This window comes from Neobacillus sp. MER 74 (assembly GCF_023714155.1).
Map to the genome: position 1 here is coordinate 57,672 of NZ_JAMAUV010000001.1, position 57,671 is coordinate 115,342.

The 57,671-nt window shown below is 38.5% G+C and carries 53 protein-coding genes and 2 pseudogenes (2 of these 55 cut by a window edge); 6 read left to right on the forward strand and 49 right to left on the reverse strand.

Translation table 11 applies throughout. From position 1 onward, the window contains the following. The 4 genes from M3610_RS00285 to M3610_RS00300 all read right to left on the reverse strand — a co-directional run. Positions 1-449, reverse strand: partial view of a hypothetical protein gene (locus M3610_RS00285; RefSeq protein ID WP_251455919.1) — the 5' portion only. The gene continues 145 nt to the left of window position 1, outside the view; only the first 449 of its 594 coding nucleotides appear in the window; the start codon lies at positions 447-449; its stop codon lies off the left edge, out of view. A 47-nt stretch (positions 450-496) separates the two neighbouring features. Further along, positions 497-1,267 (reverse strand): glucose 1-dehydrogenase, encoded by a 771-nt coding sequence (locus tag M3610_RS00290; RefSeq protein ID WP_251455920.1) that lies wholly within the window; start codon positions 1,265-1,267, stop codon positions 497-499. Positions 1,268-1,313: 46 nt separating this feature from the next. Next, on the reverse strand, positions 1,314-2,879 hold the full coding sequence (locus M3610_RS00295; protein WP_251455921.1) for a long-chain-fatty-acid--CoA ligase: 1,566 nt from the start codon (positions 2,877-2,879) through the stop codon (positions 1,314-1,316). Between the two features lie 174 nt (positions 2,880-3,053). Then, positions 3,054-4,040: a zinc-binding dehydrogenase gene (locus M3610_RS00300; RefSeq protein WP_251455923.1), complete on the reverse strand. Its 987-nt coding sequence runs from the start codon at positions 4,038-4,040 to the stop codon at positions 3,054-3,056. A 381-nt stretch (positions 4,041-4,421) separates the two neighbouring features. Here M3610_RS00300 and M3610_RS00305 point away from each other — a divergent pair, with 381 nt between their 5' ends. Continuing rightward, complete coding sequence (locus M3610_RS00305; RefSeq protein ID WP_251455925.1) at positions 4,422-5,324, forward strand: LysR family transcriptional regulator; 903 nt, start codon at positions 4,422-4,424, stop codon at positions 5,322-5,324. Between the two features lie 120 nt (positions 5,325-5,444). Here M3610_RS00305 and M3610_RS00310 read toward each other — a convergent pair whose 3' ends face one another. From M3610_RS00310 to M3610_RS28290, 9 genes are all read right to left on the reverse strand, one after another. Further along, complete coding sequence (locus M3610_RS00310) at positions 5,445-6,524, reverse strand: alpha/beta fold hydrolase (RefSeq protein ID WP_251455927.1); 1,080 nt, start codon at positions 6,522-6,524, stop codon at positions 5,445-5,447. Between the two features lie 20 nt (positions 6,525-6,544). Beyond that, positions 6,545-7,123 carry a polyhydroxyalkanoate biosynthesis repressor PhaR gene (locus M3610_RS00315; RefSeq protein ID WP_251455929.1) on the reverse strand — a complete coding sequence of 193 codons (579 nt, stop codon included), beginning with the start codon at positions 7,121-7,123 and terminating at the stop codon, positions 6,545-6,547. A 47-nt stretch (positions 7,124-7,170) separates the two neighbouring features. Continuing rightward, positions 7,171-7,758, reverse strand: coding sequence for a hypothetical protein (locus M3610_RS00320; RefSeq protein WP_251455931.1), 588 nt, complete (start codon positions 7,756-7,758; stop codon positions 7,171-7,173). A gap of 84 nt (positions 7,759-7,842) precedes the next feature. Beyond that, positions 7,843-8,610, reverse strand: a complete 768-nt coding sequence (locus M3610_RS00325) for a glucose 1-dehydrogenase (RefSeq protein ID WP_251455934.1) — start codon at positions 8,608-8,610, stop codon at positions 7,843-7,845. An 80-nt stretch (positions 8,611-8,690) separates the two neighbouring features. After that, complete coding sequence (locus M3610_RS00330; RefSeq protein WP_251455936.1) at positions 8,691-10,217, reverse strand: class I adenylate-forming enzyme family protein; 1,527 nt, start codon at positions 10,215-10,217, stop codon at positions 8,691-8,693. A 228-nt stretch (positions 10,218-10,445) separates the two neighbouring features. Next, positions 10,446-10,682: an SDR family oxidoreductase gene (locus M3610_RS28275; RefSeq protein WP_311315782.1), complete on the reverse strand. Its 237-nt coding sequence runs from the start codon at positions 10,680-10,682 to the stop codon at positions 10,446-10,448. Next, positions 10,642-10,773: a hypothetical protein gene (locus M3610_RS28280; RefSeq protein WP_311315783.1), complete on the reverse strand. Its 132-nt coding sequence runs from the start codon at positions 10,771-10,773 to the stop codon at positions 10,642-10,644. The genes M3610_RS28275 and M3610_RS28280 overlap by 41 nt, the downstream gene beginning before the upstream one ends. 2 nt (positions 10,774-10,775) lie before the next feature. Beyond that, a complete protein-coding gene (locus M3610_RS28285; protein WP_311315784.1) occupies positions 10,776-11,060 on the reverse strand; it encodes an SDR family NAD(P)-dependent oxidoreductase in 285 nt (94 codons plus the stop codon). After that, positions 11,024-11,215: an SDR family NAD(P)-dependent oxidoreductase gene (locus tag M3610_RS28290; RefSeq protein WP_311315785.1), complete on the reverse strand. Its 192-nt coding sequence runs from the start codon at positions 11,213-11,215 to the stop codon at positions 11,024-11,026. The genes M3610_RS28285 and M3610_RS28290 overlap by 37 nt, the downstream gene beginning before the upstream one ends. 232 nt (positions 11,216-11,447) lie before the next feature. Between M3610_RS28290 and M3610_RS00340 the strand changes: the two genes are divergently transcribed. Then, on the forward strand, positions 11,448-12,347 hold the full coding sequence (locus M3610_RS00340; RefSeq protein WP_251455938.1) for a LysR family transcriptional regulator: 900 nt from the start codon (positions 11,448-11,450) through the stop codon (positions 12,345-12,347). 181 nt (positions 12,348-12,528) lie between these two features. Here the strand turns inward: M3610_RS00340 and M3610_RS00345 are convergent, their stop codons facing one another. From M3610_RS00345 to M3610_RS00395, 11 genes are all read right to left on the reverse strand, one after another. Further along, the gene (locus tag M3610_RS00345; protein ID WP_251455940.1) at positions 12,529-13,296 is read right to left on the reverse strand and encodes an alpha/beta fold hydrolase; all 768 of its coding nucleotides are present in this window, start codon (positions 13,294-13,296) and stop codon (positions 12,529-12,531) included. A gap of 70 nt (positions 13,297-13,366) precedes the next feature. Continuing rightward, positions 13,367-14,893, reverse strand: a complete 1,527-nt coding sequence (locus M3610_RS00350; protein ID WP_251455942.1) for a class I adenylate-forming enzyme family protein — start codon at positions 14,891-14,893, stop codon at positions 13,367-13,369. A 115-nt stretch (positions 14,894-15,008) separates the two neighbouring features. Continuing rightward, positions 15,009-16,088 (reverse strand): phosphotransferase family protein, encoded by a 1,080-nt coding sequence (locus M3610_RS00355; protein WP_251455944.1) that lies wholly within the window; start codon positions 16,086-16,088, stop codon positions 15,009-15,011. 38 nt (positions 16,089-16,126) lie between these two features. Then, a complete protein-coding gene (locus M3610_RS00360; protein ID WP_251455946.1) occupies positions 16,127-17,326 on the reverse strand; it encodes an acyl-CoA dehydrogenase family protein in 1,200 nt (399 codons plus the stop codon). A gap of 44 nt (positions 17,327-17,370) precedes the next feature. Beyond that, a complete protein-coding gene (locus tag M3610_RS00365) occupies positions 17,371-18,132 on the reverse strand; it encodes an SDR family NAD(P)-dependent oxidoreductase (protein WP_251455948.1) in 762 nt (253 codons plus the stop codon). 17 nt (positions 18,133-18,149) lie between these two features. Next, on the reverse strand, positions 18,150-19,292 hold the full coding sequence (locus M3610_RS00370) for a CaiB/BaiF CoA transferase family protein (RefSeq protein ID WP_251455949.1): 1,143 nt from the start codon (positions 19,290-19,292) through the stop codon (positions 18,150-18,152). Between the two features lie 112 nt (positions 19,293-19,404). Continuing rightward, positions 19,405-20,586, reverse strand: a complete 1,182-nt coding sequence (locus tag M3610_RS00375) for an acyl-CoA dehydrogenase family protein (protein ID WP_251455950.1) — start codon at positions 20,584-20,586, stop codon at positions 19,405-19,407. 447 nt (positions 20,587-21,033) lie between these two features. Beyond that, a complete protein-coding gene (locus M3610_RS00380; RefSeq protein ID WP_251455951.1) occupies positions 21,034-21,438 on the reverse strand; it encodes a PaaI family thioesterase in 405 nt (134 codons plus the stop codon). A gap of 253 nt (positions 21,439-21,691) precedes the next feature. After that, the gene (locus M3610_RS00385) at positions 21,692-22,468 is read right to left on the reverse strand and encodes an enoyl-CoA hydratase/isomerase family protein (protein WP_251455952.1); all 777 of its coding nucleotides are present in this window, start codon (positions 22,466-22,468) and stop codon (positions 21,692-21,694) included. A 58-nt stretch (positions 22,469-22,526) separates the two neighbouring features. Further along, on the reverse strand, positions 22,527-23,297 hold the full coding sequence (locus tag M3610_RS00390; RefSeq protein ID WP_251455953.1) for a 3-hydroxyacyl-CoA dehydrogenase: 771 nt from the start codon (positions 23,295-23,297) through the stop codon (positions 22,527-22,529). Positions 23,298-23,335: 38 nt separating this feature from the next. Then, positions 23,336-24,475, reverse strand: a complete 1,140-nt coding sequence (locus M3610_RS00395; RefSeq protein WP_251456713.1) for a thiolase family protein — start codon at positions 24,473-24,475, stop codon at positions 23,336-23,338. A 384-nt stretch (positions 24,476-24,859) separates the two neighbouring features. Here M3610_RS00395 and M3610_RS00400 point away from each other — a divergent pair, with 384 nt between their 5' ends. Beyond that, on the forward strand, positions 24,860-25,429 hold the full coding sequence (locus M3610_RS00400; protein ID WP_251456715.1) for a biotin transporter BioY: 570 nt from the start codon (positions 24,860-24,862) through the stop codon (positions 25,427-25,429). Between the two features lie 225 nt (positions 25,430-25,654). Here the strand turns inward: M3610_RS00400 and M3610_RS00405 are convergent, their stop codons facing one another. Further along, positions 25,655-26,620 carry a zinc-binding dehydrogenase gene (locus M3610_RS00405; protein ID WP_251455954.1) on the reverse strand — a complete coding sequence of 322 codons (966 nt, stop codon included), beginning with the start codon at positions 26,618-26,620 and terminating at the stop codon, positions 25,655-25,657. 1,052 nt (positions 26,621-27,672) lie between these two features. Beyond that, positions 27,673-29,076 (reverse strand): threonine synthase, encoded by a 1,404-nt coding sequence (gene thrC / locus M3610_RS00410; RefSeq protein ID WP_251455955.1) that lies wholly within the window; start codon positions 29,074-29,076, stop codon positions 27,673-27,675. A 331-nt stretch (positions 29,077-29,407) separates the two neighbouring features. Here thrC and M3610_RS00415 point away from each other — a divergent pair, with 331 nt between their 5' ends. Then, the gene (locus M3610_RS00415; RefSeq protein WP_251455957.1) at positions 29,408-30,109 is read left to right on the forward strand and encodes a hypothetical protein; all 702 of its coding nucleotides are present in this window, start codon (positions 29,408-29,410) and stop codon (positions 30,107-30,109) included. Positions 30,110-30,299: 190 nt separating this feature from the next. On the opposite strand, the gene M3610_RS00420 is transcribed toward M3610_RS00415, so the two are convergent. The 19 genes and pseudogenes from M3610_RS00420 to M3610_RS28475 form a co-directional block, all read right to left on the reverse strand. Then, positions 30,300-30,926: a DNA-3-methyladenine glycosylase gene (locus M3610_RS00420; protein WP_251455959.1), complete on the reverse strand. Its 627-nt coding sequence runs from the start codon at positions 30,924-30,926 to the stop codon at positions 30,300-30,302. 202 nt (positions 30,927-31,128) lie between these two features. Further along, positions 31,129-32,262, reverse strand: coding sequence for a glycerate kinase (locus M3610_RS00425; protein WP_251455961.1), 1,134 nt, complete (start codon positions 32,260-32,262; stop codon positions 31,129-31,131). Positions 32,263-32,500: 238 nt separating this feature from the next. Continuing rightward, the gene (gene lhgO / locus M3610_RS00430) at positions 32,501-33,712 is read right to left on the reverse strand and encodes an L-2-hydroxyglutarate oxidase (RefSeq protein WP_251455963.1); all 1,212 of its coding nucleotides are present in this window, start codon (positions 33,710-33,712) and stop codon (positions 32,501-32,503) included. An 83-nt stretch (positions 33,713-33,795) separates the two neighbouring features. Beyond that, on the reverse strand, positions 33,796-35,214 hold the full coding sequence (locus tag M3610_RS00435; protein WP_285850919.1) for an NAD-dependent succinate-semialdehyde dehydrogenase: 1,419 nt from the start codon (positions 35,212-35,214) through the stop codon (positions 33,796-33,798). Positions 35,215-35,284: 70 nt separating this feature from the next. Continuing rightward, positions 35,285-36,862 carry an acyl CoA:acetate/3-ketoacid CoA transferase gene (locus M3610_RS00440; protein WP_251455968.1) on the reverse strand — a complete coding sequence of 526 codons (1,578 nt, stop codon included), beginning with the start codon at positions 36,860-36,862 and terminating at the stop codon, positions 35,285-35,287. A gap of 54 nt (positions 36,863-36,916) precedes the next feature. Next, on the reverse strand, positions 36,917-38,080 hold the full coding sequence (locus M3610_RS00445; RefSeq protein WP_251455970.1) for an iron-containing alcohol dehydrogenase: 1,164 nt from the start codon (positions 38,078-38,080) through the stop codon (positions 36,917-36,919). Next, positions 38,073-39,704: an acyl CoA:acetate/3-ketoacid CoA transferase gene (locus M3610_RS00450; RefSeq protein WP_251455972.1), complete on the reverse strand. Its 1,632-nt coding sequence runs from the start codon at positions 39,702-39,704 to the stop codon at positions 38,073-38,075. Before M3610_RS00450 ends, M3610_RS00445 begins: the two co-directional genes overlap by 8 nt. 19 nt (positions 39,705-39,723) lie before the next feature. Beyond that, entirely contained in the window at positions 39,724-40,170 is a 447-nt protein-coding gene (locus M3610_RS00455; RefSeq protein ID WP_251455974.1) for a MaoC/PaaZ C-terminal domain-containing protein, read from the reverse strand. A gap of 23 nt (positions 40,171-40,193) precedes the next feature. Continuing rightward, the gene (locus M3610_RS00460; RefSeq protein WP_251455976.1) at positions 40,194-40,904 is read right to left on the reverse strand and encodes an ABC transporter ATP-binding protein; all 711 of its coding nucleotides are present in this window, start codon (positions 40,902-40,904) and stop codon (positions 40,194-40,196) included. Then, positions 40,897-41,631 (reverse strand): ABC transporter ATP-binding protein, encoded by a 735-nt coding sequence (locus M3610_RS00465; RefSeq protein WP_251455977.1) that lies wholly within the window; start codon positions 41,629-41,631, stop codon positions 40,897-40,899. The genes M3610_RS00460 and M3610_RS00465 overlap by 8 nt, the downstream gene beginning before the upstream one ends. Then, positions 41,628-42,746, reverse strand: a complete 1,119-nt coding sequence (locus tag M3610_RS00470) for a branched-chain amino acid ABC transporter permease (protein ID WP_251455978.1) — start codon at positions 42,744-42,746, stop codon at positions 41,628-41,630. Before M3610_RS00470 ends, M3610_RS00465 begins: the two co-directional genes overlap by 4 nt. Positions 42,747-42,748: 2 nt before the next feature. Then, positions 42,749-43,621 (reverse strand): branched-chain amino acid ABC transporter permease, encoded by an 873-nt coding sequence (locus M3610_RS00475; RefSeq protein ID WP_251455979.1) that lies wholly within the window; start codon positions 43,619-43,621, stop codon positions 42,749-42,751. Between the two features lie 86 nt (positions 43,622-43,707). Continuing rightward, a complete protein-coding gene (locus tag M3610_RS00480; protein ID WP_251455980.1) occupies positions 43,708-44,946 on the reverse strand; it encodes an ABC transporter substrate-binding protein in 1,239 nt (412 codons plus the stop codon). A 15-nt stretch (positions 44,947-44,961) separates the two neighbouring features. Then, positions 44,962-46,584, reverse strand: a complete 1,623-nt coding sequence (locus M3610_RS00485; RefSeq protein ID WP_251455981.1) for an acyl CoA:acetate/3-ketoacid CoA transferase — start codon at positions 46,582-46,584, stop codon at positions 44,962-44,964. Next, a complete protein-coding gene (gene fabG, locus M3610_RS00490; RefSeq protein ID WP_251455982.1) occupies positions 46,581-47,321 on the reverse strand; it encodes a 3-oxoacyl-ACP reductase FabG in 741 nt (246 codons plus the stop codon). The genes M3610_RS00485 and fabG overlap by 4 nt, the downstream gene beginning before the upstream one ends. A gap of 148 nt (positions 47,322-47,469) precedes the next feature. Further along, the gene (locus tag M3610_RS00495) at positions 47,470-48,651 is read right to left on the reverse strand and encodes a thiolase family protein (protein WP_251455984.1); all 1,182 of its coding nucleotides are present in this window, start codon (positions 48,649-48,651) and stop codon (positions 47,470-47,472) included. A 49-nt stretch (positions 48,652-48,700) separates the two neighbouring features. Next, on the reverse strand, positions 48,701-49,729 hold the full coding sequence (locus tag M3610_RS00500) for a LacI family DNA-binding transcriptional regulator (RefSeq protein WP_251455986.1): 1,029 nt from the start codon (positions 49,727-49,729) through the stop codon (positions 48,701-48,703). Positions 49,730-49,788: 59 nt separating this feature from the next. Continuing rightward, entirely contained in the window at positions 49,789-50,637 is an 849-nt protein-coding gene (locus M3610_RS00505; protein ID WP_251455988.1) for a 3-hydroxyacyl-CoA dehydrogenase family protein, read from the reverse strand. Between the two features lie 450 nt (positions 50,638-51,087). Next, positions 51,088-51,383: pseudogene (locus M3610_RS28475) on the reverse strand (cyclase family protein). A gap of 271 nt (positions 51,384-51,654) precedes the next feature. On the opposite strand from M3610_RS28475, the pseudogene M3610_RS00515 reads away from it, so the two are divergent. Beyond that, positions 51,655-52,571: pseudogene (locus M3610_RS00515) on the forward strand (IS3 family transposase). A 163-nt stretch (positions 52,572-52,734) separates the two neighbouring features. Here M3610_RS00515 and M3610_RS00520 read toward each other — a convergent pair. From M3610_RS00520 to gdhA, 3 genes are all read right to left on the reverse strand, one after another. After that, the gene (locus tag M3610_RS00520; protein ID WP_251455992.1) at positions 52,735-53,376 is read right to left on the reverse strand and encodes a hypothetical protein; all 642 of its coding nucleotides are present in this window, start codon (positions 53,374-53,376) and stop codon (positions 52,735-52,737) included. Positions 53,377-53,396: 20 nt separating this feature from the next. Further along, positions 53,397-53,804 carry a hypothetical protein gene (locus tag M3610_RS00525; protein WP_251455995.1) on the reverse strand — a complete coding sequence of 136 codons (408 nt, stop codon included), beginning with the start codon at positions 53,802-53,804 and terminating at the stop codon, positions 53,397-53,399. A 195-nt stretch (positions 53,805-53,999) separates the two neighbouring features. Further along, complete coding sequence (gene gdhA / locus M3610_RS00530; protein ID WP_251455997.1) at positions 54,000-55,382, reverse strand: NADP-specific glutamate dehydrogenase; 1,383 nt, start codon at positions 55,380-55,382, stop codon at positions 54,000-54,002. A 146-nt stretch (positions 55,383-55,528) separates the two neighbouring features. On the opposite strand from gdhA, the gene gltC reads away from it, so the two are divergent. After that, positions 55,529-56,440 (forward strand): glutamate biosynthesis transcriptional regulator GltC, encoded by a 912-nt coding sequence (gene gltC / locus M3610_RS00535; RefSeq protein ID WP_098575164.1) that lies wholly within the window; start codon positions 55,529-55,531, stop codon positions 56,438-56,440. A 73-nt stretch (positions 56,441-56,513) separates the two neighbouring features. Here the strand turns inward: gltC and M3610_RS00540 are convergent, their stop codons facing one another. Continuing rightward, positions 56,514-57,671 carry the 3' end of a YhgE/Pip domain-containing protein gene (locus tag M3610_RS00540; protein WP_251455999.1) on the reverse strand. It continues 1,179 nt past the right edge of the window, so 1,158 of the gene's 2,337 nt are visible here — the last part of the coding sequence; its start codon lies off the right edge, out of view — the gene reads right to left on this strand; its stop codon occupies positions 56,514-56,516.

The following is a 57,671-nucleotide window of genomic DNA, read 5'->3' on the forward strand; positions in this document are numbered from 1 at the left end:
CTTTCCACTAACTTTTCACGACGGTTATGCCTACATTCAACATATTTCTCTGTTGTTTGAATTAAGTTTTCAAGAAATTCAGGTCTGGAAAGATTTTCAACCGGCTGCTCAGATAGCTCCATTACTTTATTATGGAATTGCTCAAAGTTTTGATTAATATCAACATATGAGATTTTTGGTATGAGCACTGACAGGACAGTTGTGTATGAAAATAACTGGTTTCGAGCGTTTTTTTCCCACTCCAATTGTTCTTTTGTAAACTGTTGAATGAGTTCTTTTGCATTTTGTTGATTGCGTTTTACATTCTCTACTAAATTTGTTACTGAGTTTACAAGGTTTTCTTCTATTTGACTCGCTCGTTCGCTCCATACATCCAGTTGTTGATATACTTGATTCCATAAAAGATCTAAACTCTTTAATTCTTCAACCATGCTATTCTCTTTATTCATTATTCTTCACCTTTCCTATTCTTCTAAGATTAAAATCAAAATTTTTTCTAATAAACGATGGCTGCTTGTATTCCGCCATCTACTCCTAATACTTGTCCGGTTACGAAATCTGATGCGTTGGATGCTAAGAATAAAGCTGCACCCTTCATGTCATAGTTTGAGCCGGAGCGTCCCATCGGTGTAAATCTTTTTGCTTGTTCAATAATAGGATCAGCCATCTTAGTATGGAAGAATCCTGGTGTAATGCAATTGACATGGACATTTTTAGGTGCAAGTTTTACAGCAAAATCTTTAGTGAAATTGATGACTGCGCCTTTACTTGCAGAATAGCCAATGGCATCACCTATTTCTGGCGTTTGTCCACCTAATCCGCAAATGGAAGCAATATTTATGATTTTACCTGCTCCTTGTTCGACCATTAATTTGGCGACTGCTTGTGAAAAGAGGAATACCCCTTTTGCATTTACGTTCATAACTTTGTCCCATTTGTCAGCAGGCATTTCTAGCACAGGTGCTGCCCAAGTCGTCGCACCATTATTGACTAAAATATCAATCTTTCCGAATTTCTTTACTGTCTCCGAAATGACATTATCGATATCATCTGGATTTGAAACATCGCATTTTAATGCAAGTGCGTCAACACCCATTTCTTTTAGTTGATTACTAACTTCTTGGCAGACTTCAACTTTACGGGAACATAAAACAACATTTGCTCCTGCTTCTGCAAATGCAAAAGCAATTTGTTTTCCAATCCCCGTTCCGCCTCCAGTTACGATCGCGGTTTTATTAGTTAAATCAAATAATTGCTTAATGTTCATTTCAATTTCCTCCAGTTGTATTTTTAATATTCCAATAATTATAAACTTAGTTAATTACTCTTGATTGTCCATTCCAGTATTGCATGCGTAAGTCACGTTTTAATATTTTTCCTGTACCGTTTTTCGGCAGCTCAGTCATAAAATCAACCGATTTTGGAACTTTATAGTTGGCAAGATGTTGGCGAACATATAATATAAGTTCTTCCTCGGTCACACTATTTGCTGTTTTCAGAACTACTACTGCTTTCACCGCTTCTCCCCATTTTGCGTCCGGTACTCCAATAACCGCACATTCCAACACATGGGAATGCTTGTACAATACACTTTCAACTTCAGCAGAGTATACATTTTCACCGCCGGAAATAATCATGTCCTTGGCACGATCCACAATGTAGAAGAATTCGTCTTCATCTTTGTAACCCATATCTCCTGTATAATACCAGCCATCCCGAATCGCTTTTGCAGTTTCTTCTGGTAGATTCCAGTATCCCTTCATAACATTGGGGCCTTTAGCGATAAACTCTCCAATTTCCCCTACAGGCACTTCTCTTCCTTCTTGGTCAACAACCTTCATTTCCACTCCCTGAACTGTCTGTCCACATGAAACTAAACGCTTCCCTACATGATCTTTCGATTTGAGCAGGGATAAAATTGGAGCGGTTTCTGTCATTCCATACCCTTGGTAAAACTCAACCTGGGGCATTAACCCGGCACATTTTTTTAATAATTCAGGTGCCATTGGAGAACCACCATAAAGAAGTTTCTTCAATGCACTTGCATCATATTGATGAAAATCAGGTGAGTTAATCAGCATATTAATCATGGTCGGTACCAGCAGCATGCACGTTGGTTTAATTTTGTTGATGGATTCAAGGACATCGCCAGGTGTAAATGAGCGGACAAAGGCATGTGTTCCACCCACCATGGTCAGTCCAAAAATCCCGCCAGCTTCGGCCAAGTGAAACATTGGTGCAGCGTGTAGATAGGTATCCTTTTCTGTGTATGGTAAACTTACAACTGCATGAAATGCATTAGTTAATATGTTTTTATGCGTAAGCATTACACCTTTGGAGCGTCCAGTAGTCCCTCCTGTATAAAAAATACCTGCTACATCGTCTTCATGGATGTCTTCTACAGTAAAAGTTTCTTCCTTCTGCTCTCTCAGGAGTCGTTCATAGGGGTGAACTCCTTCTATACCATCAAACCCTTCGGCAATATCCTCATCCTCAGCCAAAACAATATGTCTTAACTTTTTAACGTGAGTTTTAAGTTCAGGAATGATCGATAAAAATTCCTTATGTAAATACAGTACTTCTGCTCCAGAATCATTTAAAATATCTACTATTTCTACAAGATTAAGTCTCGTATTCAGCGGAACTATGACTGCTCCCGCTGCCATTACGCCATAGGTAATTTCTATATATCGAAATTCATTTAACATTAACTGCGCAACCCGATCTCCTTTTTTTACTTGAAGCTGATTCAAGGACTGTTTTACTTTTGCAGTCCGAGATGCAAATTCTTTATAGGAAAATTGGTGATTCCCATCGATAATCGCTGTTTTCTCCGGGAAATTACGTGATGCATGACTTAATCCTTTTGTTGCTAACATTAATCTTACCCCTCCGATTAACTAGTGATTTTTTTGCATAAATCGAGTTTCGCATCTGCCCCAAATTAGTTTATTGGGACATTTAATGCAGAATGAAATATATATTTCACCTCCCTTCATCATCTTTTCCGTTAAGGAATCGTTATCATTTTTCTCATAGTTTTAATAATAGATTTAACAATTGGGACGGGTAAAAATACGCCCCCGTGTTTTTCCTTCACGGAATTGCTCTAAATAATAGTTAAGTTCATTAAATGGGACTTCTGTTAATGTCGGGGTAATTAAACCTTTCGCAAGTAATCGATAGACCTGCCTTAAATCCTCATGAGTTCCACCCAAAGACCCTTTTAATTCGATTCGGCGTCTAATCAGTACTTGAGTGTCAATTATTGCTTCAAGCTTTCCTAGCCCTACTACAACAACACGGCCATTCACATTTACCACTTTCACGGCCTCGGAAGTTGTCGTACCCATTCCAGCAAAATCAATGATGACATTCGGCTTAACAGATCTTAACTCACTAATATCTTTAATGCATCCACTTGCTCCATTTTTCATAGCCTCTTCAAAAAGATCTTCATTAAGGTCCACTCCATAAACAGTTGCCCCAGATACTGCAGCAATACGAAGACCGTTCATTCCTAATCCGCCAAGTCCAATAATTCCTACAACATCACCCGATTTAACCTTACCGGACGACATCACAGCCTGATAAGCAGTGGTAAGGGCATCCGTCCCAACAGCAGCCTGTTCAAAGGAAACTTCATCAGGTATTGGGATAAGACGAGAAGCACGAACCATCGTTTGCTGCGCATACCCGCCATTTACATGGATACCTGGAATACTGTCGCCGAGAATGCTTCCGTTATTAACAACATTTTCATCATCCTCTGCACTCCCAGACACACCTACTCGATCACCAACTTTGAACCCATTAACGCCTTCACCAATTTCAGCAATCGTCCCGGATACTTCATGTCCTAGGACTATAGGCAAGTGGGATAACCACTTTGTTCCTGTCCCATCGGTCATCGCAATATCCGAATGACACATTCCTACCGCTTCTACATTAAGTACGACCCAACCAGGTTTCGCCTTTGGATTGGGTAAATCAACCAGCTTCATAGGTTCTCCTACTCTTTCAAATAGCCAAGCTTTCATTTTTATCCCCTTTTTTCACTTTTTGTTAATTTAGTAAAACATCGTTAGGATTGATGATTACGCTGTCAATTGTTCAACAATTCAAATTAATATATGAATCTTGTTTCATTATAATTTAATAATAGGGTTTAGAGGAATTTAAACTTAATTAACATCCTCTTAAAAATTATTAAAGGGTTTTACAAACACATAGTGAAAATGCATTGGATCAAATATAGAGGCAACAAAATAGTTTTATTAACGCCTAATCAGAATAGAATAATAGTAAAATTTACATTCTATTAAAAATAAAAGTAAATCAGAAGGTAAATCTGTTACAATATTAGACAAATCTAATTATTATAGGCAGTTTTAGGATAAATTAAAGAGGTTGATATTTTTATGAAGATAGAACAACTTGAGTATATGGTGGAAATCGCGAAGACAGGATCATTGTCCAAAGCAGCAGCCAATTTAAATATCACACTTTCTGCTGTTAGCCAATCTATTTCCAATCTCGAATCAGAGCTTGGAATCCTGTTATTTCACCGGAGTCATTTGGGAGCAACACCAACTCCTGAAGGTCTAATCATCTTAAAAAAAGCATATCATGCAATGAGTATCCTTCAGGAAATAAAAATGGACGCTTTAAACTTTTCAGAACCTCAATTCAAGGAGATAAGCGTTTCTAGTATTCCCGGGTTAATGCCATTGGCTTTAAATACTATTAAGAGTATTAAGAGAGACTACCCTCAAACCCAGATTATCATGGCAGAGAAAAACATGGCAGAAATTACAGAGGACATACGGCAGCAAAAAGTCGATATTGGATTGACGATATTATTTGATGATTATTTATTTGAAAATAAACAATTTTTAACAGGACGACTGTTTGATAGTAAACTTGTATTGGTCGTAAGCCGAAAGTCTTTCCTTGCGCGGTATAAATCCATTTCCATTGATGAACTGTTAAAACTGCCTCTGGTAATCCATAAAACTGAGATATTACAACGTATGCTGGGTCTGTTAACCAATGAATTTGGCCCATTGAATATATTATTTTATACGAATCACTCGAGTACCATTCAAAGGTTAGTACATGAAGACTTTGCCGCTACAATTGCGATGGATATCCCCTTTAGGCACAATTCATCTATCATAAATAAAGAGTTTACTTGTATTGAAATCGAATTTTCTCGCTGGAGACCTTTACCAGTAGGATGGGTGTGTTCGAAAGATAAATTAATATCCGAACCGGCGAAGATATTTCTTGCAAGATTAGAGGAAGACTTTTCAAAAAGCTAAAACATAAATTCATTTTTATGTAGTATTTGTTATTTTATCTCCATGTCTGCATTTTAATAAATCCAACTTAGAAACGTATAAGCACCCCATAGTGGAGTGCTTGTACGTTTCTATATCGAATTAATTTTGAACTTGTTTAGAACGACTCTCTAACCACTTATCAATGTAGGCTGGACATTTGTCTGATAGAAACATTCCAATATGTCCAAACATAAACGTCTCGTAGGTCTTGTCATTACTAGAAACTGCATCCATGATTGGAAGACTTGCTTCTTCTGGGACCACAGTGTCATTTGCTGCTGTCATGACAAGTATATTGGCATGAATATTTTTAAGGTCCACCCTTTTTCCGCGGACGGTTAACTTCCCTTCGATAAACTTATTTTCTACTATAAAATCATTAATGATTTGACGAACAACTTCTCCGGACAACGGAACATGATCCTTCGTCCACATATCCATACGCGACCATTTATCTACAAATTTATCGTTATAACAATGATTAAGAAGCGTTGTATATGAACTTAAGTTAATAGGTGCACTAATGGATCGGCTGAGAGTGTACATATACCTAGGCTGTATAAGTCCATTTACATCAACAAAGCGATCTATATTTATTTCATTATTTAGAATTCCCTCAGCCCATTTTTCCGGAAGCATCTGTATAACTGCTCTAAAATCAATTGGAGGAGTTGTAAGGATTAAATTTTTAATAGGTTCCTCCGCAATTGCAGCATACATGGAAGCCATTACACCACCTAGACAAGCACCCCAAAGGGTAATCTCATCTGCGTTGGAATGACGAAGTGCCCTTCTTACAGCTTTTTGCAGGTAATCTACAATATAATCTTCAAATGTAATGCCCTTATCTTCATATCCTAGTACACCCCAGTCAAGCAAGTACACATCGTAACCACGGCCTACTAATTGTTCGATTACACTTATTCCAGGAGCCAAGTCCAAAATATATGCCTTACTTACTAAAGAATAAACAAGAAATATAGGTGTTTCATACTTTTTCTCTACTGCAGGATAATGCCATAAAGTTGCTTTATTTTTCTTCCAAACCACTTGTCTTGGTGTTTGGTTAACCTTTGGTTTAGGATCATTCAATCTATTAATAAAGCGATTCAATCGTTTTTGTTCTTTTGTAAAATCCATTGAGGGGATATTATTCATTAGTTGGGATATCAATGCCATGTTCTTATTCTCCGGTCCATTTAATTTTTATTATCAGACGTGACTGGTTCAGCTTGTTTGGATTTTTTCTGCTTCATTTCAGTACCTTTTTTCAACTCTGAAGAAATCGTAAACGTGATAAATTCTTTCATAGCACTCATTTCTTCTTTTAGTTTAGTAAACTCCTTTTTAAGTTCACTTAATTCTGCTTGATCTTTTTTTAATTCGGCTAATTCGGAATTTAGTTGTTTTGCTACTTTCAAAACTTCACTGGATGCTGCTACAATACTTTCAATTTCTCGATTCGTTTTATCTGCAAAATCAGTTAAATTCCAAAGCTGTTCTTCTAAGCTATCCAGTTTCTCCTCTGTTTGAATCGCAATTTTTGCCACATCAGCCAGGTCGTTTTTTGTTGGTATGTTTAACTTTGAGGCCAACAAACCGTTGTTCTTATTTAAACGCTCTTGTAAAAGAGCTTGTATATTAGTACCCCTTTTTAATAAACCAACAAATTCCTTATTGTCCGTTAACTGATATACTAAATCATTCACCTGATTTTCCATTTGAACAGTAAGCTTGGTTAATGTATCAAAGGGATCATACGTGCTGTTTTTTGACATCCTTTTTACCAGCCTTTCTCAAATAATTGTCATAAATCTTAAGCAAGTTAAATTTCATTACCTTTTCTTGGTTGCACAATAAACTTACTTACCGGAAATAAAACGTTTTTTATAGGTGTTGAAAGTAAAAGGATTAATTTTTCTTGACTATTGTGAATGGTCATCGTCTTTTCTTTTAGGCTATCAATTAACCTTTCACGTTTGTTACGTTTAAATTCAACATATTTCTCTGTTGATTTGATTAAATTTTCAAGAAATTCAGGTCTTGAAAGCTTTTCAACTGGTAGTTTTGATAACTCCAACACTTTATTTAGGAAATGATTAAAATTTTGATTAATATCGAAATGTGAAATTTTGGGGAATAATTGTGAAAGACTTGTAGTATATGAAAATAATTCATTTCGAGCTTTTTTTTCACAATCTAACTGTTCTTTTGTAAACTGTTCAATGAATTCCTTCGCATTATCTTGATTGCGTTTAACATCATCAACCAGATTTTCTACAGAGGTTAAAAGTACTTCTTCTCGATATTTAGCTCGGTCATTCCAAACATCCAGTTGTTGATAGGCTTGATTCCATAGAATTTCTAAACTCTTTATTTCTCTTAAATTGTTAGTATTATTCTCTCTACTCATTTTCTTCACCTTGCCTTCATTTTTTATATTTTACTAATTGCTATATACATAGTTTGCTTGTATTTGACTAAACTAACTACAACTCTATAAAACTACTGCTTTGAGTCCGCCATCTACTGGCAAAACATGACCGATGACATAATCTGAAGCTTTTGAAGCTAAAAATAATGCTGCACCTTTTATGTCATAATCTGTACCAACTCGACCAATTGGCGCTAAATCCCTGAGTAATTTATCAGCAGATTTTGCCATTTTGGTAGGAAAATATCCTGGTGCGATTGCATTTACATGGACATTATATTGTGCAAGTTTTACTGCTAGATCTTGAGTAAACGTGATGACAGCGCCTTTACTAGTTGTATAGCCAATTACATCCATTTTTTCCGGATTTTGACCGCCAAAACCTGCAACAGAAGCAACATTAATAATTTTGCCTGATCCTTGCTCTACCATTAATTTGGCTGCAGCTTGTGAAAAGAGGAATACTGCTTTCAGATTTACATCCATTACTTTGTCCCATTTTTCCACTGGCATCTCTAATGCAGGAGCATACCAGGTAGCACCACTGTTATTTACTAAAATATCAATCTTTCCGAATTTTTTTAGTGTCTCGGAAATAACATTATTTATATCTTCAGGATTAGATACATCACATTTAATTGCCAGCGATTTGACACCAAGTTCCTTAATTTGATTGCTAACTTCCTGACATACTTCAACGTTACGCGAGCATATAACAACATTTGCTCCCGCTTCTGCAAAAGCAAAAGCGATTTGTTTTCCAATCCCTGTTCCTCCCCCAGTAACAATTGCGGTTTGGTTGGTTAAATCAAATAATTCCTTTACGTGCATTTCTTTTTCCTCCTGTGCAAATTCTATTAGAAGTTAATTTTTTATAAAGTACTAATCAAAAGATTGTTAAATTGTTAGAATTATCCTCTTAAACGAAGTTCTCTTTTCAGTATTTTCCCAGAAGGATTTCTCGGAAGGGAAGGAGCCACTTCGAGCACCTTTATATTCTGAAATTTAGCTAATCTCTCATTGCAATATTTGATTAATTGCTGTTCGTCAACCACCGACTCTGACTTTAATACAACAACTGCCTTTATTGCTTCCCCCCACTTTTCATCAGGAATGCCAATTACCGCTGCGTCCATGACGTCAGGATGTGTAAAGAGGACTTCTTCTATATCTTTCGGGTAGATATTAACACCACCGCTAATAATCATATCTTTCTTACGATCCAGCAAATAGTAGAATCCTTCATCATCCACTTTACCCATATCTCCAGTTTTGAACCAGCCGCCAGGCAAAAAGGATTTTTCCATTTCCTCCGGCAGCTTATAATACTCTTTAAACAATCCAGCGCCCCGAACAACAAACTCACCTTCTTCCCCAACACCTACATTTATACCTTCATCATCAACAAGCCGAACTTGGAAAAAGGCAAACTGTTGTCCGACACTGCTTGTTTTTCGAATGACATCCTCCGGACGAAGAATTAAAAAGTTACTAGTTTCAGAACACCCAAAAAATTCAGATAAATCAGTCTGAAACTTCTCGATAATTCGGTTTTTTACAGACTCAGTAAGTGGTGCTGCTCCAGAAAGTAACAATCTCAAAGAAGATAGATTAAAATCATCAAAATCTTGAAGCTGAAGCATCAAGATATATTGTGTAGGCACAAAAAACGCAAACGTTACCTTCTCATCCTGAATTAAAGATAAGGTACCTCTCGGATCAAAATCTCTAGTAATAACAAGTTTACTTCCACACAAACCTAAAAAAGATGATAATAAATGTCCAGCACTATGATACATTGGAACAGAAATCAATATAGTATCACCGTAATTTAATTTCCATTCACTAACATCAATAAATGCTCGGTAAATCATTGTTTCTTGTGTTACTAATATCCCTTTTGGCAAGGAAGTAGTTCCTGAGGAATAGATCATTGCCGCAGCGTCTTTCCCCGTGACTTCAATGTTAGGAGGTTCCGTTGAACCATTGGCTATGAGGTTTTCATATTCAAAATAGGTTGAAATGGAAGGTGTTCCACCGATGATAATTGTCGAACTTGAGTTAATCGTGTGTAGAACGTCTAAAACCGTTTCGAAGGCTTCTAGCTTTTCTACTTCTACAAAGGCATGAGTGGCATCCGAACTATTGACTAATGTGCGTAAATCATTTCCTTCAATCATGTAATTGACGGGTACCGCAACAGCACCAGCTGTTGACAGCGCATACAAAACTTCTACCATTTCAATTCGGTTTTTCATGTACAATAAAACGTTGGTCCCTTTTTTTACGCCTGTTTCAATAAGCGAATTTGCTAACGCATTTACCCTATCAAACAGTTCCTGGTATGTCCTTGTTGTATCTCCGTAAACAACGGCTATCTCGTTGGGTTTGTTTTTTGCAAAAATCGGCAATCGTTCATGTAAATTTCCAATATTCATTATTAATCTACCTTTCTTTTCGTGATGTAAAAAACGTGAACTTATTATCTTAAAAACAACAGGTAAAACATTTATTTCTATTTTCCCAACGATTGTTAAATCCTATTATTCTCTTATATCACCTCCTTTAAAAATTGTTTTTCTACTACCTTTTACATGTTTAATCCTCCATTGACATGAAAAGTTCATACCTACTATTTTGGTTATCCCCTCAAGCCCAGGCTTATACTACCAGCTTTTAAAACTCGTAAATCCATCGTCCACATTGATGATTTGTCCATTAATTCCACTTGCTGACTCGCTTACTAGGAAAGCGGCAACATTTGCCAATTCTTCTGAGTCTAAAAGAACTTTTCTCATATGCAGTTTTTTGATCTGTTCTTCGACACCATCCCTCACCTTTGCCTGGTCAAGAATAGGTGTATCAACTCCTCCTGGCGCAATACCTACAACGCGAATAACCATATTGCGCTAAGTCTAGAGCAGCTGATTTGGTCATCATAACCACTGCACCTTTTGACGCATTATAGCTAACTTTATAGGATGATGCCATCATACCTAGTGCAGAAGCAGTATTAATGATAACCCCTTTGATTCCAAGTGAACCATCTTTCTAGCTGCGAAGTACATCCCGTAATAAACTCCATGCTGGTTAACGCTTACAACTTTGTTATAAGTAACTGGATCATGTTCGATAAAAGGTTTAGTGATTCCAAATCCTGCATTATTAAACATGACATCCAGCCTGCCGTATTGCTCAACAGCAAAATTCACAGCATTCTCGACTTGTTCTTGTATAGAAACGTCTACCTTAATAAATACAGCCTTTCCGCCTGTTGACACGATTTGATCAACGGTTTCTTGTCCACCCCACCCGCTTCATTAAAATCTGCTACAACGATTTTTGCTCCCTGCTCTGCCATCTTGTTGGCAGTTGCACGGCCAATTCCACTGGAAGCGCCTGTAATAATAACAACTTTGTCCGTCAAAAACATCATCATGACCTCCGTTAATTTAAATCTTATTTAATAAGTGCGATTAACAATGACAACAGTTTTCTTCTTTAGAAATTGCTCCAATACATTGCCAAATAGTGTGAGAAACTCGATTATACTCTGGCCGTCAGACTATGTTGAATGTTCTCTCTTTTTTCATTATAATAAGCTCTATGGTTTAGGTAAATTTTAAATTAACTTAAAAGGATTTAACTAACACTTAAGGGTGGTTCTCATGAATTTGGAACAAATTGAATATATTATTGAAGTTACTAAAGCCGGATCTTTATCTAAGGCAGCTAATCATTTAGACATCACGATACCTGCAATAAGCCAGTCAATTTCAAATCTTGAAGCGGAACTTGGGATTAAACTGTTTCATCGCAGCCATTTGGGCGCATCTCCTACAGCAGAAGGACAAAACATCATTGACATTGCTAATTCTGTATTAAGCCAAATTCAGCTCCTGAAAAAGGCAGCGATGGAGTATTCAAATCCACAAACCAACGAATTAAGAATAGCCAGTTCACCCGGACTTACATCCTTAATTGTCGATACTCTCGTGAATATTAAAGAAGACTACCCTCAACTCAAGTTGTCGATCACTGAGAAAACAATCTCGGAAATCGAAGCTGATTTCCAAAGTAATCATATCGATGTCGCTATCATGATATTACGCGAAGAATTAATGCAAAAACGCAATTTATTAAAGGGACTATTATTAGAGGGTAATTTGTTGCTAGTGGTAAGCAAACGCTCTCCATTCGTATTGGAAAAATCCATTACGATAGAAGACCTTCGTCAGTTGCCACTGGTACTTTATAAGGATGAAATTTTACAAAAGTCTATTGATGAATTTGAACGTACGTATGGGTCATTGAATATATTGTTTTGGACAAATCATTCAGAGACCATAATAAAATTGGTTTCTGAAGGTTTTGCTTCGACGATTGCGATGGATTTATCCTTTGAGCGCAGCCTCATAATGCAAATTGCAAACCTCGCATATGTTGATTTAGAGGTATCATGCTGGGAGTCGTTTCATGTAGGCTGGGTTTGCTTGAGGGACAACCATTTAACCGAGCCATCAAAAGTTTTCCTAACAAGATTAGAACATGATTTACGAAAAAAATAATAAAATAGAAAAAAGAAACGTTTAAGCACCCATAGCACCTAAACGTTTCTTTTTTAATGGCTCTGTTAAACTAGTCTGTTGATTTCCGCTCCAATCAACGAGCTTCAAAATCAAAATAAACAAGTTCTTTAACATAGCTTTTTTAATAATAATTTTTGTCCATGTTTAGTTGGATCATTCATTAGATTACCTGTTCATAAATTTGACTCTGCTCATTTAGAAATTCAAGTAATAATTCATTATATCTTTCTTTACATTCAATGATAGGTGCATGACCACATTCATCCAAAATGACCAATTTTGCTTTTCCTAAGGTCATTAGGTGTGTCTGTCTAGCTAATATTACCGGTAAAAGTTTGTCGTATAAACCTCCAATAATAAGTGTTGGTACTTTAATAAAAGGTAACATAAATAAATAATTTACACCTATTGTTGCTTTTGCTGTTTTAATATATGTTTCATCCTTTAATAATAAAGCATCTTTTACTTCTTGAATAAATTCTGGATTTTGATCATATAAACAATTTGAAGCAGCCGCTGAGACTATATTTTCTCTAGGTGCCGATAAAAATTGGTCAATTTTCTTTTTAAGAATCCACTTTGCCCCAGTTTTCGGTAGATATGAAGTGGTATTTGATAAAATCATGGACCTTACTCTCTTTGGAAATAATTTGTAAATTTCCTGTACTATGATTCCACCTAAAGAAATACCACAGAAGTGTGCTGATTCTATTCCTAATTGATCTAGCAGGCTAATTATATTTTTAGCAAAATTCGGTATCGATATATTTTCTACGTCATTTGATTCACCATGCCCTAATAAGTCAGGAATAATTAACCGATATGATTCTGAAAGCTCATATTGATTTTTCCAACTTTCTTTTTTACTGCCAAAGCCATGAATCAACACCAATGGTTCACCTTTACCCATATCTAGATAATGGAACACCAACAACAACTCCTTGAAAAAGATAGTGTTATTAGGAAGAGAGTTTTCATAGATCGTTTGTTTTTTAGAACTAACTTCTTAACCGTAGTTCTCTTTTTAGTATTTTTCCAGAGGGGTTTCTCGGAAGGGAAGGTGCCGCTTCGAGCACTTTAATATTCTGATATTTTGCTAGTTTTGAATTGCAAAAATCTAACAATTGCTTTTCGTCAATATCTGAATCAGACTTTAATACAACAACAGCTTTTACCGCTTCTCCCCACTTCTCATCAGCAATACCTATGACTGCAGCGTCCAGAATATCAGGATGTGTAAATAGAACATCTTCAATATCCTTCGGATATATGTTGACACCACCGCTTATAATCATATCTTTTTTGCGGTCAAGCAAGTAGTAGAATCCTTCATCATCTACTTTGCCCATATCCCCAGTCTTAAACCAACCACCTGGTAAAAATGATTTTTCCATTTCTTCCGGCAGCTTATAATACTCACTAAATAATCCAGCTCCCCGAACGACAAACTCGCCTTCTTCCCCAACACCTACATCTATTCCTTCATCATCAACAAGCCGAACTTGAAAAAAGGCACATTGTTGACCGACACTGCTTGTTTTACGAATGACATCATCTGGACGAAGGATAATAAACGCACTAGTTTCTGAACACCCGAAAAATTCTGATAAATTTGTCTTGAACTTCTCGATAATCCGCTTTTTAACAGACTCAGCTAGTGGTGCTGCAGCACAAAGTAACATCTTCAAAGACGATAGGTCAAAATCATCAAAATCTGGAACCTGCAACATCATTACATATTGTGTAGGTACAAAAAACGCAAACGTTATCTTTTCATTCTGAATTTTAGATAGCGTATCTCTTGGATCAAAATCTCTTGTAATGACAAGTTTGGTACCAGTCAAACCTATATAAAATGAAAATAAATGGCCAACACTATGATACATTGGAACAGATATCAATACAGTATCACCGAAATTTAATTTCCATTCAGTTGCTCCAATAAATGCCCGGTAAATCATCGTTTCATGTGTAAACAAAATTCCTTTTGGTAATGAAGTGGTACCCGATGAGTAGATCATGGCCGCAACGTCTTTACCAGTCACTTCAATGTTAGGTGGTTCCGTTGATCCATTGGAAATGAGTTTCTCATAATCTAAGTAAATGGAGGATAAAGCTGTTCCACCAATGATGATTGTCGAATTAGCAGTAATTGTATGAAGAACGTCTAAAACCGTTTCGTATGCAGCCAGCTTTTCCGTCTCTACAATGGCATGCGTCGCATCCGAGCTATTCACTAATGTACGTAGATCATTTCCTTCAATCATGTAATTGACGGGTACCGCAACTGCACCAGCGGTAGATAGCGCATATAAAGCTTCCAGCATTTCTATTCGGTTTTTCATGTACAATACAACGTGTGTTCCTTTTTTTACACCTGCTTCAATGAGTGAATTGGCCAGAGCATTTACTCTTTCATACAGTTCTAGATATGTCCTATTCGTATCACCATAAATTACAGCTACATCATTTGGTCTGTTTTTCGCATATATTTGTAAGCGCTCATGTAAATTTCCAAAGTTCATTTTCTCATCTCCCCCTTTTATTGATAAAGAAAAAACGTGAACATTCTTCATGAAATCTATTATTTTTCTATTAATTACACCTCCCTTAAAAAAATCGAATAATGCCTATTACTCATTACAATCGAAAATTCCCTTTATTCAACGAATGTTCGTATGCATGCTCCATGAATACTTTAACCGAATTAGTGAAGGCAGCGAATCTTTTATCCTGGGAGGCTCCTATTTTCCAGCGATAATGCATTTGCTGCAGTACAATGGCCGTTCTGAAATATGAAAAGGTCAAATAGAAGTGGAGGTTGGAGACATCCCGCTTTGTTTTCGCTGCATAGCGTTCAACAAACTCTCTACGATTGATAAAGCTTGGATTTGCTGTAATACTTGGGAGCCCATGCTTAAGCAATTCAGGATCATCATGCTGATTCCAATATCCGAGAGTAGTTCCTAAATCGAATAAGGGGTCGGCAATCGTCGCTAATTCCCAGTCCACCACCGCCTCTACTTTTTGAAGATCTTCTGAAATGAGCATATTATTTAATTTGTAGTCATTATGAATAAGGACAGCCTCATTTGATTGGGGAATATTCTCGACCAGCCACTTGGAAAGCGATTCAAAAACGGAGATTTCTTCCGTCCTGCAAAGCTGAAACCGTTTAATCCAGCCATGTACCTGTCTTTCCAAAAAACCCTGCGGCCGGCCAAACTCCTCAAGCATGGCCTTTTTGACATCTACCGAATGTAGTTCTGCCATGGTATCGACAACCAGATAGGAGACCTGTTTGCAATCTGCCTCTGAAAAGGTGATCCCCATTGGGAATTCCTTATCGAAAATCAATCCGTTTTTTCGTTCCATCACATAAAATGGTACTCCGATGATACTTTTGTCTTCACAAAATAAATATGGTTTCGGTACATACGGAAAAAACGGATGAAGCCGGGACATAATATTTGATTCTCTTTCTACGTCATGGGCTTTTGGCGGAAGCGGTCCAGAGGGAGGGCGGCGCAATACCGCCTCCCAGTCTCCACACTGAATGAGAAAGGTAAGATTAGATGCCCCTGCTTGAAACTGACTCACCATTAATGGTTGATCTGGCAACCCATCAATATGTTTTTGCAGATATCTTCTAACTGCTTCCCAGTTCAAATCGTCCATTCCATTTTCTGATGTCGTTTTGAAATTTACCTCTTTACTCATGCAAACAGCTCCCAACAAAGCTTTTTCTATCCAAAAGATTACTCGGCATACTTTCTAATTTCCAATTTCGCTACGGTTTCTTTATGCACTTCATCTGGTCCATCAGCAATTCTCGTCATCCTTGCATGTGCGTACATTCTTGCCAAAGGAAAAACATCGCTGAGACCGCCAGCACCATGTACCTGAATGGCGCGATCAATGACCTTACACGCCATTTCTGGGGCAGCGACCTTAATCATGGCAATTTCTGCCCGAGCTGCTTTATTGCCAACTGTATCCATCATGTAGGCTGCATTCATCGTTAAAAGCCGGGCTTGATCGATATCGATGCGGGACTCCGCAATCCAATTTCTAATAACACCTTGTTCAGATATTGGTTTTCCAAAAGCTACCCGGCTTTTTGCCCGTTTAATCATTAATTCCAAGGCACGTTCTGCAGCTCCAATCTGGCGCATACAATGATGAATTCTTCCCGGGCCAAGCCTTGCTTGGGCAATCGCAAATCCTTTCCCTTCTGCCCATAAAATATTGGATACAGGAACACGAACATTTTCAAAAATAATCTCTGAATGTCCATGGGGAGCATCATCATATCCAAGTACCGTTAACTTTTGGACAATCTTCACTCCGGGAGTGTCTTTTGGTACTAGAATCATAGATTGCTGCTCAAACTTCGGAGCAGAGGGATCTGTTTTTCCCATGACGATCAATATTTTACACTTTGCAGATTCAGTTCCCGATTGCCACCATTTTCGTCCATTTATCACGTAATAGTCGCCATCTCTTTGTATACTGGTTCTGATATTGGTGGCATCCGAGGAGGCTACATCCGGTTCTGTCATACTAAAAGTAGACCTTATTTCCCCTTCCAATAATGGTCTTAACCATCTTTCCTTTTGATCCTCCGTTCCAAAGCGGTCCAAGATTTCCATATTTCCAGTATTCGGTGCATCACAGTTAAATACTTCAGGTGCCATCGCTGACCGGCCCATGATTTCACACAACGGGGCATACTCTAAATTGGTCAATCCTGCACCATTATTACTTTCAGGTAAAAATAAATTCCATAACCCTGCTTTTTTTGCTTTTTCTTTTAGTTCACTCATTACCTGCGGTTCATCCCACCGATTTTGATTTAATTGTTTCTCGTAGACAGCTTCGTTTGGATAAATGTATTTGTCCATAAATTGAATTAGATCATGTTCAAACCGCTTTGCTTTCTCTGATTTTTCAAACATACTTTTTTCAATCCTTCTATGTTAAGATTATTTGATTGAATGAATTATTTCCGGTAACCGCCGTCAACTGGAATGATGGCACCGGTGGTATAGCTCGATGCATCAGATGCAAGGTACAGAGCCATTCCGATAATTTCTTCCGGCCGGCCTGGCCGCCCTAACGAAGTTTGACTTTCAAATTTTTTCATGACCGTCTCATCCCATGATTTTGAAATATCCGTCAAAAATGCCCCCGGCATAATACAATTGACGCGTACTTTTGGTCCATAGGTGTTGGCAACACCAATTGTAAGCGCATGCAAACCAACCTTTGCAGCGGCATATGGTACCTCATCCGCCGTCGGACTGACTGCTGTAATACTGCTAATGTTTATAATCGAACCTCCCTCACCCCCTGCCATTCGTTTCCCCACTAAAGCAGCAAGTCGAAACGGTCCTTTCAAATTTAACGAGATGACGCTGTCCCACATTGCCTCACTTACATCTGCCAAGGACTCATATAATGGCGATTTCCCGGCATTATTGACTAAAATATCAATTTTTCCGAAATGCTCATAAACCGTATTAACAAGTTCATCGATTTGCTCCCAGCGCCCGACGTGACATGAGATTGGCATTGCCCTCCTGCCAAGTGCCTCTACTTCAGCTGCCACCTTTTCACAGGCATCAAGCTTACGGCTGACGATAACAATGTCAGCTCCCGCTTTTGCAAACGCTAATGCCATTTCCCTTCCTAATCCGCGGCTTGCCCCCGTAATCAGCGCCACCTTACCAGATAGAGAAAAAATATCCTCCAAAGATTTCATAACAAATTTCTCTCCTTCTATTTTTGCAATTGCTGAAGTGGATTTACTATTTCTTTGTTATGCTCACCAAGTCCCACGCCGATATGTTTATATTCGGGCTTGAAGACAGAAGTCTTAATCGGGCAAGCTACCTGTTTTTGATAGCCCCCATTTGGTCTCGGAACTTCTACAATCATTCCCCGACTCACGATTTGCGGATGCTCACATGCCTCGGCAAATGTAAGGACTGGTTCCACACAAGCCTCGATTTTAGCAAAGATTGTTTGCCACTCTGCAAATGTTTTTGAAAGGAAGGCAGTCCGAACCGCCTGTTTAAAAGCCTGAATATCCTCTTGCAGCTCACTTAAGCTGAGTTCAATCAAGTCTGGACGTTCTATTCCTTCACATAGAAGCTTACGGAATTGAGGCTCCAAACTTCCTACAGAAAAATAGCGGCCATCTTTTGTTTCATAATAGTCATAGAAGATACCTCCATTTAAAAATGTCTGCTCGAGCTCAGGGGTAATTCCTCCCATCAAATAACCGGCTGCAGTGGTAGCATTGAGGGCAAAACTGCAATCTGTCATACTGATATCAATCCACTGTCCTTCACCTGTACGGCCTCTATGGATAACAGCTGACAGAATTCCAATTACCCCATGCAAGGAACCGCCAGCTACATCCGCAATTTGAATTCCCGCTGGTGCAGGTCCATTTATTTGACGACCTGAATAACTTGCAACTCCAGCAATGGACAAATAGTTGTTATCATGTCCTGGGCGATGGCGGTATGGCCCAGTTTGTCCAAAACCAGTGATTGAACAGTAGATTAATTTGGGGTTTACTTCTCTTAAGGCTTCGTAGCCTAATCCCAAGCGTTCCATTACACCTGGACGAAATTGTTCTAATACAATGTCGTATTCAGCAACTAATTTTTTCACTATATCAATAGAATCTGCTTTTTTTAAATCTAGGGTAATCGACTTTTTTGAGCGATTGATATAACCATGATTCACTGAATCTTTACCATCACGTGGATACCCGTCTCTCAAGAGATCAGGTCTTGTAGCAGATTCCACTCGTAAAACCTCAGCACCTAGATCTGCTAGCAGCATCGTGGCATATGGACCAGGAAGCAATGTAGAAAAATCCAATATTTTCAACCCTTTAAGCAATGTCATTTAATTCACTCCATTCTCACAATTTGTTATATATTGCCTTCAAAGTACCCCATTGATATGGTGAATCTGACATATTACAAAGTGGAAAACTGTGATGTTAATTGCAAAATTATTATAATCCTAGGTTAGATGCGATAATTCCTTTCATTATCTCATTTGTACCTGCAAAGATTGATTGGACTGCGACATCACGGTACCATCTGGCAATCTCGTATTCTTCCATAAATCCATACCCACCATGCAGTTGCATGCATTCTGAGGCTGTTTTCTTTGCCAATGCACTTGTCCACCATTTGGCCATCGACACTTCTGTTACAAAATTCTCTTTATCTATGTGTTTCTCTATTAAATTGTCCAAAAACGCACGGCCAATTTGAATCTCTGTTGCAAGCTCCGCAAGTTTAAATTGTGTGTTTTGGAAGGAACTGATAGGTTTTCCAAAAGCGTGCCGTCCCTTCACATAGTTTAATGTAATTTCTAGCATTCTTTCAGCACTGACAATAGCTGAAATCGACACAATTAATCGTTCTTGTTGAAGCTTAGACATTAGATAATAAAACCCCTTATTCTCGTCACCAAGGAGATTTTCAACTGGTACAATCGCATCTTCAAAAATGAGTTCCGCTGTATCCTGTGAATGGATCCCCATCTTTTTTAATTGCTTTCCTTTTTTAAATCCTGGTGTGCCTTCCTCTACGACTATTAAACTAATTCCCTTATATCCAGGAACTGCATGAGGATCCGTTTTACATGCGACAACGAACAGATTTCCTAAGATACCATTTGAAATAAACGTTTTTTCACCGTTGATGACAAAATAGTCACCTTTCCTTACTGCAGTCGTCTTAAGTGCAGCAAGATCAGACCCTGTACCCGGTTCTGTCATCGCAACACCTGTTATAATTTCACCTGAAACAGAACCCGGTAACCAGCGTCTTTTCTGTTCTTCTGTTCCGTAACTATCAATGTACGGAATGACAATGTCACTGTGAAGTATAGCACCACCGCCGGGTCCTAACCCTAATTTAGTGAACTCTTCATTGATTACGACAGAATAACCAAAATCAGCATTTAAACCACCATACTCTTCACCTACCCAAGGGCATAAATATCCTTGTTCGCCCATTTTTTTCCAAAATGATATAGGGACTAACCTGTCTTCTTCCCATTTCTCTACAAAAGGTACTGCTTCTTTTTCTAAAAATTTAGCAAAAGCTTTTCTGAATATGTGATGTTCTTCTTTCAAATACGTTTTTGTAGTAAGATTTGTTTTTCCAGTTAATGTTTTGGCCATAAATATATTTCTCCTTTTTTGTGAAATTCATAATATTCACTTTATTTTAACTTTTCTTAACAATATAGTAAAATACATGATAGTTATATATCTTTAAATAATAGTTAAGTTTAGAAAGCGATATTTACATATAGAGACAGCCTTAGTTCTAATTTAATTTTCTGGATTTTTCCAATCTACTGTCAGGTTTACAAATTGGTAACCAACAACATAGAAATCATTAGAAAAGCAATTAAAGATGGAATAGGAATTTCATTTGCATTTGAAGAAATGTTTTAAAATGAGGCCGATGTGCAAAACGGTGATTTGGGAATGAATAAAAGAAACCTTACTTTAGATGAAACATAAAGGCAGCCAAGATTTTTGTAATTTCGCTGCCTTTTGTGTTTTTTTATAGTTTTACTTTTTTTATTGACCAGTGATCATACATGTATTGTTCACTCCTCTTCATTTGCTTCTTAAGATTTTAAATGTTCCACTGCCTTTAGCTAATAGTTTACCTTCACTATTTCTGATTTCCCCTTCGCCCGAAGCAATCTTGTATCCTTGATGAAGTATTTTTGCAGTGGCAACAATGATTTCTCCTTCGACCGCTGCTGCGAAATAACTAATATTTAAATTAACTGTTACCAAAGGATCACCAGCTAGGTTACGAATATTCACACCTATTACACAATCAAGAAGTGAGGCGTAAGCTCCTCCATGTAACGTTCCATTTAAATTTAAATGTGATGGGGATACAGGCAGTTCCAAAATGATCCTCCCATCATCTAATTGAATGATATCAAATCCCATTGATGCTTCTAAGCCATTACTCCGTTCAAGTATTTTTTTCAAGTCAGCGACTAACATAGATTCTCCCCACTTTATGCTTATTTTAATTTAATATAATGATTTTCATTTCATTATATCTTTTACTGATAATTAATGTAAAACAATTGATAGTTACCTACCGTTAATTATCAGTTAAATTTTGGAGGGTAGAGAAAAGGGAAAACACCTCCATGAATTCGCATTTCTAGATACGATCACATAGAGGTGATTTTTCCATAACTATTTTTACGCTGAATTCTTGCTAAAGCACCAATTTGAATGAATGATTATATTATTTTCCTGGAAAATGAGGACGTCTTTTTTCCAAAAATGCTTGAACTCCTTCTTTAACATCCTCTGTAAGGAAAAGCTCTTGAAACAATTCTGCCTCTCGTTCGAGTGCCTTATGAAAGGGTAATTCAAGGCCCTCATCTACCGCCCTTTTAATATTTCTCACAGCTGTAGGGGAGTTTTTGCTAATTTTTTTTGCTAACTGAAGTCCAACTTGTAATCCCTCACCCTTTGGAACTACTCTATTTACTAAACCGATTCTCAATGCCTCTACCGCGGTAATATGATCGCCTGTAAACATTAACTCCTTTGCTTTCGCTTCCCCGATAAGACGTGGTAATCGCTGTGTACCGCCTCCACCAGGGAATAAGCCAAGTGTTGATTCAGGTACCCCGATTAATGCCTGCTCTTCTGAAATGCGGATATCACATGTAAGTGCTAGTTCACATCCTCCGCCAAGAGTATAACCATTTAATACGGCAATCGTAGGCTTTAGCGAGAAATCTATGCTATTTAGCATCTCATGTGTATTTAAAAAACTAGGAATTAAATTAGGATTTCCGATTTTTTCAGGGAAACCTTTAATGTCACCGCCAGCCATGAATGCCTTTTCCCCAGCACCTGTAATAATAATGGCCAATACATCACTGTCACTGTTTAGGTTTGCGAAGGTTTCGCCTAATTCTTGAATAACAGCTGTGCTTAATGTATTCATTGGCGGGTTGTCAATGATTACAATGGCTATCCTGTCTTGTTTTTCTATTTTAATTAATGCCATTTATGTTTCACCTCTATAAAAATTTTTTGAATAAAAGTTGAATTATTCACTTAATCTATTATTTTGGCTGCATGCGGATCGCACCATCTATCCTAATCACTTCTCCATTTAGCATAGGATTTTCAATAATGGTTTGAACAAGATGTGCGTATTCACTTGGACGCCCTAAACGTTTAGGGAATGGAACCATTGCACCTAGTGAATTTAATAGTTCTTCAGGGGCACCATCCAGGATTGGAGTTTTAAAAATGCCTGGCGCAATCGCTAGAACGCGGATTCCATAGCTTGCAAGATCACGAGCGATTGGAAGTGTCATCCCTACAATGCCTCCCTTGGATGCACTGTAGGCAGCTTGGCCAATTTGTCCTTCAAAGGCAGCAACAGAAGCCGTGCTGACAATGACACCTCTTTCGCCGCTTTCATTGGGTTCATTTTGTGCCATCTTTTCAGCTGCTAACCGAATGATGTTAAAAGACCCGACTAAGTTTACATTAATAACCTTTTTGAATTGCTCGAGAGAATGAGGACCATTTTTACCATAGGTTTTTTCACCAAGTCCGATACCAGCACAGTTGATAGCCGCGGTGATTTTACCGAATTTTCGAACAGCTTGATCTAGTGCTGATTGGACATCTGCTTCTTCAGCTACGTTTGTTTTAATATAAAGAACATTTTCTGCTCCGAGTTCTTCTACTAGATTGTTTCCTCTATCTTCGTTGAGGTCCACAATCAGAGCTTTCCCGCCGTTTGCTACTGTATTTCGAACTGTTGCTTCTCCCAGACCTGACGCCCCGCCTGTCACAACTACTACACTATTTTTCAATTCCATTTTCTACACTCCTTTTTAAAATATTAAACTTGAAAAAATTATAATCTTTCAATGATTGTAGCATTGGCTTGTCCGTGTCCTTCGCATATGGACATCAATCCATACCTGCCGCCACGACGTTCAAGCTCATGAAGCAAAGTAGTCATGATACGGGAACCTGTACAGCCAATGGGATGGCCAAGAGCGATTGCTCCACCATTTACATTCAACTTGTTCCAATCAGCACCCATCTCCTGGGCCCAAACCATTGGAACTGGGGCAAAGGCTTCATTCACTTCATATATATCCATATCTTCAAGGGTAAGTCCGGCTATTTCCAATGCTTTTTTCGATGCTGCAATGGGACCGGTCAACATTAAGGTTGGGTCCGAACCTACAACACTTCGTGAAATAATCCGTGCACGAGGTTTTAATCCCAACTCTTCCGCTTTATCACGGGACATAATTAGTACGCTTGACGCACCATCACTAATTTGACTGGAATTTCCGGCATGAATCTTTCCTCCTGCTTGAAAAACAGGTTTTAACCCTGCTAATTTTTCTAAGCTGGTATCTGCTCTAACTCCCTCATCCGCAGAAACAATCGCTGTCGTACCATCTGGAAGCGTAACTTCGATTGGAACAATTTCTCGTTCAAAACGTCCCTCTTTTTGGGCATGAAGGGCTTTTCTATGACTTTCTATGGAAAACTCATCTAATTGGGTGCGGCTAATATCCCATTTATCAGCCACACGTTCAGCCGAAACACCTTGGTGAAGAACTTCGTATCTCTTAAAGTATTCTTTGCTATGGTCTGGGGTAGCTAAGGGTAAAACATGTGACATGACCTCAACACCTCCCGCAATAACAACGTCCATATCTCCACTTAGGATGGCTTGTGCTGCAAAATGGATGGCTTGCTGCCCTGATCCACATTGACGTTCAACCACAACTCCAGGCACTTCAATAGGAAATTCTGCGATTAAAGATGCTACCCTGGCAAGGTCAAATCCTTGTTTCCCAACTTGGGAGCCGATACCAAAAATAACATCCTCGACAAGACTTGGAGAAATCCCTGTTCTTTTTATTAGCTCCTTTAACGTATGAGCAGCTAACTCCTGCGGATGAACAGCACTTAAGCCCCCTTTATGTTTCCCTATTGGTGTTCTAACTGCTTCGACAATGACTGCTTCACGCATCATGATCACCTTCCATTCTTTTAATATTATTGCTATATTTGAAAATCAATAGACACATTTTGAAACTGCTAATCTTTCATGTGCCTAATGAGAATCATCCAATATACTAACAAACCAATTCAGAGTAAAAATTCATATAATTTAGATTATTAAAATAATGATTATATATTTCATTTTATTTTTTCATATCATTAATGTAAAATACATAATAATTAACCAGTATTAACCTTTAGTTAATTAATTTGCCTATGTATTAGGTATTACACCCTAATCTTTGATTTTCATCAGAAAAATAAGATTGACAAAACTTTGTTGAAAAACTTATACTTCAATTGTTAACCGATAAATAATTTTAGTTAACATTAAACGACTAGGGGGGATATGATGCTTCGATCACACAATCAATTAAAAATGTGGATTTTGAGTGCTTTATTTGCTGCAATTATCGGCATCTTGGCTCAAGTTACAATCCCATTACCACTTGTTCCGATTACAGGACAAACACTTGCAGTTGGTTTAGCTGCGACAATTTTAGGATCGAGATACGGCACTCTTTCTGTTATTTTATATTCTTTCATTGGCGCTATCGGCATTCCCGTATTTAGTGGAATGTCAGGAGGATTCGGAGTGATTGTTGGACCTACTGGGGGTTATATTGTTGGTTTCATCCCTGCAGCATTTATAACAGGTGTGTTTTTAGAAAAAACTAGTTTTACCATCTTAAAAGGTATGATCGCAAATACTATGGGTATGCTTGTTACCTTGTTCATTGGGACCGTTTGGCTAAAATTTGCCGCTGAAATGACTTGGACGGCTACCTTTGCTTCAGGGTTTTTACCATTCATTATCGTTGGGATAATTAAAGCATTTTTAGCATCATGGATTGGGATTACCGTCTATAAACGACTTGTATCAGCCAAGTTGTTAGCATCGCCTCATCAAGTATCTAGTTAAATTAAACCTGGGGGGATAATAATAAAGAAGTTTAGTAATCCCATATATATATCCATTCTTATTGACAACAAATCCTACTTGGCCAGAGTAGCCGGAGCTATTGCTATGTGAATAATAGGTAGGAATCTAGCCTTAGTTTCTAACCGCTGTTACAAGAACATTTCGAAAAAAAATGCACCGCAAATTGTTTAGCTTGTCTAACAATTTGGGTGCAGTTCTGCGTAATTATTTGTTTGGCCGGGTAAATAAACGACCACGCGTTTTTCCTTGTGCAAATTGTTCCAATACTTCGTCTAATTTGTCAAAAGGAAATTCAGTGAGCTCCGGCGTGTAGACTCCTTCGGTAATCAATTCGTAAACTCTTTTAAGATCTTCCTGAGTCCCGCCCGACGATCCTACTAATTGGATTTTTTTAGTAACGAGTAGATTTGTACTTATTGTAGACTCAATTTTTCCGAGGCCGACTTGAACAACACGTCCGTATTTGGCAACTGTTTTGATAGCATCAGCTGTTGTCGTGCCGAATCCGGCAAAATCGATAATAACGGATGGTTTTAAGGGGCTTAGTTCTGAGACATCTTTGAAACAACCCGCAGCGCCATTTTTGATGGCTTCATCAAATAGTTCTTCATTAATATCAACACCATATACTGTAGCCCCAGCAAAGGCAGCAGTACGAAGTCCATTCATGCCCAGACCTCCGAGACCTATTATGCCAACAACATTACCAACTTTCACTTCACCAGCTGTCATTACTGCACTGTAGGCGGTAGTAATTGCATCCGTAGCAACTGCACCCATCTCGAATGATACATTGTCCGGCAACGGAATTAGACGGGATGCGCGAACCAACATTTGCTCCGCATAACCTCCGTCTACATGAAGACCAGGTGCGCTGCCGCCACGCGGGCCCTTTGCGGTCCCGGCACCTAATCCTGCATCATCCTCATCATGCCCTTCTCTTAGAGAAACACCAACCCGGTCGCCAACCTTTAATCCGACGACACCTTCACCTATCTCTGCAACAGTACCAGCAACTTCGTGACCAAGCACTATAGGTCTATGGTCAAGAGCATAAGTCATTGTACCATCCACTATTCCTACGTCCGAATGACACATTCCGGCAGCCTCAACATTGATGACAACCCAGCCGGGTTTAGCTTTCGGATTAGGCAGATCAACCAACTTCATTTTTTCTCCAACGTTCTCAAACAACCATGCTTTCATGTTCTTTTACTCCTTTATCTGCATCCATCTTTAGTAATTTTGGATAAATAATCGCGATATCCCCTGAACAGTATAATATAAAAATGAGGTTAATATATATTAAAACTTACTAAAGAGGGATTAAGCTACAATTAAGGGTGGAAGTTTGATATATATACGTATGCCAAAACTATCTGTAGTCTGGTAACTCTATCCTATGTATGCCATTTATTAATTGATAGATAAAATGGAATGGCTATAGAATTCGCCAATCCCTTTTATCCAAATTTCTATTTATACAAAGATATTTGATATATTTTAAAATTCACTTTATATCTGTAGATTATTTATGTATTTGAATCTACACTTGGTTTAGTTAATTTCAAAAGCCTTTTCCAACTTTTCATCACTATGTTGTGCTATTTCCGGCAATGGTCTGACTGCAAATATACCTAAAATCACAAAGAGCGACTCTCGAATGAGAATCGCTCTACCCTTTGTACTGTGATTTGAAAAATAAACACATTAAATTAATATTCGAAAGACTTCGTAATCACTTCCCATTGTTCTTCGTCAGTCAGCTCTTGATAATTTACTTTTACCTTATAAAATAAACTACGATAAGATTTAATCAAACTCCTAAAATCATTAATTCGATCTAAATTTGCACCTATACACATATCAGTTCCCCTCTCCTAGTACAATTTAAGCAACACAATATACCCTGCTGAATGTGCTAAGTTGTCTTAGAAAGCCATTTGATATTCTAGGTGATTTTTATATTAGCATCAGACCCATTACACAGAATTCGTGAGAACTGAATATGTAACGGACCTAATTTCATTATATTTGCAAACGCTTACATATTCAACGAAAATTTAATATTATTCATAAAATTACTAATTATATGAATATTAAAATATGAATATACTTTGTTCGCATGAAAATAACCTCCAGTGAACAAAAAAGCCTCTTTTACTTATTGGGGTTTCCAATATAGCTAAAGAGGCTCGACATTTTTTATCTAATTTAAGTTTTTACTTAGCAGAATAACTAAATAGCTTTTCTAAATTACGAACTACTTCATCTTTATCAGCCTCAATAACCTCTAGATATTGTGGTTTATCGAACAATTGAGTAATTTGCTCAGGGAATGTTTGTTGGATATTACAACGTTCAATAGATTCATTAAATTTTGCCGGGTGAGCTGTAGCAAGAGTGATACAAACCTCATTAAGATTATTAAACCTTTCATAGGCAGCAACCCCACAAGCAGTATGTGGATCTAATAAATATTTTGTTTCAGCATAATACTCGCTGATGGTTTGCAAGCATTCTTCCCCAACAACCCCATGGGCAGCAAACTCCTCCTTCACCTGATGGAGCAATTCCTCGTTCACGACGATTTTTCCGTCTGACTTGAATTGTTCCATTAAGTCAGTCACTTTATTTGGATTTTCATCTAGCAAGTAGTACAAATAACGTTCAAAATTGCTTGCTACTTGGATATCCATAGAAGGACTATAGGTACTGCGGAACTCACCTGGCTTATACACACCATCACGGATAAACCCTTCTAAAATATTATTTTCGTTTGTCGCCACAATGAGTTTACCAACTGGCAGACCCATTTTCTTGGCAAGATATCCAGCAAAAATATCTCCGAAATTACCGGTCGGCACACTGAAGTTAACACTCTCTATGTCATGCTCTTTTTTAATTTGGAAGTACGCATAGAAATAATAAACGGTCTGCGCTAAAATACGAACAAAATTGATGGAATTGATGGCACGCAGGTGATATTTATCCTTTAGATCGACATCTGCAAACAATTCTTTGATAATTCTTTGACCATCATCAAACGTTCCTTTTATAGCCAAATTCAATACACTTTGGTCATCAATAGTCGTCATTTGTAATTCTTGCACCTTACTTACTTTACCGTGGGGATGCAAAATACAAATGCGAATGCCTTCTTTTCCTCTTACACCTTCAATGGCTGATGCCCCCGTATCTCCCGAAGTTGCACCAAGAATATGAATCGTTTCACCCTTCTTCTTTGAAACATAGGAATATAGGTTTCCTAAGAATTGCAGAGCAATATCTTTAAAAGCAAAGGTTGGTCCATGGAAAAGTTCTAATACATACATATTATCCTTAAGCTTTTGTACCGGTGTTACCTCTGGGTGGCGGAAGCTAGCATAGCTTTTTTGGATCAACTCCTTTAACTCATTTTCTGGAATTTCACCGTCAACATAATAGGAAAAGATTTCGAAAGCTAATTCTTGATAAGTAAGTTTTGACATTGCCTTTAACTTTTCTGCAGGAAGTTGAGGGATTTTCTCTGGTACTAATAATCCCCCATCGTTTGCCAATCCCATTAAGACTGTATCAATAAAACCAATTTTATTTACGCTTCCGCGTGTACTAACAAAGTTCATAGTTATCCTCCATTGTTGATAATTTTTTAGATTAATATTGGTGCTGTAGTTTTTCTTCTAATATTCTTGGCACTTTAATATATAAAATTTATTGTAACATAATTGAGCGAATAGTCTATAAATTGTCGTTTTTGAAAGCGTTTTTATATTAATTACATGTTTCGATAGTAGATTTCCTCGCAATTACTCAACAAATAGGGGTACTCCTCGTATTTCATAAGAAAGTGACGATAAAAACTCAACACACATATACAGGAATAAAAAGGATTATATGGAATATTACTCTTACAAGAAAAAAATCTTGTGACAAAAATTGAAAGGTTGTGAGTTAATGAGACTTTCTGATCTACAACCTAAGAAAAACTTCAGCTACATCTTCATTCAATTTCCTGGAATGAAAATGAATGTCCCTATGCTCTCGAGTGAGGAGAGAAAGGCGGTGAAAGAAGAGGTTGCTTTATGTCTCCAATTAAATAGCAATAAAAAGGTTCATCAACTCTATTTTGTCCGCACAGAAAGTATTAAACCCTTTGACTTTACCGATGAAGGAATTGGAGCAAAAGCATTTTATAGAGTTGTGAAGCTAAATGAAAACACCCAAAACTCAAACACGAATGAATACGTAGAATTTGCCACGATTATTACAGATGAAGTAAAAATTGTACAGAAGAAAACAGAAACAGGCTTCGACTTCGTCTTAATGTTAAATAAACGTGAAATCGGAATAGTTGCTTCGATGGAAGTAGAAGTTGCTAAAATAGAATATGAATCAGTGCTAACCACTAAAGAATCGAATGAGCTTGTTGGTACTAAAGATAATAGTAAAAAAAATAAACCTGTCCTTGACAGGAGAGCAATCATGGAGATTTTCTTAGGAGACAATGTCTTTCAGGATATTGGAGTTATGAAATCGATCCGAATACTTTTGGAGGGCGTTAAAAGAAAAGTGCGGGTCTTTTCTCCTGCCGCATTAGATTTTCTCGGTCCGGGTGATCAGAACCAAACCATTTTAAACATGAGGGGGTGTAAATGAGAGTCGTTACTTTAATAAAAACTTCATAATAGTAAAATCGAATCAAAAGGATTAAATGGATAATCCTTTTCGATAGAATACACTTTAGGAAAGGAATGAATATAGGCCTCAAGCCTGTTACTTAATAAGGAAAACTAATCGAATCCATTTATTATAGGGACTTAACCAATGAGTTAAGTCCTTTTACTTTTCAGACAATTACATACTCAGATTTTTGGTGCCTTGAAACATATGGATTATTCGTAACCCAAAAGCGCCATGGATAATCCCGCGCTTCACCAGATTTGTCAATTCCAATCCTTTTGCCGACGGATATGCTTCTCGGACAAAAGCCTTTGGCGATATATAAGGGTGGAAGTGTAAGAGGATGGCTATAATCCTCCATGGTAATCCCCAAGGATTTTGTCAAATTGCCAGGGCCATTGGTCAATTTTATAAGTTCTTCCACACCTCTCCTAATTTTCATTAACTCGAGACCCGATTGAGGTTCAAGGGCCCGGATCAAAACTGCTTCTGGTTTTTCTACACCGCCACTTACCACATTGAAAAGACAGTGTGTGTGCATTAAATAAGTATACGCAAGGCCCGAATGTTGGAACATGACTTCGGTTCTAGCCGTCCTTCTATTATTGTAACTGTGTGCAGCCCTATCCCCGGGACCTATATAAGCCTCTGTTTCAACTATGTATCCTGCTGCCATCCCCTCACTCGTTTCTTTTACAAGGAGGCATCCGAGCAATGCCTTTGCCAGTTCAAGGGTGGGCTGATCATAAAAATCACAGGGTAAAGGTACCAATTCTTTATTAAATTCTCCCACGTCATTATGCCCTCCTAAAAAATGAATTTCTTCTGAACTATGGTCAAAAAAACAAAGAATTAAACAACACTCTGAAATCAGAATACTAAATATTATGGGTTTCCATTTATTTGTACAAAAAAATCCACCATTCATAGAAACATGGTGGTGGATTGGACACAAAAACAAAATACGTCGTACTAGTCTATGTAATGGATAATAATTATTTATAGTAGTTAATTATTCTTATAATTGATTCCGTACGTTCAGTAATCCATGCTGCCGATTTTTTCATAGATTCATTTAAGGAACAAGGTCCGGGAACAATTGAAAATGCAGAAAGTATGCCTAGTTCATTAAACTTAGTTGGTTCAATTTCTACTCCTCCACATATGACAATGACAGGTACTTGATGTTTTCTTGCAATTTTGCCTACCCCAGAAATTACCTTCCCAGATATTGTTTGTGTATCAAGTTTTCCTTCACCTGTAATAATCAGGTCAGCACCAATAATTTGCCCATTAAAGTCGACTTCTTTTAAAATAACATCAATACCAGACTGGATGGAAGCTCCTAGAAATGCAATAAGTGCTGCCCCCATGCCACCAGCAGCACCACCTCCTGGAAACTCCTTAATATCAACACCTTTTTGTTTATACACAATGTCCGCAAAATGACTTAGCGCATGGTCTAAGTGTTTTACCATTTCAGGAGATGCACCTTTTTGTGGTCCAAATACCACAGATGCTCCTTCCTTTCCGCAAAGCTTATTTATTACATCACTTGCAATGGTAAAATTCGACTCTGATATCCGAGGGTCGAGCCCTGATTCATCGAAAAATGTTAAATCGGAGAGAAATCCCCCACCCTCTGATAATATATTTCCATTTTTATCAAAAAGCTTTAATCCTAGAGCCGTTAGCATTCCTGTGCCACAGTCATTTGTTGCACTACCACCTAAACCAATGATGAATCTCCGGTAACCTGCATCTAGTGCATGTTTTATCAATTGGCCTGTTCCAAAACTTGTAGCAAGATACAGGTTTCTTTCCTCGGGTTCAACAAGGGGAAGACCAGAAGCTTGAGCCATTTCAATTACAACTGTTTCCCCATCTCCCAATATTCCATATGAAGCATTAACCTCTTTCCCCATTGGCCCTTTAACTTTTTTTCGCATTAAGGTACCATTTGATGAATAAATCATATTTTCCAGTGTTCCTTCACCACCATCAGCAAGCGGTACAGCCTTTATTTCCGCATCTGGGAATACACGAAGGATTCCCTCTTTTATCGCAGAACAAATATCCCCTGCAGAAATAGAGCCTTTGAATGAATCTGGAGCAATCACCACTTTCATTATCATCCCTCTTATCTAGTTTTTTTAATCCTCATAAAAAAGCGACAGGAACAGTAATATATTGAAAACGACTAATGCACAGTCCACCTACAACAAGTTCATGTTCATAACACAACATTTCTTTTGCGAGTTTCGTTGCTTTATCTAAGCACTCAATGGTTGTTTATAAGCCAGATTCAATAAAGTTTTTAAATGGAACATTATCGTCCCTTTTAATTTCATATACTCTAGGAGATTCTTATGCTAATTGCTCTGCTCGAGGAAACTGCTTACTTATTTTATCAACTACTGCATTTCCTATTTGAATAGATGCTGTAGCCGCAGGCGATGGTGCATTACATACATGAATTGTATTTCGACCAGAGACTATATGAAAGTCATCTACCATCGTCCCATCCGATTTTAATGCTTGAGCTCTTACACCAGCAGGAGCCGTCTCTAAATCTGAAGCACTGATTTCCGGGATGAGCTCCTGAAGACTCCGGACGAAAGCTGTTTTACTAAAGGACCGAACCATTTCTTCTAAGCCATTTTTCCAGTATTTTGATGCAATTTTCCAAAATCCTGAGTATGTCATGATATCTATAAAATCCTGCAAATCAAAATCAGTCTTAAAATAGCCTTCTCGCTTAAAACTAAGAACAGCATTAGGTCCTGCATCCACTCTCCCGTCAATCATACGAGTAAAATGAACACCTAAAAAGGGGAAATTAGGGTCCGGGACCGGATATATAAGATTTTTTACAAGGTAGCGCTTTTCAGGTTTAAGTTCGTAATATTCCCCACGAAACGGGATAATTTTTATATCTGTTTCTACTTTTTCCAGTTTCGCAATTCGGTCGCTTTGAAGTCCGGCACAATTGATCAAAAAATGAGTCCTGAATGAACCACGATTACTCTCAATTTCTATTCCATCGGCCTTATTCACAATGTTTTCTACCTTTGTATTAAGGAGTAATTCACCACCATTTTTCTCAATAATGGAAGCAAAGACTTCTGCCACCTGTTTATAATTGACAATCCCAGCATTAGCGACACGAATACCTGCCAACCCATTGACGTGCGGTTCTATTTCTTTAAGTTCACCAGGTCCAATTTTTTTTATATTTAAGCCATTTTGTAATCCACGTTGAAAAAGATTTTCTAAAAAAGGAAGTTCTGCCGGTTTTGTCGCAACAATGACTTTGCCACAAATTTCATGCTGAATATTATTAATTTTACAAAAATTAACCATAGCTTGACTTCCCTCACGTGCAAATCTGGCTTTATAACTGCCAGGCTTATAATAAATTCCCGAATGAATTACCCCACTATTATGTCCGGTCTGATGACTAGCCCAAACTTTTTCCTTTTCTAAAATTAGAATTTTCGCCTTGGGATAATGCCGACTTAATGCCATCCCCGTGGATAAACCAACGATGCCACCGCCTACTATTGTAAAATCATACATGATTATCCCCCTTTTATTTAACTCTAGTTATATGATAGCTAATAGAGTAAAGGCTCTCTTACCTTTACTCTATTTTTTATCTCTTAAAAACTCATTGATATAAATTTGTCCTCTAAGTATTCATCCAAGCCTTGATGCCCGCCTTCCCTGCCAATCCCACTCTCCTTAAAGCCTCCAAACGGTGCCTGGGGTACTGCAGGAACTGCATCGTTCATTCCGATGATTCCAAATTCTAAAGCTTCAGAAACTCTGATTGCACGGCCAATGTTTTGTGTGTAAAAATAGGCAGCTAAACCATAAACTGTATTGTTTGCATTCCGAATTACTTCTTCCTCTGTTTCAAAAGGTATAATAGGAGCAACAGGCCCGAAAGTTTCCTCATTCGTAATAATCATGTCGGTATTAACTTCAGATAAAACGGTAGGTTCATAGAATAAACCGTCAGACAATTCTCCTCCAAGCCTTTGTCCACCACAAAGAATTCTTGCACCTTTACTTATAGCATCCTTCACGTGTTCCTCTACCTTTAAAAGTCCAGCATGACTTACTAGCGGTCCTACTTGAACATTCGCCTTAATGCTATTTCCAACCTTTAGAGCTTGAACTTTCTCAACGAAAATTTTAGAGAATTTATCAATTACGGACTTTTGAACATAGATTCGATTCGCACAAACACACGTCTGTCCTGTATTTCTAAATTTACTAGCAACTGCACCAGTAGCAGCAGCCTCTAAATCAGCATCTTCAAAAACAATGAAAGGAGCATGACCACCAAGCTCTAGTGATAATCGCTTTAACTGGTCCGCAGATTTAGAAACAAGTAATTTTCCGATATCAGTAGAACCAGTGAAAGAAATTTTTCGTACAACTGGATTTTCGAAAATCTCATCTGAAATAGGCTCGGCATCACCTGTTACTACATTGACTACTCCACGGGGTATACCCGCTAATTCAACCAATTTACAAAATGCTATTGCACTGATAGGTGATTGTTTTGCAGGCTTTACAATTCCAGTACAACCGGCTGCCATTGCAGGTCCTAATTTCCGAGTCATCATAGCCAATGGGAAATTCCAAGGCGTGATAGCTGCAACCACCCCCACAGGCTGTCGAATTACCATTAATCTTTTGTGAGGAACAGATGCAGGAATGGTCTCACCGTAAATCCGGCGGCCTTCTTCGGCAAACCATTCTAAGAAACTAGCAGCATATACTACTTCTCCCTGTGCCTCAGTGAATGGTTTTCCCATTTCCAAACTCATAATTTCTGCAAGCTGGTCCTTATGTTCATGCATAAGATCCCGTAATTTTAATAAGTACTTTGCACGTTCATTAGCTGTTAACTTTGACCAAGATTTAAATGCTTCTTCAGCGGCTGCAATTGCCTGTTTCGTCTCTTGTCGTCCGCCATTTGGAACGAGGGCGACAACTTGGCCAGTAGACGGATTCGTCACAGTGAATGTTTTTCCTTTGCCCTCTGTCCATTCGCCATTCACAAACATTTTTAATTCGTCTAAATCAATTAAACTAACTGTTTTCTCCACGCTAGTTTCCTCCTAATTTACTTTGAAATCATTTGTTCTCAATATTATAGGTTTTCAATGACATTCTTTCTTTACCGAAAATTCTCATGTCCATCACCTTAAGATTCTGGTGGATAATCGGCGTAAATTCCATTTGCTCTAAAACATCTTTTGCTAAATCTATTCCTGGGGCTATTTCTTTTAAAACAAGTCCGTCCATTGTCAATTCAAATACAGCTCTTTCGGTAACATAGATAATTTCTTTATGAAGTTTTGAAGCATATTCACCGCTAAACGTAATTTGGCTTACTTCAGATTTGAATTTTTTAATATTCCCCTCTTGTATAATGTTTAGCCGGCCATCATTTATTTCAGCCTGAAAACCGCCTCCAGTAAATGTGGTGCAGAAAACGACTTTTTTTGCGGGTTGGGTTATATCGATAAAGCCGCCACAACCAGTTATTCGATTACCGAACTTGCTAACATTTACATTGCCAAGCCGATCCACTTCGGCCGCACCCATAAAAGTGATATCTACCCCTGTTCCATGGTAATAATCGAACAAGTATTCATGGTCTATAATGGCTGTGGCATTTTGAGCAATCCCGAATTGATTTGCTCCGAGTGGTATTCCACCTATGACCCCGGACTCAAGCGTAAGCACAACGCCGGCTTGAAGTTGCTCTTCATGAAGAATCGGCCCAATAACGTCACCCGGAATCCCAATTCCTATATTCGCTACAGAAAATGTTGGCATTTCTTGTACTGCTCTTCTGCCAATTATTTTCCGAATACTCATTGGTAGCTTTTCTATCCTTTGCGATGGGACTCGTGCATTTCCACTAAAAACTGGATGATATGCTTTACTTGGGATCTGCCTGTGATCAGTCTCTGGTTTGTCAACGATATTTACAGTATCTATTAGATATCCTGGTACCACAACATCTTTTGGGTGCAATGTTCCTTTACTCGCTACGTATTTTACCTGGGCCACAACTACTCCGCCATGTGCTCTTGCCGCTTGAGCAGCAGAAAGCACCTCAAGCTTTAGTGCTTCTTCTTCAGATGTTAAGTTACCCTCCTCATCGACTGTTGTTCCCCTGATAAAGACAAAGTCGAAAGGGATAGATTTATAGAGTAAAAACTCTTCCTCTTCGATCGTAATAAGTTTCACAAGATCTTCTTTTCCTAACGTACGTTCATTAAACTTCCCGCCTTCCTTCCTCGGATCTACAAAGGTGCCGAGCCCAATTCTTGAAAGCTGTCCAGGTAGACCGCTGGCCATTGTCCTGAACAAATGTGTAAGCTGTCCCTGTGGAAAACAGTAGGCTTCGATTTTATTTTCCTCAATAAGAAGTTTCATTTTAGGAGCTAATCCCCAATGACCACCAATTACACGACGAATCAAGCCTTCCTCCGCTATATATTCGATGCCATTCAATTTATCTGACTGACCAGCCGCATGGAAAACCGTTAAGTCACGAGGATGTCCCGATCGTAAGAAAGAGTCACGAATGCCTTTTAAAATACTGTCACATTGCCCCATTCCCCCAAATCCGGCAAGAGCAATGGTGCTTCCGTCAGGAATACTTTGGGCAATTTCTTCGGGATTCTTAAACACAGCCATAATTTTAACTCCTTTATACCAGACTTCAAAAAAATGAGATTTTATCTTTACATTTTAGTAGATAGCATGATACAAATTAACAATATCTTCCAAATTTGTTTTTCTAGGATTAACAAGGACGTTTCCACTTTTCATCGCATCTCTGGCCATAATAGGAATTGCCGCTTCATAATCATCTTTGTTGATACCAAGTTCAGAAATAGAATTCGGAATTTTGATATCTTTGACTAACCGTTGGACCAAATGAATCGATGCATAAGCCTTTTCCATCATACTTCCCTTCACTTCTGGGTCCATCGCTTCTGTTATGCGTGCAAATTTATCAGGGCAGGAAAGCAAGTTAAATTCCATAATCACAGGAAGTAGGATACCGTTTGCGATTCCATGTGCGATCCCAAAAAAAGCACTTAACGGGTGACTGATCGCATGGGCATTGCCTAGGCGGGTATTATTAAAAGCAAGGGCAGCCGTTAAACTTCCGAGAAGCATGTTTTCCCTTGCTTGTAGATCATCGCCTTGATAATAAGCCTTTCGTAGACTGCCGCTAATCAAGGAAACAGCATCTAGGGCAAGAACCTCGGAATAATGGAAAGAAGCTCTCGAAGTATAAGATTCAATCGCGTGAACGAGTGCATCAATTCCAGTAGATGCTGTTATTCCAGGTGGTAAAGATAATGTAAGTTGAGGGTCTACAATAGCCCATCTTGCAGCTACTAGAGTCCCTCCCACCGTTAATTTATAATTGCGTTCGGTATCGGTTATAACTGTAAAGGAAGTAACCTCACTGCCAGTGCCGGATGTGGTTGGGATCGCCAATAAAGGTGTAGCAGGAGTAGTAAATGTATCAATCCCTTCATAATCCACAATCGAGCCTCCATTGGAATAAACAACAGCAACAGCTTTCGCTACATCAATGGGGCTACCTCCTCCCACGCCAATAATGAGATCCGCCTCCAGTTCCTTACATTTACCTAATGCTTTAAATACTGTTTGTACGGAAGGATTAGGCTCGACGTCACTAAATAGAGAATATTCCACTCCTGTAAGTTGAGCAGTGACTTGATCTAAAACACCTGATTTTGCGATTCCAGCATCAGTGACCACCAATATTTTCTTCGCTATATTCTTTTCAAGAATGTCGGCCACCTTACTGACAGCCCCCACTCCCCAGATAATTTCCGTCACATTTTTAATCATAGAAACTGTACTGTTAACCAACTTCAATCCCTCCTTTAAGCTGTGAGTTACTTGTTTGGAGAAGGGATTTTTCTAATCCAAAAAATTCATTTTCGAACTCCATTACCTCATCTCTAAAAATCCTACTATCCATCATTTTTAAGTCCGCAGCAATGATAGGCTTGAAATCCATATGGGCGAGAATATCTATTTCAAGATCGATACCTGGCGCAATTTCCGTAAGCACCAATCCATCTTTTCTTAATTCAAAAACTGCTCTTTCAGTCACGAATATCACCCTCTGGCCAATGTCGCGAGCATATTTGCCGCTGAAGGTGATCTGATTAACTTCATCAATGAATTTCTTTGTTCTTCCTTCCTGGATAACACGAAGGGTTTCACCTTCAATATCGACCTTAAGCCCGCCTGCTGTAAATGTGGCGCAAAACACAACTTTTTTGGCTGGCTGTGTGATGTCAATAAAGCCACCGCAGCCGACAGTCTTAGTGCCAAATTTACTTACGTTTACATTCCCTGCAGAATCAACTTCCGCCATTCCCATAAAAGTGACATCCACACCGCTGCCGTTGTAATAATCAAACTGATAGCAATGTTCGATAATCGCTTCTGCGTTCTTTGTGATTCCGAAGTCTGTTCCGCCTTCCGGGATACCGCCAATGACACCTGATTCAATGGTTAGGGTTATCGCTTTGTTTATTCTTTCTTCGTTAGCGATCGGACCAATAACATCACCTGGTATACCTGTACCTAGATTGACAACAGCGTTAGGGAAAAGCTCCATGACAGCACGGCGACCGATTATTTTCCTGATATTAAAAGGATAAGGATCCCTTGTGGCTACAGGAATTTTTAAATCCCCTGAATATACAGGATCAAAGAAATATGAAGCTGTTTGACGATGATCTTCCTCTTGGTTTTCCGAAATAATAATGCCGTCAACATATATACCTGGAACGACAATATCCTTCGGGTGAAGGCTTCCGCTTTTGGCGAGGTACTTTACCTGTGCAAACACTTTTCCTCCATTGCTTTTTGCTGCCTGCGCAACAGAGATGGCTTCCAATTTAATTGCTTCTTCTTCCATAGTGATATTTCCTCTTTCATCCGCAGTCGTACCACGGATTATGGCCACATCTATGGGATGACTCTTATAGAACAAATACTCCTCTCCATTTAGAGAAAGCACTTCCAAAATATCGTCACATGCCTGAGCACTAACGTTCATCTTACCTCCTTCAATACGCGGATCGACAAACGTACCTACTCCAACCTTGGAGAAATTCCCTGGCTTACCGGAAGCCATTGCACGAAATAAATGGACAAGCTGTCCCTGTGGAAGACAAAAAGCTTCCACTTCATTGTTGTGAATCATTTCTCCCCATTTAGGAGCGAGTCCCCAGTGTGAACCAATAATTCTTTTCACCAACCCGGGATGTGCCAAACGTTGTATACCATTAATTCTGTCACTTTGACCGGCCCCATGCAGAAGCGTTAAATTTTTCGGATAACCAGTCTCCAAGAAACTCTTTTCGATTTCATTTAGGATGGTGCCGCAGGCTCCCATTAATGTGAAACCTACAGTAGACAGGACTGCTCCTTCTTTCAGATGGGGCAGTACCTCTTCCGCTTTCATCACTTTATCCATACTTTTCACCTCATATTTTTCATTTTCTTTTTATCATAAGCGTTTGAACCCCTTGTTGAGTAATAACACCTTCTTGATTAACTAATCTGACAAAAAAGCGAATAACTCCACGGTCTTTTTTGCTTTTGCTTTCAATCTTTTCTTGCACTTCTACTACTGCGTGGATAGTATCTCCCAGATAGACCGGCGCTGTAAACTGCCATTTATCCACCCCTAATAATGCAATTCCTGTTCCGTCAAAGATACCAAGTCGAAACATTAAGCCGTGGGAGATAGATAGACCAAGCAATCCCTGTGCAAGTCGTTTCCCGAAAGGAGTTTGCTTGGAGAACTCTTCACTTGTATGGAGTTCGTTCATATCACCCGACATTGCTGAAAACATTACTACATCCGTTTCAGTCATTGTTCTTGTTGGAGTTTTATAGACGATTCCTACTTCAAAGTCATCAAAATAAATTCCTACCACTCTACCAAAACCTTTCCTTAGTCTTAATGGAAGCCTAGATAAGCTGCTTTTACCTCCGGATCTACCATTAATTGATTGCTTGTTCCCGATACGTGAATCGAACCATTTTCTAAAACATAGCCCCTATTAGCAATAGAGAGAGCAATGGGAACATTTTGTTCAACTACAAGCATCGCCATATCTGTTGATTTATGGATTTCTGCCAACTTTTCATACATTTGCTCCACAATCAGCGGAGATAACCCAGAAGAAGGCTCATCAAGAATAATTAATTTCGGCTTTAACATTAAGCCTCTTGCGACCGCAAGCATCTGCTGTTCACCGCCAGACATTGTCCCAGCAAGTTGACTTTTGCGTTCAGCTAAGCGGGGAAACAAGCTGAAAACATAATCAAGGTTTTCATTTCGATGAGCCTTTGCTTCTTTCACATATGAACCAAGAATTAAATTATCTAATACACTCATTTCCGTAAAAACACGGCGTCCTTCAGGCACATGCGCAATTGCAAGATTGGCAATTTCATAGGCTTTTTTCCCGACCAACGGTTTCCCATCCAGTTCAACGGATCCTTGATTTGGGGTTAATAAACCGCAAATCGTTTTTAATAATGTGGTTTTTCCAGCCCCATTACTGCCGACAATGGCGACACATTCTCCACGGTTGATCTCAATTGAAACCCCTTGCAAAGCCTTAATTGCACCATATGAAACATGTAGGTTGTTTACATTAAGCATGCTGCGCAAACCCCTTCCCCAGATAAGCCTCAACTACAACAGGATTGCTCATGACATCCTTTGGAAGACCCTCCATCAATTTAGAACCAAAGTTGAGTACCACCACTCGGTCTGATATAGCATTAATGACCTTCATTACATGCTCGATAACTACTAGGGTAATACCAGATGCCTTTACTTTCCTAATTAGCTCAATTGCTTCTTCAACTTCACGATTATTTAGTCCTGCTAGACACTCATCCAATAAGAGTAATTTTGGTTGTGTCGCTAGGCTTCTTGCAAATTCCAATCTCCTTTGATCGATTATGGAGAGAGTGCGCGCAACTGATTGTGCCTTTTCACTAAGTCCGACAAACTCGATCATTTCCATCGCTTTCCTCTTCGCCTCATTAAAGTTGGAGGTCTTAAGAAAACCACCCACCATTACATTCTGCATAACTGTCATATCACCGAAAGGACGAGTTACCTGAAAGGTTCTGCTAAGTCCTTTTTTACAAATCTCATCTGATGAAAGGCCGTTTATTTTCTCTCCATTCATAATGACTTCACCAGAATCCGGTTTGTAAACCCCTGTAATTAGATTGAACGTTGTTGATTTACCGGCACCATTTGGACCGATAACTCCTAAAATTTCACCCTTATTAATTTGGAAACTTAAATCGTTAACAGCAAGCAACCCATGAAACCTTTTCGAGATATTTTTAACTTCTAAGATTTTTTCGCTCATTTATGATCATCCCTCCACTTTGATTTTCCGCCTGGAAGGACAGAAAGCAATTTGTTATATACCTTTGAGATAGGTCTAATTAAACCATTAGGAATCAGAATAACAACAACGATTAAAATAATCCCATATAAAAAGTAGTTAATCCCTTCCAGTGAACCCAATCCCAGAAAACTTGTTATGGAAATGGCAATTTCAATAAATGGCTTCATAACAATGGCTCCAATAACAGGCCCCATTACTGTACCAAGCCCGCCAATAATCGAAACCATTGCAAATTCTACAGACAAAGGAATATCAAAAACAGCCTTTGGTTCGATAAAATACATATACTGAGCATACAAGGTTCCTACCATCGACATGGTAAATGCACTGATGGCTAATGCGATATGTTTTACCCTTGGAATATTAATCCCTATTGCTTTTGCTGCTTGATCATCTTGGCCCATCGCTATCATGTAATAACCAAGACGTGAGTTTTCCATTCTGCGTACTAATAAGAGAATAGTCACTAAGAAAGCCAGGAAAATATAGAAATAAGGCAGCTTACTTGAGAACTGAAGCATCCCAAAAGATTCCGCGAATGGTACTGACAGTCCTTCCGCCCCGCCTGTAAATCCACGAAACTTTGTTACCAGCAGAAGGGCGACCTGTGAGAAGACGATGGTGGCAATCGCAAAATAATGACCCCTTAATCGCATAAGTCCCACTCCCATTATGTACCCAACAACTATAGAGATGAGTCCACCGGCAAGCATTCCAATCCAGGGGCTAATTCCATACTTTGTTAACAGGATCGTTGATGTGTAAGCTCCGATTCCGAAGAAAAGGGCATGACCGATAGATACCTGGCGTGCATATCCACCAAATATATTCCAGGATACTCCTGCAATAGCAAACAGAAGGATTGAATTTAAGATATTCTGGTAATACTCATTAACTGCCAGAGGGGCAACACATATGAATAACAATCCGAATAGAGGGACATAAATTTTTGGCTGTGATATTTGACCAAGTAGTGTAACTTTTTTTGAATGCTTAATAGTTTTATCTCCCAGAGTATGCGTATTTTCCATCTGTTCTCTCTCTGAAACCACCTTTTCCGCCTGAATGCCCATTTTTACGCAGCCCCCTTCGCGGTAAATAATCCGTTTGGCTTAATAAACAGTACGACTAGGAATAGTATAAATGCCGCAAGAAGTCCTGAATTTGCGCTAATATATTGAATTCCGAAAGATTCGGCAATACCAAGAATCAAGCCACCAATAAAAGCTCCTTTAAGATTACCCAATCCTCCAAGGATTACAACTATATAGGCCATTATCCCAAAATGTGCTCCTGCCAAAGGCTGGATGTACTGAAAGGTACTAATTGCTGTACCAGCTGCTCCTGTCAGTGCAGCAGCAATTCCAGCGGCAATGTAAAAAATCTTGTTTGTGTTAATTCCCATTAGCATCGCCGTTTCCCGATCCAATTTCGCTGCTTTCATCGCCTTGCCGATATCGGTCTTCGTTAAGAAAACAAATAATATACCCGCGAGTACAAGCGAAAGGCAGAAGGCAACTAACATGTTGACTGGAACTACTACCCCTGCAAATTTCAATGTTTCTTCTCTCCAGCTGAAATTAATGGAACGTGTGCTTGAACCAAATAACATTAGTGCACCATTTTGCAGTACAAGCTGAAGTCCCACCGTTAAAAAAATCTGAGTAAGGGCTGGAGCTTTCATAATGTGTGAAAATAAGTACTTTTGTGTAATTACTCCAACCATAAACATGCCTGCAATAGAAACGATTAAAGTGTAAATTGGATCCGCACCTGTATATACCCATGTCCAATAAGAAGCATACATACCAAGCATAACAAATTCACCATGAGCAAAATTTACAATATCCACGACTCCAAAAAGTAGAGTTAAACCAATACTGATTAATGCGTAAATTCCGCCGATTAATAGTCCATTTATTAGTACCTGCAATAGTAAATCCATCATTTCACCGCCTATTATGTCTCGTATTTTTATTAATAACAGTAGAAAGGAAGGAAGGAATACTCATTTACGTACTCCTTCCCATTTTATTAGTTTTTATATTCTACTTTCGCATCTTCTTTTGGATAGATTGTAACAGGTTTTGTATCTTGCCATTGGATAATAACTGGATGAACATTCTTATTCCATCCTGTTTTATCCATTTGAATGTTTCCACCTGGCATGATATTTCCAGGTGCACCTTCTTCTAAGTTCAATTTAGATAGCGCTTCCTTAATTTTCTCAGGGTCACTTGATCCGGCTTTTTCAATAGCGTGCGCAATTGCCCACATTGCGGAATATGCTTCCCCTGAGTGTTCTGTTATGAACTCACCATTTTTCTCCATATAACGTTTGTCTATATCTTCTACACCTTTTTTGTTTATATCACGGTTCCAGGAAGCAACAGATACAACGCCTTCCCCGTCTTCTCCCAGCTCCTTGTAAAACTCAGGCATTAAGTAACCAGCTCCTCCGCCAACTGTGGTGATATCCACCCCAAACTGCTTTATCGTTTTCTGGATAAGAATAGCATCCTGTAAATATGAAACTGGGAACAATATTTCGGCCCCAGAAGATTTAATTTTGTTCACAAGTGGTGAAGCGTCTGCAAAATTAGCCTGATATGGTTCAAACAAAGTCACTTCTAAACCAAGGTCTTCGGCTGTCTTTTTCAATCCTTCAGACGTTGATGTTCCGTAGCTTGTTTCTTCAAAAACTATGGCTACCTTCGGTTTTTTCCCGAGTTTGCCGACGAGATATTCTTTTGCGAATTTAACTTGAGTTTCTCCGAACATCGAGCCTTTAGGAGAAACCTGGAAAAGATATTTCATTCCACGGGAAGTTAAGTTATCCGCAACGGAAGCGGTTACAAATGGAATCTTAGCTCGTTCTGCCACCTCTGAAGTTACAAGGGAAAGAGAGCTTGAATAATCTCCCGTAAGGGCGGATACTTTTTTATTTTGAATAAGACGCTCTGTCGCAGATTTTGCGGATTCTGGCTTTTCACCTGGATCGACCGCTTCTAATTTAATCTTGGCTCCTCCGAGAGATTTGATTCCCCCCGCTGCGTTAATATCGTCAACAGCTAATTCAACAGCTTTCAGAGCAGCACCTCCTAAGCGGGCAAGGCTTCCCGAAGTAGGATAAAGAACACCGACAACCACTTCTTTACCGTTTTTTCCATCTCCATTATTAGTACCGGCTTCTTTACTTCCACAACCAGCTAAACCAAGAATTAATGCACTTGAAAGAGTAATCGAAGTAAATATTTTCATTAATTTTTTCAAGATCCTAATCTCCCCTTATCTAAATGATTTTCTGCTTACAAAAGTGTTTTTCTTTTGATTAATAAAATCAGACAGGTTAATAATCCCGTTTTCATAGAGGCATGAATCCATTATTTTTAGGTCGGGTGAAATAATCGGAACAAATTCCATTTGGGATAAAATATCTTTTTCAAGATCGATTCCTGGTGCAACCTCTGTAAGTACCATACCTTTTTCACTTAAGGTAAAGACCGCTCTTTCTGTAACGAATAAGACTTGCTGATTTCGGTTTGCAGCATATTTCCCATTAAAAGTGATTTGTTCAACACGATTTACAAATTTTTTATGTCTTCCTTCTTTGGAGATTCGAACCTTACCTTCCTCAACATCCATTTGAAGGCCGCCTGAAGTTAATGTTAAACAAAAGACTAATTTTTTTGCTGCCTGCGTAATATCGATAAATCCTCCGCAGCCAGGACTGCGTGGTCCAAACTTGCTCACATTAACATTTCCATCTCTATCTATTTCTGCAGCGCCCATAAACGTAACATCAACACCGCATCCGGTATAATAATCGAATTTCTGGGAATTTTCGATAATCGCTTCAGCATTTTTAGTGATACCAAAATCACCTCCACCGACTGTAATCCCGCCGATTGTTCCAAGTTCAACGGATAAGGAAATCTGCTTGGCCATATCTTCCTCTTCGATAATCGCTCCAACTGAATCACCAGGTATTCCGACACCTAGATTTACAATATCTCCTTCAGTCAGTTCCATTACAGCCCTTCTGCCAATCAATTTTTTGGCCTGAAGTTTTAACATCTCACTTGACTGTTTTAATGGTTCTTTAAGCCTTCCCACGTAGCCTGGGTGATAAAAGGCAGAAGATGTCATTCGATGATTTTCATAAGGATGTTCACTAACAACGATTTCATCTACGAAAATGCCAGGAACAACAACATCTTTAGGGTTTAAAGTATTTCTTTCTACTAATCTCTTAACTTGAAAGATCACTCTTCCTCCACTAGCCTTAACTGCTTGAACTGCTGATATTATTTCTAATTTGCCTGCCTCATCTTCCATTGTAATATTACCAGCTTCATCTGCCGTAGTTCCCCGGCCAATATACAAGTCAAAGGCTACACTAGGATAAAAAAGATATTCTGCATCTCCCATTTTCAAATATTGGACCAAATCTTCCTGGCTGTTGATAGCTTTTCGATTCATCTTCCCGCCTTCTATCCTAGGATCAACAAAAGTGCCAAGACCAATTTGTGATAGAATCCCCGGCTTACCGGAGGCTGCTGCTTTATACATGGAAATCATTTGCCCCATTGGCAGACAAAATGCTTCTATTTCATTATTCGTTATCAATGCCTCTAGCCTTGGTGACAACCCCCAATGAGAACCAATGATTCTCTTTAACAGTCCTGGATGGGCCAGATGCTCCATTCCTCTGACGGTATCGCTCTGTCCAGCCGAATGAACAAATGTCAATTCCTTAGGTGAGCCGTTCTCAAGAAAGTTCTCTTCAATTTTTTGATAGATTTCCTCGGCTACACCAATCAAACTAAAACCTGTAGTTAACACTACACTGTTATCTCTTATGCTTTGGGCGACTTCAGCAGCTGACGAAACTTTAACTGTACGTGTCAAAGTACCATACCACCTCCAACATTGATCACTTCTCCAGTGATATAGGAAGCAGCATCTGAGGCAAGGAAGGCTATTGTATTTGCAACATCTTCCGGCTTCCCGGCACGCCCCATTGCAATTTTGGAAACCATAATATCCCAAACCTTTTCCGGAACACCTCTGGTCATATCCGTATCAATAAATCCAGGGCAAATCGCATTGACTGTAACATCATATTTACCAAGTTCACGGGCTGCTGTCTTTGTAAGTCCAACCACACCTGCTTTTGAAGCTGCATAATTCGCTTGCCCGAAGTTCCCAAGCCAGCTAGCTGAAGCGATGTTGATAATTCGGCCAGATTTTTGCTCTCTCATATGTATACTGGCCGGCTGCATCATGTTAAATGTACCTGTCAAATTTACTGAAATAACGTCATCCCATTGCTTCCGCTCCATTTTGTGGAGCACTCCGTCTCGGTTGATTCCTGCGTTGTTAACAAGTATGTCGAGCTTGCCCCTTTTTTCTATTACCGTCGCAATAAATCCTTGGGCTTCTTCTGTATCAGCGACATTTAGTGTATAGAAATCGACATCCAACCCTTTTTGACTAAGTTCTTTTGCAGTTTCTGAAGCTATTTCCTCACTGATATCACAGATGGTAACGGATGCACCCAATTCGGCTAATTTGGTGGCAATCCCTTTTCCAATACCTCTCCCTGATCCTGTTACAATTGCTGATTTTCCTGTTAAATCGATCAAAATTATTCACTCCTCGTAGTTTGATAATTTTCCTTTTAGAAAACGAGACTGTTTTACTAGGAGAGAATTGTAAGAAAAGTTTTCACTTCTAGTAAAAATTTACTCAACTTTGCTATAGTGATAAATGGTGGCAACCTGGCCTATTAATCTATTTTGAATAACTTTCAAAAATAGTTGCGATACCCTGACCACCGCCTATACACATGGTAACGATTCCGAATTTCGATCCTTTACGCTTCATTTCATTTAGCAGTTTAACTGTTAAAATACATCCTGATGCACCAATCGGATGGCCAAGGGCTATTGCTCCACCATTGACGTTAACTTTACAAGGATCTACATCTAAGTCTTTAATGACGGCGACTGCCTGAGATGCAAACGCTTCATTAATTTCTAATAAATCAATATCATCAATAGTTAAGCCTGATTTTTGGAGAACTTTTTTAACTGCTGGAGCTGGGGCAAATCCCATAATTTCTGGCTCAACACCGGCTACTGCCTGTTCCCTAACATATGCAAGGGGGATTAATCCGAGTTCTTTTGCCTTTTCTGCGCTCATCATTACGACAGCAGCAGCTCCATCATTAATACCTGAGGAATTTCCAGCTGTAACTGTTCCTTTTTCCTGGAAAGCTGGTTTTAGAGATGACAATTTTTCATAGGTAGTCTTTCGTGGATGTTCATCAGTATCGAAGAATTTTGGTTCCCCTCTTCGCTGGGGTATTTCAACAGGCACAATTTCATCTTTAAATTTTCCAGACTCAATTGCAGCAGCTGCTTTCTCCTGGCTCTCGAATGCAAATCGGTCCTGCTCTTCACGAGTTATATTAAATCGTTCGCTGACTTTTTCTGCTGTTACTCCCATCGGATAATTTCCAAAAGGATCCGTTAATGCGGTAAGAAGTCCGTCTTCCAATTGTGCATGGCCAAAACGGTACCCATACCTTCCTTTGCGAACATAGTATGGTAGAAGATTCATGTTTTCAGTTCCAGCAGCTACGATAATTTCATTTTCTCCCGCTCTAATTGCTTGAGCCGCCGTATTGATGGCTTGCAGGCCTGAGCCACATAGTCTATTTACTGTATAGGCATTACTTTGTGCTGGAATTCCTGCTCGTAAAGCACACATCCTTGCGATAAAGGCACTTTCGGCTACCTGGCCTACGCAGCCGACAATTACATCTTCAACCAACTCAGGACTGACATTTGATCTTTTCAAAGCTTCTTTTATCGCAATTGCTCCTAAGTCTGCTGCATGGATATCTTTTAAAGCTCCCCCCATAGTGCCGATTGCTGTACGAGCGCCGCCCACGATTACAACTTCTTTCATTCTTTTCTCCTCCGTTAATCATGTGTATTTTTATGTTTTTCTTACAAGGTTAACTGATAATATGATGATTCTTCTTCGAGGACGATTTACAACTTTCTCTTATAATAAGAGATGGAGTTAATATTACTTGTTTTGGAAAATGATTTTCTCCTTCATTGACTCTCTGCAACAAAAGTTCCATTCCTAATTTGCCCATTTCATAGGTAGGATGGTTAACTGTTGATAGCGGAACAAGAAAGTCTTTCGAAAAATTATTGTTATCATTACCAATTACAGCGATATCTTCAGGAACTCGGATACCTTTATCTCTTAATGCTTTAATAATCCCAAATGCGATTAAATCACTTGCTGCACATATCGCATCCGGCAGCTCCTTCACTTGCTTCAACATTTTTATGACACTGGCATATCCGGATTCTTGCGTATACTCCCCTTCAAAAATTAGATCATTAGTGGCCTGCAGACCATTTTGCGTCTTTCCTTGTATAAACCCCCTTAATCTTTCCTTAGAAGTTGAAAGATCAGAGTTTCCACCAATAAAAGCAATCCTTTTATATCCAAGAGATACGAGATGATTAACAGCTAATTCTATAGCAAGTTGATTATTCACCCCTACATAGCTTGTGTTATATCCAAGCGGTCTTCGATTTACCAATACGAAATTAAGATTTCTTTTTTCAACCTCGAGTAATTCCTCCTGATTTGATATATTAGCTAAAATAAGACCATCTACCCGTTTATCTACCATTAAATCTAAATAGGACTGGAAGCGGTTATTATCATTTGAGGTATTACATAGGATGACACTAAAGTTATTCTTAATGGCAACATCATCCATACCCTTTACGATAGCGGGATAATATGGGTTCAGAATATCGGAAAGGATTACTCCCACCGTATTTGTACTTTTCATTTTTAGGCTTCGCGCTATAGCATTGGGCCTGTAATTCAATTCTTCAATTGCTCTGTTTACCCTCTCAGTTAGTTCGGGACTTACATAAGTTGATTGATTGACCACAGCGGATACTGTTGCTATGGAAACATTTGCTTTTTTAGAGATATCCTTCATAGTCGCCATCTATTGTCCCTCCTATCTAATCGTTTAACTAAACGTTTAGACGTACTTCCAAAAAAATATTATTTATATGTATAAAAACCCCTTCCTGTTTTACGTCCCAGTTGCCCGCCTTCCACCAGGTTGATCAGCAATGGGCAAGGACGGTATTTTGAATCACGGAATCCTTCATATAAACCTTGCATAGTTGCTAATAAAGTATCTAATCCTACAAAATCTGCTAATTGAATAGGCCCCATCGGATGATTTGCTCCAAGTTTCATGGCGGCATCTACATCTTCTGGTTTCGCCCCTTCCATTACGCAGTAAATTGCTTCATTAATCATAGGAACCAGAACACGATTGACTAAAAAGCCTGGATAATTCGGTGCGTCAACTGCGTTCTTACCAATTTGTTCTGAGAGTTTTTTTACTTTATCATATACAAAATCTGATGTAAGAACTCCTTTGATTATTTCCACTAGCCCCATTTTAGGAACTGGGAAAAAAAAATGCATTCCGATAACTTGTTCAGGACGATTAGTGACTGAAGCTATATCAGAAATCGATAAACCGGAAGTATTTGAAATGAAAATCGCATTCTGATTGATCACTTCATCGAGTTTTTTAAATATCTGTTTTTTTAACTCTAATCTTTCAGGTACAGCTTCTATTACAAATTCGGTATCGGTAACGCTTTCAAAACTATTGAAAGTAGTGAATCTCTCAATACAGCTATTTACATATTCCTTATCTATTTCTCCCTTTTCAACTTTTCGATTTAAAAATGAGTAAATTTTGCCTTTACTATTTTCCAACTGGTCAGCGCTTACATCTACCAATGAAACATGGAATCCTGCTTCTAGAATTACTTGGGCAATTCCAGTACCCATTAAGCCTGCCCCAATTACAGCAATTCTTGGGTTTTCCATTAACAACATCCTTTCATCTAAACGTTTAGATAACATTTGAACCAAGTATAAATTATTAATTTTGATTTTTCAATATTTTTTTAAAATTAAAATAATTTATTTTTTTACTTATTATACCAATAAATTAAAAGCATATCAGGTTCATTTAACAAAGACGCAATGGTTCATTTCCTAAACCTAAGTCTTTTTTAAACATAAACAAGAAAACTAGTATTTAATAAATCTACTAGAAACTCATTTATATAAACAATTTGGGAATTCTAAAAAGTACGATATTAAAGGCAAAAGAAATCTACGTAATAAATAGTTGTAAGCCTTCTTTGTTTCATTCTTTATTTATAATATTATTATTTGTCAAAAACTAATTGTTCATTTTTTTAATCAATAACAAGGGCACTTAGGAGTCCTCTGCAGTCGAGTTTAAACTCTTTCTACATTGTATTAACAACACTATAGATGGGCTTGTATCTTTTTTAACCGCGTCGTAACGTATCGTATCATCACTATATCAAATGGCTTTAAATGGTATTCTATTTTTTGCAATTTTTCCTGTAAGTCTGAAATGGTAATTGCATAACCGGCTGGCTTGTCCGTAAAGTCCAGGACAACACCATCGTTAAAAAACAAACCAGCGGCATTTCATCAATTGTCCTTGCTGACTTCCCTTCTGAAGTGGGCCAGTAATGCCATGGTGCATCGACAAGAGTTCCAGCATGACATGTTAAGGTAAGAACCCCCCAGCTAATCCCTTTCTTTCTGGGAAGTCACCCGGTATTACACCCACTAACTTCGCGCCAAATTCGGCACCTCCCTCATGCGTCTCATAGCGGATTGAAATGCCTATCAAAATGAAAAAGATGCCGAAGATGAGTCTATTAAAGTCCATGTAAGTTTATGGATTAAAAAAGCCTCCCTTTTAAAAGGGAGACTCTAGACTAACCTATTAAAGTGAGACACGATAAAACACCTTCGAAATGGTACACTGAATTTAAGTACTAAAATCGGAGGTGTTTTTGCATGGGCAAAAACGTATATTCTAGTGAAATAAAATGGGCTGTGGTGAAGGATAAGATGTCAGGCAAGTTAACTAATCAAGAAATTATGGAGAAGTATGGAATAAAAAATGTCTCTCAGATAAAGACATGGATGAAATGGTACCGAGAGAATGAGATACATCGTTTTGATCAGCCAATTGGCAAACAATATTCGTATGGGCTTGGACCGGAAATCGTGAGTGAAGAGGAAAAAAAAGATCGGCAATTTTCTCACTTGAAACAGGAGAACGAAATCTTAAAAAAGTATTTGGAGATGGTAAAGGAGTTGAAAAACAAGTTCAAAAACATTATTTGCAATGTCGTGTAAAGCCTAAACGAAAGTGGAAATCGCAAGGAGAATCCGTAGTTATTGCTCCAAATATTTTAGAACGAGATTTCACAGCCAGTGCTCCAAATCAAAAGTGGGTCACCGATATTACATACCTACAATATGGCCCATCTACATTGTATTTGTCGACTATTGTGGACATGTATAACAATCAAATTGTGGCATATAAAGTATATGATCATCAACAGACTCCACTTGTGTTGGATACACTCAAAGCAGCTTTAATTACACGTGGAAACCCATCAGGAGTCATTCTTCATTCCGACCAAGGAAGTGTATATACATCATATGCCTTTCAGGATTTTGTGAAAGAGAGTAACCTAATCAGTAGTATGTCTAGACGTGGAAATTGTTGGGACAATGCAGTTATTGAGTCGTTTCACTCCAACTTGAAATCAGAGGAGTTCCAATATATTAAGTTCAATTCAATAGGCTTAAATGACGTAAGAAATCATGTAAAAGATTACGTTAAACATTATAATGAAGAACGTATTCAAGAAAAATTAGGCTACCGAACCCCCATTGAATTTGGGAGTATGGCAGCCCAATAAGGGTGTTTTATCTCTGTCTCAAATGACTAGGACAGTCTAACTCAGAGTAGGGACTTTACTATGTACATAATTACTCAATCACATGAGGATAAAAGCATTTCACTATAATTTTATTTGAGAAGACTAACTTCATCTGTTTGTTTTTTTATCTTGTTTTTCTTTCTTATCTTTTGTATCTATAGTAGAAAAATAGAAAACAACCGATAACCATCACCGCATATTCTTCGACAGCATGATGGAAGTTTGTCCAGTCATCAGGTGAAAGAGCTCGGCCAAGGATAATACCGATATAGAGGATAGCCATATCCCTGATAGGTTCATACCATTTAACTTTATGCATGTACCAATAAATGAAGAATTGTATAAAAACAGTGAAAAGGAAAGCAAAAATGACCCCAGAATCATCAGCAAATGATTCACCATCGATATTCCATTTAGGAAACCAAAAACAAATCATGAGAGTCTGTAGAATAGCTAGAAATACCGTGAAGATGAAACCTTGTTTCCGTCTCTTTGTCTCTTGATCCGCAGCCCAGTTCTCCTGCTCTTCTGTTAAAAAGATATTATCCAAGTCTTCAGCCTCTGAACCCACTACAAATTTCAGGGTTCCTTCAAACTCCATCATTGGAACAACTTCAATTCCTTCGGGTGTATTAGGGGTAGCGGTTAGGGCTTTTTCTGTATGGTAGATTTTAACTCCATGTTCTTGAAATACCTTAATCCATTGATCAAGGGCAGCCTGATTACTGTGAGTAAAACTTAAAACTTCTAATTGATTAAAAGAATTAACTCCATACATCATCATTTTGGCCGTTCTTAAAGTAACTAGCGCTGCCCGTTCATAACCAGCCTTATGCTCTCTGGCATTAATTGGTAGTCCATTCCTATTAAAACATACTTCATATGTTCATATGATAAAAAGGAATGACTTTCTTCGCCTTTCTTTTGATCCTTCACATAATAATCATAACCATTTCCACCAAGATCGATTTTAACAATGAACTTTAGGTATTTTTGGATGTTGTTATAGGCATACCAGCTAAGACCAAGAAAAACGGCACTTAATCCAAGTAAAAATAATCCAAACTCCTCTCCAATTCCTTCTATAACACTCAGGAACATCAGTCCCAGTCCTATTAACAAGAAAAAGATAACTAGTCCAATATGAAAAGCAATTGCCCATTTTGGCAGCTGGTTAGTAAAACTTAGATTATTCGTTGTTTGCATTTCCATTTTATAAATCCCCCCTATCCTCTCACATTTTACCAGATCGTCAGCAGGAAAAATTACTCATTCTAGATAGGTCAATTGGAGGTATTTTCTAAAAGGAAGGTTATCACGAAATAACAAAAAGCCACCAACCGGTGACTTTTTATTTTTGAATAGTGTGGATCCTTTATCTATAAAATATATTCTATATAAAATATCTTATATGACTCCCTGGGCAATCATCGCATCCGCTACTTTTACAAATCCAGCGATATTGGCACCGACAACTAGATTCCCAGGTGCTTCATAATCTACTGATGCCTTCATACTCTTAGAATATATATCTTTCATAATTCCTTGTAATTTTAAGTCCACTTCTTCTTGTGTCCATGCCAGCCTTGCACTATTTTGCGCCATTTCTAACGCAGAGACTGCAACTCCACCTGCATTTGCTGCTTTGGCAGGAGCAAATAAAACGTGATGTTCGATAAACGTCTCGATTGCCTCCAGAGTTGAAGGCATATTTGCACCTTCGCCCACTGCCTTAACACCATTCGAAACTAAAATGTCTGCCGCTTCCTTATTTAACTCATTTTGCGTTGCACAAGGTAAAGCAATGTCACAAGGGATGGACCAGATGCCTGAACACCCTTCTTGATAGATTGCATCTGGATGTTCATTAACATATTCAAAAATTCTTTTATTTTCTACTTCTTTTAATCGTTTGACCGTATCTAGATTAATACCGTTTGGATCATAAACATAACCGCTTGAATCACTGCATGCTACTACTTTTGCTCCAAATTCCAATGCTTTTTCGATTGCATAAATAGAGACGTTTCCAGAACCCGATACTACCACTGTACTTCCTTCGAAGCTTAATCCATTATCCTTGAGCATTTCTTCAACAAAATATACTAATCCATATCCTGTTGCCTCTTTCCGGCCTAAGCTCCCGCCATAACCAATACCTTTCCCAGTAAGAACCCCTGCTTCATATGCACCTTTTAGTCTTTTATATTGTCCGAACATATACCCGATTTCTCTAGCTCCTACTCCAATATCACCGGCGGGAACATCAACATCCGGCCCGATATGTCTGCTAAGCTCCGTCATAAAACTCTGACAGAATCGCATAATTTCAAAATCGGATTTCCCTTTGGGGTCAAAGTCAGAACCGCCTTTTCCACCGCCGATTGGCTGCCCTGTTAATGAGTTCTTGAAGATTTGCTCAAACCCGAGAAATTTTATGATGCTTGCATTAACAGAAGGATGAAAACGTAGTCCTCCCTTATAAGGTCCAATCGAGCTGCTAAACTGAACACGATACCCGCGATTCACTTGTACATTCCCTCGATCATCTACCCATGGGACACGAAAGCTAATTAAGCGCTCAGGTTCCATCATTCTTTCGAGGACAGCTTGCTTAATATATATTGGATTTTTCACAAGGACAGGTACTAAAGAATCAAGTACTTCTTTAACAGCCTGCTGGAATTCCCCTTCATTTGGATTACGCATTTGAACCGTTTTAAATAAACGATTTACGTATTCTTTAACGATTTGCAATTGATTCTCTTCTACTCTGTCCAGCATTTTCATATCGGTCAGCCCCTAGTATATTATAAAGTTAAGAAAATTCCCTTTTCTTACGTGTGTTTTCATTTTATAATTTTATAATTAATAGTTTCAATCTTAATTTTCGATGAAATTAATGCGTTTTACGCATTAAATGGAGTGATATAAAAATGGAAATAAGGCAAATTCAATATTTCTTGGAAGTGGCAAAAAGAGAGCATGTGACTGAGGCTGCAGTCGCCTTGCATGTTGCTCAATCTTCGGTTAGCAGACAAATCTTCAATTTAGAAGAAGAATTAGGTGTAAAACTTTTTATACGTGAGGGAAGAAGTGTAAAGTTAACCCCTTTAGGCAGAATTTTTTATGAACGAATGAAACAAGTGTGGTATTTAATGGAGGACGCAAAGCGAGAAGTAGAAGAAAATTTAAACCCTGAAAAAGGAACCGTTCGAATTGCATTCCCGATTAGCATGGCGGCCCATACATTGCCTTCTATCATTTACGCATTCCGTATTCGGTACCCCGAAGCAAAATTTCAAATGAGTAATGCCCTTTATTATGATTTAATCGATGGTGTGATAAACGGTGAATTTAATTTGGCCATGATTGCCCCCATGCCCAATCAGGAAAAAGAGAAAAAAATCAAAGGAGCTACGTTATTTACAGAAAATATCGTTGCCCTCCTCCCGCTCCATCATCCATTATCTGATCGGAAAACAATTCGGCTTAGGGATTTAAGGAATGACCCATTTTGTGTCCTTCCTGAAGGGTTTGTATTTCGCGAACAGGTGGTTCAAGCATGCAATGATTCAGGTTTTTCACCACAAATCGACTTTGAAGGAAAAGATATTGATGCATTAAAAGGCTTAGTCTCTGCAGGCTTAGGTGTAGCATTGATGCCTGAGATGACATTGGTAGATAACACCCCGCGTTCTACCGTGGTGCTTCCAATTTCCGATGCGAATCTCACTCGAACAGTTGGTGTCATCTATCCGACCCAACGTAAACTGCTCCCAACCGAAGCATTATTTTATGATTTTCTGCTTGAAACTTATGAAAGATTAAATGAGTTTCGGAATTAATATGGTTCTTATCCGTCAGAATTAAAAAAAGAGGCAGGCCTTTTAAAAGGTCCTGCCTCCCGATCCTTAATGATTATTGTACCTGTAATGGAGACTGCCGTTTGAATTTAATGGTAAAAAATGTCAAAGTTGCAGTTAGGAATAAAACAAAGAAAATCGCAATGTGCCCGATATTATTCCACATATAACCGAAATCACCAGTTGAGATAATCGACCTGAAGCCAGAAATCGAATAGGTCATAGGTAAGAATTTCATTATATTTTGCAGGAATGTTGGGCCTAGTTCAATCGGGTACGTTCCTGCACTGCCTGTTAACTGTAATATTAAGATAATAACCGCTATGAAACGTCCAGGATTATCAAGAGCTGTAACAAGGAATTGAATGATGGCTAAGAATGCCCAGCTCGTAAAGATACTTAGCATTATGAAATATGGAATGCTCTTCACTTCGAGACCAAGACCCGACAGCATAACCGCATCTACTAAAAGCGCCTGGCCAATTCCTACTGCTAAAATAACACTGGTTTTTCCAATGAACCATCTAAAACCGTTCTTCGGCTCCGAGGCTGGTTCAAACATTGGAAAAATAACGGAGAGCATTAGAGCACCGACAAAAAGACTAAGTGACAAGAAATAAGGTGCTAATCCACTGCCATAGTTTGGAACATGGTTCATCTTGTTGTTTGAAAGTTTTACTGGATCAGCGAACATATCATAAACTCGATCATTGGCTTTTACATCACTGGCATCCTTAGCTCCTTCAGATAGTTGATCGCCCAATTCCTTCGATCCATCCACTAGTTTAGTCATCCCGCTGTTCAAATCCTTCGAACCACTCGCAAGGGCGGACATTCCGTTATTTAAGTCTTTTTCACCCTGATATAGCGATGTGGTGCCAGATGCTAATTTATTTGCCCCCTGTGCTAACTTATTTGTCCCTTCATTCAATAAAGCGGAACTGGATGATAATTTCCCTAACCCTGAAGTTAGACTGTTTGAACCACTTTCAAGTTGACCGAATCCTTTTTGTGCTTCATCAATCTTTGCACCAAACTGGGTAAGTCCTTGAGTTATCTGTTCTTGGCCATTTAATACCTGTTTTGCTCCGCCAGATAATTGGGTAATACCATCAGCCAGTTTCTGTTGTCCTTGATTCAACTGATTAGCCCCTTCGGCTAATGAATCGGAGCCTTGTTTTATCTTCTCAGCACTGCTAGACAAATCTCCTAC

Bases quoted from the DNA above. Each gene is read 5' to 3' on its own strand.
- gltC (WP_098575164.1), top strand. From the start codon at position 55,529: ATGGAAATAAGGCAAATTCAATATTTCTTGGAAGTGGCAAAAAGAGAG.
- M3610_RS00330 (WP_251455936.1), bottom strand. From the start codon at position 10,217: ATGAATATTGGAAATTTACATGAACGATTGCCGATTTTTGCAAAAAAC.
- M3610_RS00315 (WP_251455929.1), bottom strand. From the start codon at position 7,123: ATGTCAAAAAACAGCACGTATGATCCCTTTGATACATTAACCAAGCTT.
- M3610_RS00400 (WP_251456715.1), top strand. From the start codon at position 24,860: ATGCTTCGATCACACAATCAATTAAAAATGTGGATTTTGAGTGCTTTA.
- gdhA (WP_251455997.1), bottom strand. From the start codon at position 55,382: ATGAAAATGCTGGACAGAGTAGAAGAGAATCAATTGCAAATCGTTAAA.
- M3610_RS00505 (WP_251455988.1), bottom strand. From the start codon at position 50,637: ATGGAAAACCCAAGAATTGCTGTAATTGGGGCAGGCTTAATGGGTACT.
- M3610_RS00415 (WP_251455957.1), top strand. From the start codon at position 29,408: ATGAGACTTTCTGATCTACAACCTAAGAAAAACTTCAGCTACATCTTC.
- M3610_RS00385 (WP_251455952.1), bottom strand. From the start codon at position 22,468: ATGGCATTAATTAAAATAGAAAAACAAGACAGGATAGCCATTGTAATC.
- M3610_RS28275 (WP_311315782.1), bottom strand. From the start codon at position 10,682: ATGGTTATTCGCGTTGTAGGTATTGCGCCAGGAGGAGTTGATACACCT.
- M3610_RS00470 (WP_251455978.1), bottom strand. From the start codon at position 42,746: ATGGGCATTCAGGCGGAAAAGGTGGTTTCAGAGAGAGAACAGATGGAA.
- M3610_RS00365 (WP_251455948.1), bottom strand. From the start codon at position 18,132: ATGAAATCTTTGGAGGATATTTTTTCTCTATCTGGTAAGGTGGCGCTG.
- M3610_RS00375 (WP_251455950.1), bottom strand. From the start codon at position 20,586: ATGGCCAAAACATTAACTGGAAAAACAAATCTTACTACAAAAACGTAT.
- M3610_RS00320 (WP_251455931.1), bottom strand. From the start codon at position 7,758: ATGAGTAGAGAGAATAATACTAACAATTTAAGAGAAATAAAGAGTTTA.
- M3610_RS00290 (WP_251455920.1), bottom strand. From the start codon at position 1,267: ATGAACATTAAGCAATTATTTGATTTAACTAATAAAACCGCGATCGTA.
- M3610_RS00465 (WP_251455977.1), bottom strand. From the start codon at position 41,631: ATGAGCGAAAAAATCTTAGAAGTTAAAAATATCTCGAAAAGGTTTCAT.
- M3610_RS00440 (WP_251455968.1), bottom strand. From the start codon at position 36,862: ATGGCTGTGTTTAAGAATCCCGAAGAAATTGCCCAAAGTATTCCTGAC.
- M3610_RS00435 (WP_285850919.1), bottom strand. From the start codon at position 35,214: ATGTTTGTGAATGGCGAATGGACAGAGGGCAAAGGAAAAACATTCACT.
- M3610_RS00360 (WP_251455946.1), bottom strand. From the start codon at position 17,326: ATGTTTGAAAAATCAGAGAAAGCAAAGCGGTTTGAACATGATCTAATT.
- M3610_RS00495 (WP_251455984.1), bottom strand. From the start codon at position 48,651: ATGAAAGAAGTTGTAATCGTGGGCGGCGCTCGTACAGCAATCGGCACT.
- M3610_RS00295 (WP_251455921.1), bottom strand. From the start codon at position 2,879: ATGTTAGCAACAAAAGGATTAAGTCATGCATCACGTAATTTCCCGGAG.
- M3610_RS00425 (WP_251455961.1), bottom strand. From the start codon at position 32,262: ATGAAAGTGGTGATTGCTCCAGATTCATTCAAAGGCTCTATTTCTGCA.
- M3610_RS00395 (WP_251456713.1), bottom strand. From the start codon at position 24,475: ATGCGTGAAGCAGTCATTGTCGAAGCAGTTAGAACACCAATAGGGAAA.
- M3610_RS00520 (WP_251455992.1), bottom strand. From the start codon at position 53,376: ATGATGATGTATGGAGTTAATTCTTTTAATCAATTAGAAGTTTTAAGT.
- M3610_RS00460 (WP_251455976.1), bottom strand. From the start codon at position 40,904: ATGCTTAATGTAAACAACCTACATGTTTCATATGGTGCAATTAAGGCT.
- M3610_RS00300 (WP_251455923.1), bottom strand. From the start codon at position 4,040: ATGAAAGCTTGGCTATTTGAAAGAGTAGGAGAACCTATGAAGCTGGTT.
- M3610_RS00370 (WP_251455949.1), bottom strand. From the start codon at position 19,292: ATGACATTGCTTAAAGGGTTGAAAATATTGGATTTTTCTACATTGCTT.
- M3610_RS00525 (WP_251455995.1), bottom strand. From the start codon at position 53,804: ATGGAAATGCAAACAACGAATAATCTAAGTTTTACTAACCAGCTGCCA.
- M3610_RS00355 (WP_251455944.1), bottom strand. From the start codon at position 16,088: ATGAGTAAAGAGGTAAATTTCAAAACGACATCAGAAAATGGAATGGAC.
- M3610_RS00305 (WP_251455925.1), top strand. From the start codon at position 4,422: ATGAAGATAGAACAACTTGAGTATATGGTGGAAATCGCGAAGACAGGA.
- M3610_RS00325 (WP_251455934.1), bottom strand. From the start codon at position 8,610: ATGCACGTAAAGGAATTATTTGATTTAACCAACCAAACCGCAATTGTT.
- M3610_RS00340 (WP_251455938.1), top strand. From the start codon at position 11,448: ATGAATTTGGAACAAATTGAATATATTATTGAAGTTACTAAAGCCGGA.
- M3610_RS28290 (WP_311315785.1), bottom strand. From the start codon at position 11,215: ATGATGTTTTTGACGGACAAAGTTGTTATTATTACAGGCGCTTCCAGT.
- M3610_RS28280 (WP_311315783.1), bottom strand. From the start codon at position 10,773: ATGATGGCATCATCCTATAAAGTTAGCTATAATGCGTCAAAAGGTGCA.
- M3610_RS00475 (WP_251455979.1), bottom strand. From the start codon at position 43,621: ATGATGGATTTACTATTGCAGGTACTAATAAATGGACTATTAATCGGC.
- M3610_RS00390 (WP_251455953.1), bottom strand. From the start codon at position 23,297: ATGGAATTGAAAAATAGTGTAGTAGTTGTGACAGGCGGGGCGTCAGGT.
- M3610_RS00310 (WP_251455927.1), bottom strand. From the start codon at position 6,524: ATGGCATTGATATCCCAACTAATGAATAATATCCCCTCAATGGATTTT.
- lhgO (WP_251455963.1), bottom strand. From the start codon at position 33,712: ATGTATGATTTTACAATAGTAGGCGGTGGCATCGTTGGTTTATCCACG.
- M3610_RS00500 (WP_251455986.1), bottom strand. From the start codon at position 49,729: ATGGCGACTATGAAGGATATCTCTAAAAAAGCAAATGTTTCCATAGCA.
- thrC (WP_251455955.1), bottom strand. From the start codon at position 29,076: ATGAACTTTGTTAGTACACGCGGAAGCGTAAATAAAATTGGTTTTATT.
- M3610_RS00380 (WP_251455951.1), bottom strand. From the start codon at position 21,438: ATGTTAGTCGCTGACTTGAAAAAAATACTTGAACGGAGTAATGGCTTA.
- M3610_RS00405 (WP_251455954.1), bottom strand. From the start codon at position 26,620: ATGAAGTTGGTTGATCTGCCTAATCCGAAAGCTAAACCCGGCTGGGTT.
- M3610_RS00450 (WP_251455972.1), bottom strand. From the start codon at position 39,704: ATGGATAAAGTGATGAAAGCGGAAGAGGTACTGCCCCATCTGAAAGAA.
- M3610_RS00350 (WP_251455942.1), bottom strand. From the start codon at position 14,893: ATGAACTTTGGAAATTTACATGAGCGCTTACAAATATATGCGAAAAAC.